We start from the raw sequence: 57,671 nt of genomic DNA, 5'->3' as shown, positions 1-57,671 counted from the left end.
GGCGCCTTGGCGCCGCTGCTCACAAACTTGACCGCGCAACAACTGGGCTCGCATTTCTCCACCATGCGCACGCTGACGGAGCGGCTGCAGGCCGACACAACCGGCTTGCAGCCAGCCCTGCTGGTGGTCGACGATGCCCACGACCTGGACGCGGGAAGCGCGGAAATTCTCGGCCAGCTGGTCGCCTCGATGCAGGTCAAAGCGCTGCTGCTCAGTCGACCGAGCCTGGCCGAACCGCCCACGGTCCTGGGAGAGGCGGTCGAGGGGCTGCTGCACCGCCGGTCGTTGGAGCCGCTCAGCGAGAGGCAAGTGCACCAACTGTGCAACCAGGTCCTGGGCGGGGAAACCGCGGCCAGTGCCAGTGCCATCCTTGCCCGGGCCAGCGGCGGTAACCCGCTCTTCCTGCTAAGCCTGCTGGATCAGGCCCGGCAGGCTGGGCGCTTGGTACAGACCCGCGGCATTTGGCTCGTGCGCGATGTGCTCCCGGAGGCGGACGTCCACCTCTCGGAGCTGATCGAACGGGAGCTGCGCGAATTGAGCGCCGACGAGCGCGAAGTATTGGATTTCGTGGCTCTGCTCGGGGCCGTCCCCCTGACCATAATGTTCGAATGCGGGAACGTGCAGGCCATCGACCGGCTGATGGAAAACGGACTCATCGAGATCTCGCCGCCGCCCGAACCTCGGGTTTGGTTGCGCAACCCGGTTCACGCCCGGGCACTGCCGGCTTTGGTTCCGGTGTTCCGAAGGCTGCGGCTGTACCGGAAGATGGAGGCGGTCCTACAGGACCGCGGGTCGGGCGAGATGCTGTTCCGGCGTGCAAAGTGGGCGCTCGACAGTGGTGTACAGCTGCCCGATGATGAGCTGGTGCAGGCGGCAATAACCTCCAACAACGCGGGCGAAACAGAGCTTGCCGTACGGTCGGCCGGCGCCGTGCTGACAGTTGAGTTCCGCTGGGCGGCACAGCTGCAGCGGGCCAGGGCGATGTGCCCTTCCGATCCCACGTCCGGGCCCCTCATCGAGGAGTTGGTTGCCGCGGCCGGTAATCCGGAGCAGGCTCGGGAGGCAGCACTGCTGGCAGCACAAGGGCCGCATCCCTTCCACCAGTGGGCGCACCGCAGCCTCAAGGCCTGGTCGGACGGGGCAAAGGGTGCGCCAACCCGCTCCGATTCAGCGCCTGGTATGGAGCAGGCCGGGATGCTTGACCGGAGCCTCCGGCTGCTCGAGTTGCGCGGTCTGATAGCCGACGGCGGATATACGGCCGCGAGCGGCCCCCTGGCGGCGCTCGTTGCGGAGGCGTCCACCGCCCAGGATCTGGAGTGCCAGGTGGTGGCCGGCGCGCTGTTGGCACAGGTCTATACGGTCACCGGGCGAGCCGATACCGCGGTAGGGGAAACGACCAAAGCGCTCCAGTCGCTCCAGTTGCATGAGCCGCGGGTAGCAAGCCGGGAATTTGTCGTTGCCCGGCACATCACTGCGCTGCTGACGGCGGGGCGCTGGGACGACGCCGCGGAAGCAGTGGCTGGATTTCGGGCCGCAAGGCCGAACGGGCTGGTCCATTACGGCGGAACGGTCGACCTGGCGGCCGCGATCATCCTCGGACGCCGGGGCGACTATGCCGAGGCTTACCGCACGCTGGCCGGGGCTGCGGTGGAACTGGAACACCACGACCCGTTGTGCCTGCGCCCGGTGGCGCTCGCCGTCGGCGGGTATCTCGCGATGTTGAACGGGCAGGATGAGCAGGCCGGGCGGTACTTGTCCGATTACGCGATGGCGGAGACCGGCAGCGCTACTCCTTCCGGCCTTTTCAGCGCCGGAATGGCTGCTGCCGCCCGGTTGCTGCAGTTTCCCGGCACCAAGGCGCTGTCCGAACTGCATTCCCTGGCAGACAGTGCGGGGAATCAGGGGTGGAGTTCCCTCGAACTCGCCTTGAGGTTCCTGGCTATTCAGCTGGGCGACCTGGGCAGGATCGGCCAAATCGGCACGTTGGCCGCTTCCATTGAGGGGAGTGAAGCCGAGTTGGCAGCCCTTTACTGCGAGGCGGCGGACGCAGGCGGACTGGAGCAAATGGTGCACACGGCCGAGGAGATGCATTCATCAGGGCTGGTCTCCCTTGGGCTCCACACCTTGTCCGAGGCGCTGCGGATTTCCAAGGCGGAACGCAACCGGCCCGCCCAAAGGCGCATCAACGCACTGCTGGCGCAGTGGCAGGAGGCGGCACCCGTCGCCCGGGAGGTCCCGTCCTCTACGTCGCTGACACGACGGGAACGAGACATCGCGGCATTGGTCATCGCGGGCAAACGCAATGCGGAGATCGCGGAAGCGCTCTCGCTGTCGGTACGCACCGTCGAAGGCCACATCTACCGAATGTTCGAGAAGCTGGGCATCAACCGCCGGGAGCAACTGGGGCGCGAACACCTGTAGCCGCAGCCCGAGGGGACGACCACTGCCAGAGACGAGTACGCCGCCGGTAGTGGTCGTTCCATGTGCAGGTATCCGGCGTCCCGATACCGGCAAAGGCCCCCTCTTCGCGCCCACTGCCGCTCCCTGCGCCGCAGAATTGGAGGCAGAAACGTGAGTAGCGCCGCAGAGAATCCGGTAGCCGATACGCGCACACCCTCAGGTGCGCTTCCGTAGGCTTCTGAGGGTACGGAAACACCGGCCCTGCAAGGGCGCAGGGAGTCCGCGGATTGTCGGGGGGCGTTACCCGTACAGGTATAAAGGACGGCTGCGGCATCCGCTGCCGGACAAGAGTGGGAAGTGCATTTCTGGGGGGAGATGTGCCATGGGGGATTCTGCGACTCGTGTGCTGCTGGTGGCTGCCGGAGGACTGGCCCGGGAAGTCCTGTCTTTGATGCGCTCTGCAGGTGGTTGGGACGTCGTCGGCATGATCGACGAGGACCCGGGCCTGCATGGTCGTTACCTGGACGGTGTGCAAGTCATCGGACCTGCCGAAGCGGTGCGCCGGTATCCGGATTGCCGGCTCCTGGTATGCCACGAATCACCGACCATCCGCCAGCAATTGGTGGACCGACTGGCGGAGTGTGGAGCCGGGTCGGAACGTTACGCCACCTTCATAGGCCTCCGAGCACCTCTTGCGGCCGGCGTACGGGTAGGCGCAGGCACCCTTGTCCTGGCGGAAAGTGTTGTGGCCGCGGGAGTGACCCTTGGAGAACACGTCGTCGTGATGCCGCGGGTGTCGCTGGCGCACGATGTCGTAGTGTCGGCATTTGCCACCGTGGGGGCAGGGGCTGCCCTGGCCGGCCAGGTGGAAGTTGGACGCGGTGCTTGGCTAGAGATGCGTTGTAGTGTCGCCTCCGGTGTTGCCATCGGCCGGGACGCCACGGTGGGCATGGGTTCGGCGGTTTTGGACGACGTGCCGCACGAAGAATGCTGGGCGGGAGTGCCCGCACGCCCGATAGCGGGCTCCGGAAACCGGCGGGCCCCACGGGAACTCTCTTATGGCGGGGGACCGCAGGATGCCACGTCCGGCCGAAGCGCGCAGGGAAGCGTCCGCCGCTCGGCTTTCGAACGACTGGCTGCGGCGGCAGCTCTGCAGAGGGCGTTATGAGAGCGGCAAAAACATCGGTTCTTTCCGAGGTCGCCGGCACGCCGACTCTGGCCGCCGCCGCTCCTTTCCGTACCGGTCCACGACAAACACGCCGGATTTTCCGGCTGGTGAAGGGAAACACGAGCCATGCATGATGCCCAGGTGTCCGCGGACGGCTACCTGCAACGCACGGTCGCCCCACTCGTGGGTGTCGCCGCGGAAACGTTCGGGTTCGAGACGCCGGCCACGCCCAAACTCGCCATCCCCACGCTCCCGAAGCCGGCTCTGCCACGCCTCGGCATCCGCGATGGCACGTCCAAGCCGTGGGCCCGTCGCTACCAGGCCAAACTGCTGGCAACGGACACGGCCATCATCCTGCTGTCGGTGGGGATGGCCCTGCTGCTCGCCGGTGAGCAGGTGACCAGGGGCGGTGCGGCCCTGGCCCTGGCCACCGGTGCAGTCATTGCGTGTGCCCTTGCAGTGGGCAAGACCCGGGACCTGCGGGTGATCGGTGTCGGAGCCAGCGAATACAAGAAGGTGATCAGGGCAAGCTCCGGTGCCTTCGGCATGCTCGCAGTCGTGCTCCTGGCCCTGCAAGCCGACGAGTTGGCCCCACTATTCGTGACGGGGGTACCCGTGGGCGTCGTCGCGCTGCTGGCGGGACGCTGGGGCTGGCGGCGGTGGCTGACGATGCAGCGGGAGAACGGGCACTATCTCTCGAAGGTCGTCGTCTTGGGTGCCTACGACGACGTCGTTTACGTCATCGACCAGATCGCGAAAAAATCCGGCGCCGTGTATCAGGTGGTGGGGGCAGCGCTGGACGGCGTTCCGGCCGACGGCAACGCCCTCGCGGCTCGGCAAGTCCCCGTAGTGGCCGGCCTGGACGACGTCGAACGAGCCGTGGGAATCCTGGGCGCAGACGCGGTCATCGTGGCCGGGCAGGTGGGGCAGCGCAGCGGCTACCTGCGGGAACTGGGCTGGCGGCTGGAGGAGAGCGCCACCGAGCTGGTGGTCGCGCTGTCGCTGACCAACGTCGCAGGCCCCCGGATCCAGATGCGTCCGGTGGAGGGCCTGCCGCTGATGCATGTCGAGATGCCACAGTTCTCCGGGTACCGGTACCTGCTCAAGCGGATCGTCGACGTCGTGGTTTCCGCCACCGCGCTTGTTATCCTGCTCCCGCTCTTCGCGGTGCTCGCCGCACTGATCCGCTGGGACACGCCCGGCAGTGTCATCTTCAAGCAACGTCGGGTGTGCCGCAGCGGACAGACGTTTGAGATGCTCAAGTTCCGGTCCATGACCGTTGACGCCGAAGCGCAACTTGAAAGCCTGAAGGCATTGAACGAAGGCAGCGGGCCGCTGTTCAAGCTCCGCTCCGACCCTCGTGTCACCAGGGTCGGTGCCTGGATGCGCAAGTACTCGCTGGATGAACTCCCGCAATTCCTCAATGTCCTGCGGGGCGAAATGTCCTTGGTCGGCCCCCGGCCGCCGCTGCCATCGGAGGTGGCGGGCTACGAGGGACATGTCGGCCGCCGGCTCTACATCAAGCCCGGGCTGACGGGGCTCTGGCAGATCAACGGCCGGTCCGACCTGAGCTGGGACGAAAGCGTCAGGCTCGACCTCTACTACGTGGAGAACTGGTCCCTGACCGGGGACCTCATGATCATGTGGCGCACGTTGAAGGTGATGGTGAATCCAACCGGGGCGTATTGAGGGCCCGCTGTCCATGCGATAAGCGCTCGCTGCAAGCAGGAACAAGCGGACCAAACGGTGAAGGGGGAAACGATGGGGGCGGAGATACAGGCGGTCAACCGCTTGGATTTGGGACGGTATGTCCCGGATACCGCGCTGGCGCCGGAGCTGGCGGGCAGGGCCGGGACCATGCTGCGGCAACTGCAATGGGACGCCGCGGCCCGGGGGTGGACAGCCGAGCGGCTGAAAACAGAAGGTGATGCCCGCTCGCATGATTTGCTGGCCGCAGCGCTTCGACGGTCCCGGCCGGAGGACCTGGTGCTCTCGGAAGAAGGCGAGGACGATCCGGCGCGCTTGCGGGCTGAGCGGGTCTGGATTATCGATCCGCTGGACGGCACCCGCGAATTCTCCGAAGGACGCCGGGACTGGGCGGTCCACGTGGCCTTGTGGTGCAGGGGAAACCTGCGCGCGGGGGCCGTCGCGCTGCCGGGACTTTCCATGACCCTGGATACTTCGGACCCTGCAGTCCGGTTGCAACCGTCCCGCTTCCCGCCGGCCCGCCGGTTGCGGATCGCAGTATCGCGGACCAGGTTTCCCGCCGTCATTGGCCGGCTGGTGGAGGAAACGGGCGCGGCAGTGTTGCCGATGGGCTCTGCGGGCTACAAGATCGCCGCTGTTATCCGCGGCGAGGCGGACGCATACCTGCACAGCGGCGGTCAATATGAATGGGATTCGGCGGCACCTGTAGCCGTGGCCCGTAGCCGGGGCCTGCATGCCAGCAGACTGGACGGCTCGCCGCTGCTCTACAACCAGCCGGGCGCGTTCCTGCCCGATCTGCTGGTCTGCCGGCAGGAACTGGCAGGCGACCTGTTGCAGCGGCTCAGCCTAGTGTCCCGGACCTAGCCCGCGGCGTACCGGCTGCACGAACAAAAAGGGGGAAGCAAGAAATGAACGATTCGACGGTCAAACCGCACTATAGGGTGAGCCACCTCAAGCTCCTCGAATCGGAGGCCATCTACATCATCCGTGAAGTCGCGGCCGAACTCGAGAAACCGGCGCTTATGTTCTCCGGCGGCAAGGATTCGATCGTCATGCTGCATCTCGCGGCGAGGGCTTTCGCGCCGGCGCCGATACCGTTCCCGGTAGTGCACATCGATACCGGCCACAATTTCGACGAGGTCCTGCAGTTCCGCGACTCCTTGGTTGCCGAACTCGGCGTGAACCTGGTGGTGGGCTCGGTGCAGGATGCCATCGACCGGGGGCTGGTGCAGGAGGAGCCCAACGGGTCCCGCAACCGCATCCAGACAGCGGTCCTGCTGGAGACTGCCGAAAAATACGGGTTCAACGCACTCATGGGCGGGGCGCGCCGTGACGAGGAAAAGGCCAGGGCCAAGGAACGGGTTTTTTCGTTCCGTGACGAATTCGGCCAGTGGGATCCCAAAAACCAGCGTCCGGAATTGTGGGGCCTGTATAACCCCCGAATCCATCTGGGCGAGAGCATCCGCGTGTTCCCCATTTCGAACTGGACGGAACTCGACATCTGGAGCTACATCGCGCACGAGCAGATCACGGTCCCGCCGATCTACTACGCACACGAGCGGGAAGTTTTCGAACGCAACGGGATGCTCTTCGGGGTGCATCGCTTCTGTCAGCCGCGAGGCAACGAGCGGACCTTCAGGGAGACAGTGCGCTACCGCACCGTCGGCGACGCCACCCTCACCGCCGCCGTCCGCTCCACCGCAACGACGGCTGCGGACGTGATCTCCGAGGTGGCGGCGACCCGCATCACCGAGCGCGGCGCCACCCGTGGGGACGACCAGGTAAGCGAAGCGGCCATGGAAGACCGCAAGAAGGAAGGGTATTTCTGATGGATCTGTTGCGCTTTGCCACTGCGGGTTCGGTAGACGACGGCAAGAGCACCCTGATCGGGCGCCTGCTCTACGACTCGAAATCCATTTTCAGTGACCAGATGGAAGCCATCGAACGCACCAGCCGGGAACGGGGCGACGAGTACACAGACCTGGCATTGCTGACCGATGGGCTGCGCGCCGAACGGGAACAAGGGATAACGATCGACGTTGCCTACCGGTATTTCGCGACGCCGAAGCGCAAGTTCATCATTGCCGACACCCCGGGTCATTTGCAGTACACGCGCAACATGGTGACCGGCGCCTCCACGGCGGACGTCGCGATCGTCCTGGTGGACGCCCGAAAGGGGTTGGTCGAACAAAGCCGGCGCCACGCCTTCCTCGTGTCGCTGCTGCAGGTGCCGCACCTGGTGCTGGCCGTCAACAAGATGGACCTGGTGGGCTGGTCGCAGGAAGTGTTTGAGCAGATCCGCGAGGAGTTCACCGGATTTGCCAGCAAGCTGGAAATCACCGACCTCTCGATCATCCCGGTATCCGCGCTGCAGGGCGACAACGTTGTCTCACGGTCGCAGAACATGCCGTGGTTTGAGGGGCCGTCGCTGCTGCACCATCTTGAGAACCTGCACATCGCGAGTGACCGCAATCTCGTGGACGTGCGCTTTCCGGTGCAGTACGTGATCCGGCCACACCAGAACCGCAACCACGACTATCGCGGCTATGCCGGCCAGGTCTCCGGCGGCGTCATGAGGGTCGGCGACGACGTGATCGTCTTGCCCAGCGGCCTGCCCTCGCGGATTTCCGCCATCGATACGCCGGACGGGCCGGTGGACGAGGCCTTCGCTCCCATGTCGGTTACCGTGCGGCTCGAAGACGACTTGGACATCTCCCGCGGCGACATGATCTGCCGGCCAAACAACAAGCCTGCCGTGGCGCAGGACATCGAGGCGATGGTGTGCTGGATGAGTGACAAGCCGCTGCAGCGGGGGCAGAAGCTTGCAGTCAAACACACCACCCGCAGTGCGCGGGCCTTGGTCAAGGACCTGCAGTACGGGCTGGACATTAACAGCCTGCATCGCCGGCCCGACCCCGACTCGCTCAGCCTCAACGAAATCGGCCGGATCAGGATGCGGACCACATCGCCGTTGCTCGCGGACGAGTACAGGAGGAACAGGCAGACCGGCGGTTTCATCCTGATCGACGAGGCCACCAATGCGACGGTCGGTGCCGGGATGATCGTCGCCACGGCCTGATACCGGCGCCTGCACCAGCAGCCCTGTCCGTGGATTCCAGCCACGGGCAGGGTTGCAGGCATCGTGGCCTGAACTCGAAGCCCTGTCGAAGGCCGGCGGGGGCGCTAGCCGTTGGAGGCAGTAGCCGGCATCTTCCCGGATACGACCAGGTTGAGGAGCTCCGTGACCGTCTCCTCGACGTCGACCCGGGAAGTGTCTACCGCGTAATCGGCGTCTTGCGGCGTCTCGTAGGGTGAACTGACGCCGGTGAAATCTGGAATGAGGCCGGCCCGCGCCTTCGCGTACAGCCCCTTCCTGTCGCGGGCCTCACAGATCTTTAGGGGGGTCGAGACGTGCACCAAAAGGTAACCGCCCGCCTCCCGGGCCATGGCCGCAACCTCCCGGCGTGTAGCTTCGAAGGGCGCAATCGGGGCGCAGACCGCTATGCCCCCGGCCCGTGAAATCTGTGCCGCCACCCAACCGATCCGGCGGACGTTCAGCTCACGATCGGCAGGCGAGAAGCCCAGCCCCGCCGACAACATCCGGCGCATTTCGTCACCGTCCAGCAGGATGGCTTCGCGTTCATCCAAACTTTGCAGACGTTCGGCGAACCGGCGGGCCAAGGTCGACTTGCCGGAGCCGGAGAGCCCCGTGAACAACACCACCAGGCCCTCCCGCCGCGCTGCAGCCGCAGGGGCGGCGAGCCGCGCGGGTGAGGTGCCGGGCACAGCATCCGCAGCGAAATCAAGGACAGCCGCAGCGCCGAGCCGTCCCAGCGCATGGCTCCGCAGCAGGGAATGGTCCTCTGCATCCGGTATGACCAGCAAACGCACCACGGCCCCGAAAACTTCTTGGGCACACGCGTCCAGGCCGTCCAGCAGGTTCCTGAGTCTCCCTGTGGCGGAGGCGGAGCTGCTGACCACGGCTGTCAGTAACAGGCGGCAGTCGGCCTCATATGCGGCGGCCACCGCCTTGGCGATCTGTCCCGGCTCCGGCAATACGCCGAACGCTGCAACCAGGGAGGGGCCGTCCGCCCCCGACAGGGGAGCGGTCAAGCGGAGTCTCCGCGCCGGCGGGTGCTCTGCCGGCTGTAACGGCTTCAGTGTTCCGCTCACATAGAGGACACCGTTGCCGCCCGGGCACGCCGCCTCCGCATCCGGCTGTCCGTGGCTGACGCATTCAACAACAGTGAGCCGGGCAAGCGGCGTACCTTCCGGATCAGACAGGAGAAGGGCGCCTTGGGCGGCGGCTTCCCGGGCGATATCGGACGGCACTGGCAACGTGAATTCGTGTGGCCAGCCGTCCGGTCTGTTGCCCGGCCGGCAGTAGCCGTCCGCCGGCGCAAACAAGCCGCCCGTGAGCAGCTCGAGCTCGTCAAGCCTGGCGCCGGACAACGCGAAAACCGGCTCATGCAGGGAGTCGGACCAGTCACTCACTGCGCCACCTCCGACGCCGGCTGGCCGGCGGCCGCGCGGACGCGTTCGTGCTTCTCGGTCCAGGCCAGGGCAGGGAAACCCCGGCGCCGGCGGACATACATCCACACCAGCGGTGCCACCAGCAAGACCGCGACCAGGATGAATCCCGTGGCGGTGTTCTCAACGCCGAGCATCTTCAGCGAGGAAGCCAGCAGGACGAAGGCCAGGGCCCGCCTGACGAAACCCCCGCTGAGCCGGGACGACATCTGCGCCCCCACCCAAACACCCGGAATGCTGCCCAGAATGAGTGGCAGGGCAATCCCCAGGTCCAGCGATCCGAACAGCATATGGCCGACGGCAGCGGCCATGACCAGCGGTACGGCTTGCACCAAATCCGTGCCCACCAGCTGGGAAGCCTTGAGCCCCGGATAGATCATCATGAGACCGATGATGATGATCGAACCGGACCCGACGGACGTCAGGCCGACGATCATGCCGCCGACGACGCCGAGCAGCACCGTCGGCAGGATCCGGGCGGCTACTTCCGGTTTATCCAGCGGCAGCTTCGCGCCCTGCCCGTCGCGTGATTTGGCTCGTTCGACCAACCGGATGTAGGCACGGACGACCAAAAGCACGGCGGTGAGCATCAGGGCGCAGCCCAAGGCGAGTTTGATTCCGTCTTGGACCCGGGCGTCGTCGCCGAGCGCCTTGAGTATCAGGACACCGCAGAAAGCCGAAGGAACGGCTCCGATAGCCAGCCACTTAACCAGCTGCAGGTTGACGGTCTTTCGGCGCAGGTGCACCGCCGATCCGACCGGCTTCATGACTGCGCTGGCCAGGAGATCACTGGAGACGGCCGTCAGCGGCGGAACATTGAAGAAGAGCACCAGCATCGGTGTCATCAAAGCGCCGCCGCCCATGCCGGTCAGCCCGACGACTATGCCGATGCCGAACGCGGCGAAGCCGATAGTAACGTCCATGAAACGATATTCTTGCAGCCCTGCCGCCGGGGAAATAGAGTATTTTCCCGTGCCGCTACTGGAGTAGCTACCCCAATTCCCGCGGCAGGAAAATGGGCCTGAATATCACACGCGTCCCATTGTTATTCACCCCGCAAGCCCGCGCCGCTGCCGCTTAAATCGTGCGCCAGACGGCACGCAGAAGGAGAATTCAGGACGTCTTCGCCGACGAATTCGCGAAAAGCGGCCAAATCGTCCGGATGCGAGTCAATGGATGTGTCTCCCACCGCGAGATGGTCTTCCTGTGTGGGGCCGGAATAGTTCCAGTAAATCAACGCGCGCAGCTTCGGCAATTCAGCCAGGTCATCGGCTGCGCTCCGGAAGAAGTCGGCCTTGGCGCCGGCCGGTGGCAGGTCGGCGGCAACACCCCACTCGGCGAGCATCTGTGGCTTGTCCGGGTAATGCTCGGCCGCCCAGTCATAGAAACCGGGCCAGGCCCCGCCACTTGAGCGGTTGACGAGCCCCGCCAGGTCGGTGGTGCCGGATTCGGCATAGGCGTAAGGATCCTGCGCAATCCAGTCGACCACGTCGTCGCCGGGGTACAGGTCGCCGAACCAGTCTTTCAGGGCCCACTTTTCGGCACCGGTGTAGTTCATCACCGTCACCACGTTGTCCGCGCCGTTGGTACGCAGCGTCGACACGACATGGCGGAAGAACCGACGGAAATCATCGGCAGTCTGGCCGGAATCCGGGTCCCTGTCCACCTCGTCTTCCATCTCCGCATTCAGCGACAGGAAAAACGGCTGATCCTCATGTGCGGCCAAGCGGCGGGCCAACGGGACAAGGAAATCATCGGCGTCGCCGTCTGCAACCTGGCGCCACGTCAGCCCGTCTGGTTTCCAGTTGTAAAAAAGTATCCTGTTTCGACCAGGTTCGCTGCTGCGTGCGAGCTCGATCTCGTCGGGAAACAACTTCTCCTGGCCTCGTTTGTAATAGCGCACCAGGTCCACATTCCGTCCGGCCGCTGCTTCAAAATCCGTCAGGGCGGCGTCCCAGTCCTGACCCGGCAGGGGGTTGGGGGCCACGCCGAGCAGGATGTTGCAGGCCGGCTGCGCCCGCCGATCCATCTGCGGAAAGTGCAGCGAGCAGGAGGCGAGGGACACCACGGCAGCAACGGATGCGACCAACACACGTCGTCTCATCTGCAATCCTCCTCCGGCGTGGGCATTCACAACGGATGAGTGGCAGCCTCCGCCGGGCTGACCGGGCTGACCGGGCTGACCGGGCCGCCCCGGCCGCCCGCGGGAGTGCCAGCCGGCCCGGCAGGGGCCTCCGGAACTTCCCGCAGCCGCGTTCCGTTCAGCAGGGATGCCCGGCGCCGCCAGACCGCCGCCGCATAAAGCACCGCGGCTGCCGCCAGCACCGCCACCTGGGCCGCCGGCGGCCAGACCAGCAGATGTGCGGCCAGCCACGGGGCCGCACCGAAGACCAGCAGCAGGAAGGCGGCCATCACCAGGACCTCCCGCGAGGTCGGCACCAGGTGCAGCGTCCGGTGCACCTGGATCAGGCACAGCACATTCTTGAGCACGATCGCCGAGGCCCACGCCGCCGCCGCACCGAAGATTCCAAGCACCGGGACCAGCAACAGGCAGAGCACCACATCGGCAGCCAGCGCCAGCGCGATGTTGATCAGCGACAGGCTGCTCCGGCCGGCCATCAACAGCAACACGTCCAGCGGACCCATGGCCGCGCCGATGAGCATGGCGCAGGCCAGCACTTGCAGGCTTCCGGCCGCGACGGCGAAGGACGAACCGAACAACAGCTCCAGGAGCCATTCGGCATACGCGGTGATCAAGAGGTACACCGGCCAGGTCAACATCACCGCCCACAGGGTCATCTTCCGTGCCACCATCTTGGCCTGGTCCAGTTGTCCGCGCGCCAGGAGCCGCGCCAGCTGCGGTTCACTGACCTGTTGCATCGCGCTGGTGGCCATCTGGCCCATGACCAAAAATCGCGTCACCGCGGTGTACAGTGCGGCGGCGGATGGACCGGCGAGCACCGTCACCAGCGCGATGTCCGCACGCTGCAGCCCGACCTGCGCCAGCCGGGCCAGGCCGCGGGGGACGGTAAACTTCCAAAACGCGGCGCGTGCTGCGTTGGCCTCGACGGGGTGGTCGACGACGGCCGTTCCCGACGGGGCGCCGGTCAGCAAGCCCGGCGTCACCCGCAGGATCCGCAGCAGCCCGGCCGCCGCCAGAACCAGGCCCAGCAGGTAGGGTGCCGTCCACGCCAGGGCCAGCCCCACGGCGTCGGCACCTGAGACGCCTGCCAGCAGGACGCAGGCAAGCTGCAGGCAGGGGCGCAGCAGGCGCTCGACGACGATCGTCGGCCGCATGTGCGCCAGTCCCCGTGAGACGGCCAACAGGAGCTCGTACGTTGCGCCGATAGGCAGCGCGGCCGCGAACACCACAATCACGTTCTGTATCGCCGGCGCGCCACCGAGCAACTGTCCGAGTGGGCCGGCCAGCAACATGCCGGCGGCCATCACGACCAGGCTGGCGGCCAGCGCGGCCAGCAGGCCCTCCACAACCAGCCGCCGGTTGTGCCTGCTCTCGTCGCGGGCGTTGTTCCACGCGATGAACCGGATGAGCCCCTGGTCCACGCCGAGCTGGCACAATGCCAAGGCAATCAGGAACAGCGACGTCACGGCGAACAGGGAACCGGCGGTCTCCAGGTCCCAGAGCCGGGAGATCAGGACGATGAGCACAAAGTTCGTCCCGGCAGAGACCCCGCTGCCCAGGATGTTCACGCTGCCGGAGCGTGCTATCCGGCGGACTGCAGCCTGGCCGTCGTCGTCATCCTGCCGGACGGGCCCGTTTCCCTTGGCGAACACGGATGACGCCACCGGGTCAGCTGCGGGAGAGCGGCCGGGACCGCTCACCGGTCTCGGTTGTGCCTGGTTCGTCGGACATGCTCCCATCGGCGTCGGATCCGCCGACCGCTACCGGTTCGGGGCCGGCAGCTTCCTGGCGCTGAAGCGAGGGCTGGGGCGGCGTGGCTTTGCGTCGCCGGGAACTCCGGCGGAGGAGCACCGACCCAAGCATTGCGGCACCACCGTTGCCCAGCAGTTCGCGGGCGGCCGCAGCTTCCATGGCCGTGGACCGGCCCAGTGCCGCGATCAACACCGCCTCACGGCAAGCGCGCATCAGCGAGCCGCCGGTGGCCGAGTCGACCGCCGGTCCAACAACGAGCACCAAATCCGAGGCGTCCTGCAGCGTGGCCAGCACCGTGGCCAGGGCACGGTGCTGGACCAGAGCCGACAGGCGCTGCGGCTCCCGCCCCGTTTCCAGCACAGACACGTGCTCGGAGACCTGCACCAGCAGCGTCCGGGCCTCGGTGGGCGGAAGTTGGCCATTCAGGAGCTCGCTCAGGCCATTTCTTGCCGAGCCGCCACCGTGGGCGGAAGCGGCCCGCTTGCCATTGATCAGTGCCGTGCCGTCCGCCATCACGACCACGGTGCGGAGACCGGCCTCCTCGAACGCCTGCGCCAGCCCTTCGGAGACCTGCCGCGCCGCCGTTCCTTCCGTGAGACCGGCCAGCAGAACAGTGTTGTTCGGCAGGAACGTCACCCGCTGCAACGCGTTGCTCAGCCGGCGATAGTCGTCCAGGGCGGCCTCCGCATTACCCTCTGCCGCGAGGGGTTCCACCGTGCCGAGCACCGGGCCTATTCCTGCGGCAACCAGATCCGGTCCGTCAAGAATCCGCTGATGAAGGTGCTCGCGCCACATAGCGAGCCCGATGCCCGTTGCCACGGCCAGGAGGACTATCCCCCCGGCAATCAGCAGCGGGTCCACGCCGTCAGGCACGGTGGGAAGGCTGGCCGGGTCGATAATGTCTCCGGGGTCCAAGGATCCCGCCTGCGCGTCCGAAGCCTCGAGCCTTATCTCCGCCAGTTGGTTGGCGTACAGGGAGACCTGCTGCTCGAGATCCAAGACGGCTGCTTGGTCTGGTTTTTCTGCGGTCCGCGCGGTGTTCAGGGCGGCGGAGGCCTGGTTTAGCAGTTGCGTCGCAGACGCGATCTGCTCGTCGTGCATCGCCGACCGGGCCTCCAGCACGTCAGCGGCCCGCTCGCTGCGGTACTGCAGGTAGGCCTCGGCCAACGCCCCGGCCACGGTCCGGGCCTGAGCCGGTGAGTCGGCGGTGTAGGTGATGTGCACTACCTGTGAATTGGACGGCACCTCCGTGGCGATGAGCTGCCCGGCGTCGTCGCCGAGCGCGTCGCCGACCGATTCCCTGGCGAGTTCAACCACGGCCTGCGTGTGGACCAACCCGGCCTCGGTGGTCAACGCGGCCAGCTGCTCGTTTCGCGTGGGCGGCGTCGCCGGCGAGAACGGGTTGCCCGCCAGCGGTTCCAGGAAGACAACGCTGGTCGATGAATATTTGGGCACGCTGCCCGCGACATATGCCCCGGCGCCAAGCAGCCCCAGCAGCACCACAGCCAGCAGCAACAGCCAATGCCGGCGCATGGAACGGCCAAAGAATGCTGGGCGCGCCGATGAATCGTCCATGATCAAACCCCCAACTTTTGCCGACAGGCTTTCGCCTCCGGCATCCCCAAAGTTTCCCCACAAAGCGCCCGCCACCTGCCCCCAAGCGATGCGTGTGGCCCAGTCTTGCACACAACCACAGAGTGCGGAATAGCCCGCGGCGGCAAAAATTAACGCTTTCATCAAGAGCTCCTTGGTTTTCCCGAAATCCTTGACAGGAATCCGTGCCCCGGTGAGTATGGGCAAATCTGGGGGCGAACGGACGGTGCATTCCCGTGCCGCGGGGGAACGGCTTCCAGCCATGGGGGAGTCGTGATGGGGATCAACATGCCAAGCGGTCGACCGGCCGTTAGGCCGCGGACGGCTGACGCGGCAAAGCCGGGGGGCGCCGGAGCGCCCCGCACGGAGCCCGCCACGCGGGGGAAGCACGCCGGCGCGCTGCAACGGCGGCAACGTCCGGCGGTCCTGATGCTCGGCGGATTCGGCCGCAGCGGGTCCACCCTGCTGGAACGTTGCCTGGCGGAATGCCCGGATGCCGTCGGCGTGGGCGAAGTGCTCCACCTCTGGGAGCGGGGGCTGCGCGACGACGAACTCTGCGGCTGCGGCCTGCCGTTCAGCGAGTGCGGGTTCTGGCAGCAGGTAGGCGAGGCCGCCTACGGCGGCTGGACGCGGGTGGACTCCGGTCGGGCGATCCAGGACCGCTTCGCGGTCGTGCGGAACCGCTTCCTGCCGGAACTGGCCTCCGGGTTACCGTTGCCCGGACACAGGAAGCCCAGGGAACGCCTCCTGCATCGGCTCGACTCGCTGTACGGGGCGATTGCCCAGGTCAGCGGTGCCCGTCTCATCATCGACTCCAGCAAACATCCCGCCTATGCATACTTGCTTCGGGCCGCCAATATCCGGCTCCGGTGCGTGCTGGTGGTCCGTGACCCGCGCGGGGTGGCGTACTCATGGGCCAAGACCGTGAGGCGTCCCGAGAGCACCGGCGCGGATGCGCTCATGCCCCGGTACTCGACGGCGGCCGCGGTCACCCGCTGGACCCTTTACGGGGTCCTTTTCCACGCCCTCACGCTGCTGCGGGTTCCGGTCATGACGGTCCACTATGAGGATTTCATGGCCAAGCCTCGCGAAACAGTTCAGGATGTCCTCCGATTCGCCGGCGTAAATCCTGGCGCGGACATGGAGCGCATCACGCCGGGAGAGGTGCAGCTCGCTGCCCACCACACGGTGGCCGGCAACCCGATGCGCTTCCGCACCGGCGCGCTGCCGATCCGACTGGATGAGGCCTGGCGGCGGCAGATGCCGGTCCGGGACCGGCGGATAGCCGGTGTGCTCAGCGCCCCGCTGCGCGCCGCCTATGCCGCGGCGCGCACCAGCACGATCCTCAAATCCCGCGGCCGCGGGCGTTGAGTGCCCGAACCACCGCCGGCGCCTTGACCAGCTTCAGCACCAGCGCCAGCGCAAGGTAGGCCCGCGGTTCCAGCAGGCTGCCGGCCAATGAACCGGCCGCCGTGCGCAGGGCATCCCTGCTGTTCCCCTGCGCGGCCAGCGCGAAGGCCCTCTGCCCCTGCATCCATGCCCGGCCGCGGCGGTCTGCCACGATCGCCGGGTGTTTGGCCATCAGATACTCCAAGCCGTCCGCCATCGCGTCCCAGCGGCGGGAAAAATATGAACCGTCGGGATGCCACAGGACGTCGGCTCCCACCTGCCCGAGCACCGCCACCTTGCCGTGCTGGGCGGCGCGCAGCAGCAGGTCGTAGTCCTCGCCGTAGCCATACGGCAGGTCCTCGTCCACCAACCCGACTCTCTCGAGGAGGTGCTCGCGCAGCAGGAGATAGGTCGACGGATGTGCCCCGGTCAACCTGCTGCCGGTGAGCTGACCGGCCGTGATCTCCCGGACGTTTGGCATGCGGACCAACCGTTTGTCCCCGTAATGGACTTCGATGCCGGTTACACAGGCCGTGGCGGCCCGCTCGACCATGGTCTGTACCTGCTGCCCCAGTTTGTCCCGGCGCCAGGCGTCGTCGTCGTCGCAAAACGCCACCAACGGTGCGTCGGCGGCGAGCAGGCCGGTGTTGCGTGAGCCGGCCAAGCCTGGAGTGCGCCGGTTGGACATGACCCGGACGTGGCGGCGGGGTTCGGTGCTGGCCAGGGCCGGGTCCTCAGCGCAACGGTCATGGACCACGGTCACGCGGATGTCACCGGGATAATCCTGGGCGATGACGCTGCCGATCGCCTGGCGGAGCAGTTCCGGTCGGTTGTGCGTGGCGATGATGACGTCGACGGCTGCATCGACCTGCAGCCCGGTAGGTGTGTTCATGATGTCCTTCCCTCATGCGGCCGGGACCGCTGTTCGTGCCGGCGTTGGCTGCGAGCGGCCACGGCCGCGGCCAGGGCCAAACCGGCGGCCAGGCTGGACCCGATCGCGGTGGGGAGCCCCAGGCGCTTGCTGCGGTCGGGCAACAGGGCCGGCCGGGAGATATAGCCGGGTTCCGGGTCGTGGACGCTCAGGGCAGTCAGTTCTGCCTCAAGTTGCGCGTGTTGGCGGCTGAGCGTGTTGCCCCGGACAGCGACGTTCGAAGCGGCCGTGATCGACCGGTCCCGCATGCTGCGTTCGATGACCCGCTTCTGGGCGGCGATTGTTTCCGCCCGGTCCCGAGTGGTCGCCGCGAGCGATTCGCTGCGCACCTCAAGAAAGTTTTCGGACAGCGCGGCAACCGCACGGTACGCAGTCCGCGCCTCGGGCGCCGAGACATAGAGCTGGAGGATCCGCGAGTTGACCACGGGCGACACCGTTACGTCATCCAGCAGCGCGGCAGCACCTCCCGGGTAGTCCATGCTGCGGGCCGTCCGCCCCAAGACCCGATCGGAGAGCAGTAACTGTACGGCCGAGTCGATGGAAACATCCACCACGAGGGCATCGCTGAGAGCCAGGTCCGAGACCGCCACGACCACGACGTCTGTGCGGGCGGTGTATTCCGGTTCCTTGGCCAGATGGAGTCCCAACCCGGCCGCCAACGTGGCGGCAAGCACGGCGCTGCCGGCCCGCCAGTTGGCGCGTATCAGGCCGCGGTATCTTGATCCATGTCCACCGTCCGGCTGCCGGACCGGTGCCTGCCGATGCGGGGGTCTGCCCTGAAGCTTCATCTCGGCCACCGCTATCTGCGCCAGCTGGGAGTGAAGCCCAGCAGCCGGGCGAGCCGTTCGTCGTCGGCGGCGAAATCGTCGCGGAGCCGGCGGCGCAACCGCTCCGGCATCGGCTGGCTGGGACGGGAATTGGAACGCACAGTCGTGGGCGGGCGCCCCTCGGGCAGCCCCAGATGCTCCAGCAACCGGCCCCACTGCGGCAGCCCCGGCTGGAAAAAGTCGTCGGCGTCCAGCACCAGTACGTGCTCCCGCCCGACGGCGTCGAACATGCGTTCCAGCTGTGCCGCATACCGGCCGCGGGCGCGGTAGGCGTGGTGCTGGTGCGCGAACGACTGATAGCCCGGGTCGGCGACGATCCGTTCTTCTTCACCGGCCAGGCGCCCCGGTTCGGCTGCCAGCGCTTCGGCGAAACCGAGGGCCTCGAATCCCCGGCCGAACTCTTGCTTGTAGGCGGAGAACGCCCGCTCGGCCGGGTCGCGGAGCAGCACGATAATTTTCACCGGTCCCAGCACCTGCGCGATCCGCCCGGGCGCCAGGGGGTGGAACAGGTAGTACGGGCTGGCTTCGCCGGTGATCTCCCGCCCGCGCCCGCGGCGCAGGGGAAAATGCCCGGCATAGAACCGCGTCCCGCGCCGGAACCGGTCCGCCGTGTCGAAGAAGTGAATGCCCTTGTTCAACAGCGGCGGGCGCACCCGGGGGTGCTGGGCCACCATGCGGAACAGGCTGGTGGTGGCGCAACGTTGGGCGCCGGCGATCAAGAATGACGGACGCATTCGGAAATCGGCGCTGAGCTGGCCCACCGACGTGGCCGCCGTGCGGGCCGCAGCGCGGGCGGGGCTGCTGAGCCGTTCGGTCAAAGTCATCGATCTCTCATTTCTTGCCGAAGGTGATGAGGGCGGGATGCTCCAGCCGGTCTGCCAGTACCCGTTGATGCCAGCGCGCCAAGGGGCGGACTGCGGACCCGTCCCCGGTCAGGCTGTCGAGGGTGAACCGGGCGGTAATCGTCAGCAGGTAGCCCAGTACCAGCGCGTCCAGTACCGCCGGGTCGCGGGCGGCGTCCCGTCCCGCACTGCGGCAGACTGCCTGGGCCAGCACCGGGCGGCAGCCGGAGCCCAAAGACCGGTGTGCGGCGGCCAGGTCGTCCACCGCCCGCAAGGCCGGGTGGGCCAGGTAATGGACCACGTCGCTGCCCAACGGGACGTCCCGGGCGTACCGTTCCCAGTCCCAGACCAGGGGCGGCCCGGCGGTGGCAGCCAGGTTCCAGGCGCCGAAGTCGCCGTGCCACGCGCCAAAGGGAACGTCCAAGCCGGCGAAGCGCTCGCCGTAGGCCTCGGCCAGCTCCGGCAGCACGCTCTCGCCCGTGCCGTGCAGCGTCGTTAGTTGCCGCCGCAGCCGGATGAACCAGGACCCCGACTCCACGGCGCCGGAGCGGATGGTGCCGGTCGCGGCGATCGCCGCCGCCGCCTCCAGCGGGACCCCGTTCTGCACGCGGCGCCTGTCGGGACGCAGCGCGGTCATCAGCAGGACGGCGTTGCCGCGCCAATTGCCGTGGTGAATCACCTCCGGTACAGCAAAAGCAGTCGGCCGATGACGGGCCAGGGCCCGCAGCGCGCTGTGCTCATGGTCCACCAGTGCGTTCGTTAAGTCGTTAAGCCCCACCTTGGCGAACCCGATTTCCCGCCCCTCTGCCGTGTGGACGTTCAGGACCGGCTTCCGGTTCGCCCTCGCCGAGCCTACGGAGAGGGACAGCATCACCGGGGCGCCCACGACGTCGGCCAAGTAGTCGCTGATGGAGCCGGACCCGGGAGTGACGTTCAGCCCGTGCGGCATCAGCGCCCCGCCCACCGGCGACGCCAGCAGCTTGGCGAGCAGCCACCGTTGGGCCGAACGGCCGAACGAGTCGTTGGCGCTGGGCCGGTCGACGGCATCTGCCGCCGCCGCCCCGCAGCGGGCCGGGACCAGCAGGCGCGGCCGTCTCGGGCCGGGCACCAGGCGGAAGGCATGCCGTCCGGGTCCGGCGGGGCCGGCGCTGACGCGTGAATCCGGGAACAGTTGCTCCACGGTGGCCATCAGGTCCTCCATCGGCGGGCTGTTGCTGATCGTCTTCATGAGACCGGCTCCTTCAATCGCTGCTTCCGGTGGCTCGCCCCAAGGTGGGGCGGATGCTGCTGCTCCAGTTCCCGCCGCCACAGCAAGCCGACGCCTATCATCAGCGTCATCAGCGGGGCGGCGATGGTGTCGTAGAACGGCAGCACGCAGAGGAAAAAGAGGAAGACGTAGAGCATGGCGGCCGACTCCCGGTCCCGCGTCCGCAGCGCCGGCAGATACCTCCGGACAACGAACCAAAGGAAGAAGAGCGTACCGAGTACGCCGGTGCAGAAGATGAGGTACCAGAGTGCGCCCTGGGTGCCCAGCTGCGGCGGTGAGCATTGGCTGCAATCGGCGGTAGCGCCGGCCGCAATGGAGTAGAAGTTGTTTTGTTGGGTCCGCGGGGCGCCGAAACCGATGACGGGGGAATCCTCCAGCATCGTGGAAATACTTCGCTTGGCCAGATTGAACCTGCCCTGGTTGCTGTGCGGATTTTCCAGCCGCGCCTGCACCAGATAGCCCAAAGGAGTCAGCAGTACCGTCATCAAAGCGGTGACGAAAGCGGCGGCCATGGCTATGAGAACCAGCACTTTGCCGCGCAGGGCCATCCTAATCCCGGCCGCCAGGGCCAGGACGGCAAGACCGAGCCACAGTGCGCGGTTGAGCGAGAAGATAACCGGCGGCACCGAAGCCACCAATACCGCGGCCCAGAGCGCGCGTTGCCACCAGTTCCGCACATAGGCGTAGGAGAGCATAAAGAACGGCAGGAACATGCCGAAGTTTGCGCCCCAGGAATTCGCATACTCGAACGGCGCCTTCGGCCGCGGGTTATCGAATCCCAGAATGCCCTGCACTTGGGCCAGGCCGGGGTGGATCAAGCCGTTCAGGAACGAGTTAGAGGCAAGCTGGGCCGGCAGGACCGCCTCCAGCAGGGACGGGAAGTCCAGCCGCGACAGGAACTGTCCGGCGTATCCGCCGGCAACCGTGATGACGAACATCCACGCCATCAGCAGCACGATCCGCCTGCGCGGAAGTTCCCGCTCGGAGGTGTTGCCGATGTACAGCATGACGATGGTCACCGCCACGAACCACGCCATCCGGTAGGCCCACGGCAGGAGGCGCTCGGGTCCTTCTTCGGGCAGCAGCCCCGGGACGGGAATCCAGAGCACGACGACGCCGATGGCAGCTACCGCCAGGAACAACCACCAGATCCCGAAACCGTGCGGGAGCAGCACTGCACGCCTGCGCAGCAGGTGGTAGCCCAGAGGTGCCGCCATCAGCAGGAACCCCAGCACCCCGAACCCCAGGAGCCACCACACCGGAAACCCGGCAAAGAACACCACGAAGGGCCACGCATGCAGCGCCACCCGGTTTTTCGCCCCCAACATCACGATGCCCCCTGTGCCGTTACTTACCAGGACCATTCCCAGCCGTAAGCGCCCTCGAAGCCGCCCATCCGGAACGACGCCGAGCCATTGCCCTTTGGGACATCCAGGATGATCAGCCCCTCGGCGTCGCCGCCCGGATTCACCGGATTGGGAAGCAGTTCGGCCTCGGGCACACAGCCCGCGCTGTTGCCGACCGGATCCACTACCTGTTCGCCCTCGCCGTCCCAGGCGCGAAAGTCGTGCACGGACATGGCGAAATAGGGCCAGCCGGATTCCGGCAGCTCGGGGTGGGCCTTCACCGAGAAATTAATGGCGACGAATTGCCCGTTGATGCTCGGCAGCGCGGAGTCCGCCGTGCAGATGAAATCGGCCTGGATCTCGCTGGCCTCCATTTCGGCAAACTTCTTTCCGGTCGGTTCACCGAGCACTCCCGCCTCGCCGACCTCGGCGGACAGGTTGCCGTGTTGGTTGAGGTCGAGTTCAGCCAGTGGATCCTTCTGGCCGGCAGCGTCAGGCTTGTCCTTCTTGACGGCCGCGTCAGGAGCTTTCTTCTTGGCGCCATCCGGCGTGGCCGAGGGTGACGGAGTCGCCGTGGCCGACTTTTCGTTGCCGACGCCGGACCGGGTTCCTTTGGCCGGAGCCCCGCTTGCCCTCCCGTCCGCCGAGGGCGGGTTGCCGGCCGCGGGATCCGCGCCATTGCTGCAGGCAGACATGGCCAGGATGAGGCCGAGCGCGGCACAGCCATGGGCAATCGTTCGTTTCATTCTTCCCCCCAAGAACCTCAACAACGAGGCTGCCGCCCCCGAGCCAACGCGCCGGGAACGAAAGTTGACCCGATCGTATGGCCAATGGCCGTGCAGAAAAAGGTTTCAAATACCCGGTCTGTCCCAACACCGTTACCGGGGAGGGAAAAACCGGGTATTCGCCCCGTAGCGGTCCGGAGGAATGCGAGTAGGGCGAAAGAAGAACTGGTAGCCGCAAACCGCTGCCGAGTGTTTCCGCCCTCGGTGATCACCGGCAGTATTGGTGCAGCCTAGGGTCTTTTCTTTGATCTCGGGATGTGTTTATCCGGGATGCCGAATGAGGGGACCGCAGCTATTCCGCCGCGCAAGCGGAACCGGGGGAGAACAGGAATAACAATGCGAAGACTCTTATCCATCTTTTTGGGGCTATTGCTGGTCGCCGGCATGGGTTTGGCAACGCCCGGCGCGGCAGTGGCCGCCGACGTCAGCCACAACCAGGTCGTGCGGGCAAATCCCGTCAACTACACGCCGCACGTGCTCGACGGCATCGTGTTCTCCATCGCGGAAGCGGGGGACATGATCATTCTTGGCGGATCGTTCACGCGGGTGCAGGCGAGCACGGGGGGTCCCGAACTGGTCCGCAACCGCATCGTTGCGTTCAACAAGAACACCGGCGTGATCAGCAATTCGTTCGCACCGAACTTCAACAGCACGGTCCGCAGTGTGGTGGCGTCCGCGGACGGACAGTCCGTGTACGTCGGCGGGCAGTTCGGAACCCTAAACGGGGCCAGCGTGCAGAAGGTCACCAGGCTCTCGGTGAGCAACGGCGCCCGGATCACCGGCTTCAATCCGGGGCAGATCAACTCGGTCGTGCACGACATGAAGTTGGTGGGCAGCCGGCTGTTCATCGGGGGTGAATTCGACACCATCGGCGGCCAGCAACGCAGCAAGCTCGCCGAGCTGGATGCGTCGTCCGGCGCGCTGCGAACCACCGTGAACTTCCAGTTCGTCGGCGGCGCGACCGGCACCGGCGACGCCGGGATCAACGTCTTCGTCCACAAGTTCGATACCACCCCGGACGGGAACACCATGTTCATCACCGGGCACTTCGCCACGGTCAACGGTGCGGATCGGAATCAGATCGCGAAAATCAATCTCGCGGGCACCACGGCTTCCGTGGACCAAAACTGGCACACCGACCGCTACGATGCCCGCTGCAACTTCCAGCGGGCGTACTACGTGAACGACCTGGACTTTGCCCCGGACGGGTCAAACCTGGCCGTCTCGACGTTTGGCGGCTATGGCTCCGGTCCGCCCAGCCTCTGCGACAGCATCGCGCGCTGGGAGACCGCCGCCTCCGGCCAGCAGCTCGACCCGACCTGGGTCAACTGGGTCGGCGGCGACAGCATCTATGCCCTGGAGCACGTCGGCGCGCACATCTACTTTGGCGGACACAACCGCTGGACGAACAACCCGTTCGTGGGTGACGCGGTGGGACCCGGCGCTGAAGTCCGCGAAGGCATTGGCGTGATCAGTTCTGCCAACGGCATGGCCCTGGCGTGGAACCCCGGACGTGACCGCGGCCGTGGAGTCTTCGACCTGCTGGCCACGTCGACCGGGCTGTGGGTCGGGTCCGACACCGATCGCATCGCCAACTCCCAGTACCGGGCCAGAATCGCGCATTTCCCGTTGGCAGGGGGTTATGTGGCGGCGACGGCAAGCGCACCGCGGCTTCCCGTGGATGTCCTGAAGTCGGGAACGGGCGCCGTCCAGCAGGTCTACTTCGACGGCCGCAGCGCCACTCCGGTTGCCGGGGCGCCCTCAGGCAACGTGGACTGGGCCAATGTCCGCGGCGGCTTCGTGGCCGGCGGTTCCCTGTACCTGGCCATGGCCAACGGGACCATGGAAAAGCGGTCCTTCAACGGAACCCAGATCGGAGCAGCCGAGCAGGTCAACCTGCGGAACCTGAACAGGACCGACCTGGCGACGTTCGGCCGGCAGACCTCCAGCTACAAACTGGCCAACCTGGGCCAAGAGCTGCAGGGCATGACCGGCCTGTTCTACTCCAACGGACGGATGTACTACACGGTCCAGGGCCAGCCCAACCTGTACATGCGGTATTTCGAACTGGACACCGGCACCATCGGCGCCCAGCAGCACGTCATCACCGGTGCAGCCGCGGGAGTGGACTGGCGCAACGTGAGCGGCATGTTCCTGGCCGGAAACACCCTGTACTGGGCCTCCGCCAACGGCAACCTGAATGCCGTGAACTGGACCGAACCCGCCGGCCGTGATGGCCGGGTGTCCGGCGCCACCGCGGCGGTCAGCGGCCCGGGCCTGGACGGCGCCAACTGGGCCGCCCGGTCACTCATCGCCCGAACCAGCACGTCCGCTCCGCCGCAGAACCAGGCGCCGGTGGCGTCGTTCACTGCGGACTGCAACGGGTTGAGCTGTGTGTTCGACGGGTCGGGGTCATCCGATCCTGACGGTACGATCGCATCTCATGCCTGGCGGGTAGCGGGCGGACCTTCGGCTACGGGCGAGGTGTTCTCGCACACCTTCACCGCTGCGGGCAGTTACGGGGTGACGCTGACGGTGACGGATGCCGCCGGTGCAACCGCCTCGGTGACCCGGACGGTGACCGTATCGGGTTCCTCGCAGCCGCCTCCGTCTGCCAGGGTTGCGTTCGTCGGTTCGGTGGCCAGCTCCAATACCGGGTCGGCGATGAACCACAGCGTCCAGTTGCCGGCGCAGGTAGCGGCCGGCGACGTGCTGGTCGCGGCCTTCTCGGCGAACTCGGCCACGGTCGGGCTGACGCCGCCGGCGGGGTGGACCCTGGCTGCGGAGGTAGGGACGACGTCCATGCGCTCGGTGCTGTACTCGAAGGTTGCCACGGCGCAGGATGCCGGGGCGACGGTGACGGTGCGCACCGCCGACTGGGCTCGTGGTTCGCTGGCGGTCTCGGCCTACCGCGGGGCGCAGGTCAGTGCCGCGTCCTTCGGGTTCGAGCGGGAAACCGTGAGCCGGGCAACCCACACCACTCCGGTGATGACTGCCGCGGCCGGTGACTGGGTGCTGTCGTACTGGGCGGATAAGACCGCTTCGACGACGTCCTGGACGGCACCTGCCGGCGTAACGGTCCGCCAGACCGGCGCCGGAACGGGCGCCGGACACCTGAGCTGGCTGGTCGCCGACAGCAACGGCCCGGTGTCCGGTACCAGGGCCGGTGGCCTGACCGCTACCGCTGACAGCGCCACCGCCAACGCTGTGATGGGCACCATCGTCATCCGTCCGGCGACGCCGTAGCAGCAACAACTGGCAGCAAACAGACCCCGCCGGCTTAAAAGCCGGCGGGGTCTGCCTATTTCAAGAGGTCTTCGTCCGCCTCAATGGCCGAAAGGGCGATGTCCTTGTACCCAACCGATTCGAACAGGATCGTGATCCGGTCGGGCTGGGTGCCCATGACGATGCCCGGTCCCCACTCGCGGTGCTTCACCGGGCGCTGGATCTCATAGCCCGCCGGCATCGACGCCTCCCGGGCTTCGGCCTCCGCCTCGGACGAGGCCTCGCAGTTGTCGCAGTTGCCGCAGTAGCCGTCCGTCTCCTCACCGAAGTAGTTCAGCAACCAGTCCCGGCGGCAGCGGTCCGTCTCGGCGTAACCTCGGGCCATTTCGATCCGGGACTCGTCGATGCGGTGTCGCGTATCGGCTTCCGCCAGTGCCTTTTCCGCCGCCGACGCCGGGTCTTCGCCGCCGACCGCCCGGTAGCCCTTGCGGTTCACGGTGACGCTGCCGCTGTGCTCCAGGAAGTTGAGCAGGCGGGACTGTTTCCGCTGTGACAGGCCGGTATGTTCACGCAGCGCAGCGGGCCGGAGCGGACCGTGTTCCCGTACGGCGCTGAAGACAGCCGCGAGCTCGTCCGGGTCCGGGGTGCCGCCGGCAAAGAAACGCTGCAGGCCCAGATCCTCGGACCGGTAATGCAGAATCGCCCGCGCGGGCTCACCGTCCCGTCCGGCGCGGCCGATCTCCTGGTAGTAACTGTCCAGCGAATCCGGGATGTCCGCGTGAACCACGAACCGCACGTCCGGCTTGTCAATCCCCATGCCGAAGGCGGAGGTGGCCACGACCACGTCCACCCCGTTCTCCTGGAACCGCTCGTGGATCGCCTCCCGGTCCGCGGCCTTCCGGCCCGCATGGTACGCGTCCGTCCGCAGGCCGCGCCCGGCCAGCTCGGCGGCGTACCTCTCGGTGTCCCTGCGGGTGGACGTGTACAGCAGGCCCGGCCCGCCCAGTTCGGCCACCTGGTCCACCACGGCCCGCCGCTTGCCGCCGTCCTCGTGATGCCGCAGGACCTGAAGGTTCAGGTTCGGCCGGTCGAAACCCTGCAGGCTGACGAACGGGTCGCGCATGCCCAGCCGGTCGACGATCTCGGCCCTCGTATGCGGTGACGCGGTGGCCGTCAGGGCGATGACCGGCGGGTGTCCCAGCCGCTTCACCACCGAGGTCAGCATCAGGTAGTCGGGCCGGAAATCGTGTCCCCAGGACGAGATGCAGTGGGCCTCGTCCACCACGAACAGCGAGATGTCCTGTTCGGCCAACCGCCGCAGGGTTTCTTCGCGGGCCAGCTGTTCGGGCGCCAGGAACAGGAACTTCGCCTCGCCGCCGCCCACCGCCTCCCACGCCGCCCGTTCCGCGGAGGACCTCACGTGCGAATTCACCGCGAAGGCCCGCTGCGCGCCCAGATCGCCGTTGATGGCGTCCACCTGGTCGTGCTGCAGCGCAATCAGCGGAGAAATCACGACGGCGGTGCCCGGCAACGCCACGGCAGGGACCTGATAGATGGCGGACTTTCCGTGACCCGAGGGCATCACGGCCAGGACGTCCTCACCGCGGGCGGCCGCCGCCATGGCGTCCAACTGCCCCTCGCGGAGCACGTCCCAGCCGAAGGATTCTTCGGCCACCCTGCGCAATTCGTCGTGGTCGGGCGTCCGGGAATGCTCTGGCATCAGGCTCCTGCCGGTCGGGTCAATGACGGGGTTCCAGTTCGTTTCTAACGAATCCGCAGGGGTTTGTATATAGCAGTCAAGGGCGGCCCGACGGCAGTCCCGCCGTCGGTCGGGGGGACCGGGGCCTGCGGGTAAGGCATGGCTCAGGTGACCCCGCACCCGCTGAAGTGGGATGATTAGCGCAGACTTGTCTTGCGTATTGTCGGCCAATAGCGGGACAAACTGGTTCCAGCCATCGATCCAAGGAGCACCCCAGGTGTCTGTGGTATCCACCCCCGCAACCCTCAAGCATGCCGCCGGCATGATCGACAATGCCGAAGCTCGGCGCATTCGCAACGACTTCCCCATCCTCGACCAGCAGGTGAACGGCTCGCCGCTGGTGTACCTGGATTCGGGCGCCACGTCCCAGAATCCACTCTCCGTCATGGAGGCCGAACAGGAGTACTACGAACAGCGGAACGCCGCCGTCCACCGGGGTGCGCACATGCTGGCCGTCTCCGCCACCGATGCTTTCGAGAACGCGCGGGAAACCGTCGCCGGTTTCATCAATGCCGGCATCGACGAGGTGGTCTGGACCTCCAACGCCACCGAAGCCATCAACCTTGTCGCCTATGCCTTTTCCAACGCCAGCGCCGGCCGCGGCGGGGCGGCCGCGTCGCGTTTCGCGCTGGGGCCCGGCGACGAGCTGGTGGTTACCGAGATGGAGCACCACGCCAACCTGATCCCCTGGCAGGAGCTGGCCTTCCGCACCGGCGCCACCTTGCGCTTTATCCCGGTGGACGACGCCGGTGCGCTGCGCCTCGACGAGGCGGCGCAGGTCATCGGTCCGCGCACTAAGGTCGTGGCGTTCACCCATGCCTCCAATGTGCTGGGAACCATCAACCCGGTGGAGGACCTGGTGGGGCTCGCCCGCAAGGCGGGCGCCGTCGCCGTGCTCGACGCCTGCCAGTCCGTGCCGCACATGGCCGTCGATGTGAAGGCACTGGACGTGGACTTCGCTGCCTTTTCCGGGCACAAGATGCTGGGTCCCACCGGCATCGGCGTGCTCTACGGCAAGGCGGAGCTGCTCAACGCCATGCCGCCGTTCCTGACCGGCGGTTCCATGATCACCACGGTGACCATGGAACAGGCCGACTATCTGCCGTCCCCGCAGCGCTTCGAGGCCGGGACCCAGCGCATCTCGCAGGCGGTGGCGCTGGCAGCTGCGGTCGACTACCTCCAGGAAACTGGCATGGACCGGATCCATGCCTGGGAGGCCGAACTGGGGCAGCGGCTGGTGGCCGGACTCGCCGCCATCGACGGTGTCCGGGTGCTCGGCCCGGCCGCCGGCGCCGAACGGATCGGTCTGGCCGCCTTCGACGTCGATGGGGTTCACGCCCACGACGTCGGCCAGTTCCTGGACGACAAAGGCATCGCCGTGCGCGTCGGCCACCACTGCGCACAGCCGCTGCACCGGCGCCTCGGCCTGGTGGCGACCACCCGCGTCAGCACCTATCTGTACAACACCACCGACGACGTCGACGCCTTCCTGGACGCCGTCACCGGGGTCCGCCCGTTCTTTGGAGTTAACTGACGTGAGTGCTGAACTGCAGCAGCTGTACCAGCAGATCATCCTGGAGCACGCCAAGAAACGGCACGGGGCGCCCCTGGCCGATCCGCCGCCGGGAGACAAGACCGGCGAGTCCCACATGCTCAATCCGACCTGCGGCGACGAAATCACGCTTCGCGCCGCCGTGCACGAGGACGGCGCCGCGACCATGCTCTCCGGCGTCAGCTGGGACGGCCAGGGCTGCTCCATCTCGATGGCCTCCGCGTCGGTGCTGAGCGACCTGGCGCAAGGCATGGAGCGGGAGGAGCTGCTGAAGGTGGTGGACAACTTCCGCGAGCTGATGCGCTCGCGGGGGAGTGTCGACGCCGACGAAGAAATCCTCGGCGACGCCGCCGCGTTCTCCGGCGTCTCCAAGTATCCGGCACGGGTGAAGTGCGCGATGCTCGCCTGGGTGGCGCTGGAAGAAGCCCTGCTGGCGGCGAACTGACCGGATGCAAAAGGGGCCGGGCGGCGCATTCGCGCGGCCCGGCCCCTCCTTTGGCTTGCTGGCGTGCGGCCTAGCCCGCGAGGCCGCGGGCGCCGATCACCAGCGTGGCGATGCCCAGGATCATGGAGGTGGTCGCCTTCATGAACTCCATGGTGAAGTAGCGGGTCATGGCGCCCTTGTCGTCTTTGGAGCGGGGATCCTTCCACACCCGGACGAGATGCGGGGCCCAGACCAGCAAGGCCCAGACGCCGGCAAGGATCAGCACCCAGGCCAGGGCAGCCGGAATATTCACTGCAGCGGCTCCCGGATCAGGCGCGGCCGGACAGCCAGGCCTCGGCCTGCTGCGCCTGGATGTTCAGCGCTTTGCCCAGCATCGGCTCGGCGGCAGCGGCGATCTTGCCGCCCAGGAACGGGATCGAAGACTTTACGTCTCCGCTGAGGTCCACCCGCGTGGAGTCTCCGTCGGCCACGAGCTGCTGGACCGCGGTGACGTCCACCGGGGCCCCGGCCACCTTCATGCTGACGTCGGCGGTGCGGGAACCGTCGGCCGCGGGCGCCTGCCACCGTTCGGTCTGGGTGACGGTGAGCGAGTCGCCGAGCATCTTCTTCGCAATCTCCGGCAGCCGCGCACTGGGAACCTTGCGGACCACGGTCAGCGTGAAGGCGCCCGCAACATCGCCGTCGCGCTGCACGGACTCCAGCGTGCCGCCGACCAACTCGCTGATGTGGCGCAGGAACGCCTCGTCGGTGAAGGTTTCGGTGACCTTGGCTGCGGGATAGGGCAGGGTGGTGGAAGCGCTGAGCGCCATGAAGACTCCCGGATTGTCGGAACTGGTTGGGCCAGCATCCATCCTACTGTGCGCGGTAAAGTTGGTCCCTGACCCTCAGTTGCGCCGAACCCGGGTGCGCCGAACTGGAGGGTATTCGTGTTGCGCCCGACCGGAAGAAGATGGAACACAATGAGCCTGAACGGACTGCGCACAGCCCTCGCCCAGGACGAATCGTTCGCGAAGGTACGGCTGCAGTCGGCCCGGCCCGTGGCGGAGCGCAGCGAGGATCTGCAGATCGGTGCGCCGCCCGGGCTGCGGGCCGCCCTGCTGGCCGAGATGGTTCAGGGGCTGGAGGCGGGCGCCGGCGAGGGGGCCGCACCGGGCGGCGGGTCCGGGCCCGGCGTCGTGCTGGCGGTGACCGCGACCGGGCGGGAAACCGAAGACCTGGCGGCGGCGCTGCGCAGTTACTTGCCGGATGAGTCGATCGAGGAGTTCCCCAGCTGGGAGACGTTGCCGCATGAGCGCCTGTCGCCGCGGTCGGACACGGTGGGGCGCAGGCTGTCGGTGCTGCGCCGGCTGAAGCACGACGACGGGGCGGCGCCGCTGCGGGTGGTGGTGGCGCCGGTGCGCGCGGTGCTTCAGCCGCTCGTGCAGGGGCTGGGGGATTTGCAGCCAGTGTCGCTGACGGTGGGCGACGAGGTCGCTTTCACCGACGTGGTCCGTCGGTTGTCCGAAGCCGCCTACGCCCGCGTGGACATGGTGAGCCGGCGAGGCGAGTTCGCCGTGCGCGGCGGAATCCTGGATGTTTTTTCGCCCACCGACGACCACCCCGTCCGGATCGAGTTCTTTGGCGACGAGGTCGAATCGATGCGCTGGTTCGCCGTTGCCGACCAGCGCTCCCTGGCCGGGGAGAACGTCAAGCACCCCGCCCAGCTGTACGCCCCGCCGTGCCGGGAGCTGTTGATCACGCCCTCGGTCATGAGTCGCGCCGCCAAACTGAAGGGGCAGATGCCGGCGGCGGCCGACATGCTGGAGAAGATTGCCGGGGGCGTCGCCGTCGAAGGCATGGAATCGCTGTCGCCGGTGCTGGTGGACGCCATGGTGCCGTTCATCGGGGAGCTTCCGCCCGGCTCCATCGCCGTCGTCATTGAACCGGAAAAGGTGCGCGGCCGCGCCCATGACCTCGAGACAACAAACGACGAGTTCCTGGCCGCCGCGTGGGCGACGGCTTCCGAGGGCGGGGACGCACCGCTGGACCTGGGGCTGCAGGGGGACCTGGAGCAGGCCGGCTTCCGGTCGCTGGGGGACACCCGGGCGACCGCCGGAGAACAGCAGGTGTCGTGGTGGTCCATCACCTCGTTCAACCCCGACGACGAAACAGTGCTGGACATCGACACCTTGACTATCGCGGCCAGGGAGCCGAGGGGCTACCAGGGCGATGTGGCCGAAATGATGGAGTTCATTGGCTCCCGCGTGCGCGACCAGTGGCGTGTGGTCGTGGCGACCGAAGGTCCGGGCCCGGCCGCCCGCATGGCCGAGCTCTTCCACGATGCCCAGATCCCGGCCTCCCGCATCGAATCGCTGGAGAGCGAACCGCAGCCCGGGATCATCGAAATCACCACGGCGAGCACCGGCAAGGGGTTTGTGTTCGACGGGCTGAAACTGGGCCTGCTGACCGAAGCCGACCTGCTGGGCCGCGCCACCGCGCGCTCCACCAAGGACATGCGCAAGATGCCGTCGCGCCGGCGCAACGCGGTGGATCCGCTGCAGCTGACCGAGGGCGACTTCGTGGTGCACGAGCAGCACGGCGTGGGGAAGTTCGTGGAACTGGTGCAGCGGTCCACCGGCGCCGGGCCCACCAAGGCGATGCGGGAGTACCTGGTGCTGGAGTACGCCGCGGCCAAGCGCGGCGCACCGGGGGACCGGCTGTTCGTGCCGACGGACCAGTTGGACCAGGTGACCCGCTATGTCGGCGGAGATGCTCCGGCGCTGTCCAAGATGGGCGGCTCCGATTGGGCCAAGACCAAGAGCCAGGCCCGCAAGGCGGTCAAGGAGATTGCCGGGGAGCTGATCCGGCTGTACTCGGCCCGGATGGCCTCCCGGGGGCACGCCTTCGGACCCGACACCCCGTGGCAGCGCGAGCTGGAAGAGGCCTTCCCCTACATCGAAACGCCCGACCAGCTGACCACCATCAACGAGGTCAAGGCGGACATGGAGCGGGAAGTTCCGATGGACCGGCTGATCTCGGGCGACGTGGGCTACGGCAAGACCGAGATCGCGGTGCGGGCCGCGTTCAAGGCGGTCCAGGATGGCAAGCAGGTTGCCGTCCTGGTTCCCACCACCTTGCTGTCCCAGCAGCACTACGAGACCTTCAGCGAACGCTTCTCCGGGTTCCCGGTCAGGGTCAAGGCGTTGTCCCGCTTCCAGACGCCCAAGGAAGCCAAGGACACGATGGAAGGCATCAAGAACGGCAGCATCGACGTCGTCATCGGAACGCACCGGCTGCTGTCCAAGGAGGTCCAGTTCAAGGACGTGGGCCTGGTCATCGTGGACGAGGAGCAGCGCTTCGGCGTCGAGCACAAGGAAGCGTTGAAGAAGATGCGCACCAACGTGGACGTCCTGGCCATGTCCGCGACGCCGATCCCGCGCACCCTGGAGATGTCCCTGACCGGGATCCGCGAGACCTCCACGCTGGCCACCCCGCCGGAGGAGCGCCATCCGGTGCTGACTTATGTCGGCCCGTACACGGACAAGCAGACGTCGGCGGCCATCCGGCGCGAGCTGATGCGCGAGGGCCAGGTCTTCTTCGTGCACAACCGGGTGTCGTCCATCGAGCGGCAGGCGGCGCGGATTCGGGAGCTGGTGCCCGAGGCGCGGGTGGAAGTGGCGCACGGTCAGATGAGCGAGTCACGGCTGGAGCAGATCATTGTCGACTTCTGGGAGAAGCGCTTTGATGTCCTGGTCTGCACCACCATCATCGAGACCGGGCTGGATATTTCCAACGCGAACACCCTGATCGTCGACCGGGCGGATCGCTACGGCCTCTCCCAGCTGCACCAGCTGCGCGGGCGGGTGGGCCGCGGCCGGGAACGGGCGTACGCCTATTTCCTGTTCGACGCCGAGAAACCGCTGGGCGAAGTTGCCCTCGAGCGGCTGAAAGCCGTGGCCGCCCACAACGAGCTGGGCGCCGGCATGCAGCTGGCCCTGAAGGACCTGGAGATCCGCGGCGCCGGCAACCTGCTGGGCGGGGAACAGTCCGGGCACATTGCCGGCGTCGGTTTTGATCTGTACATCCGGCTGGTCGGCGAGGCGGTGGCGGATTTCCGCGGCGAAACCGAGCAGAAGGTCGCCGAAATGAAGATCGAACTGCCCGTGAACGCGCACCTGCCGCACGACTATGTTCCGGGGGAGCGCCTGCGCCTGGAGGCCTACCGGAAGCTCGCCCAGGCGACCACACACGAAGCCATCGACGAAGTGGTGGCCGAGCTCACCGACCGCTACGGCGAGCTGCCCGAGCCCGTCCGGAATCTCGTGGCGGTGGCGCGCTTCCGGGTGGAGGCCCGCGCCGCCGGGCTGACCGACGTGGCGGTGCAGGGCAACTTCATCAAGTTCGCGCCGGCGGCCTTGCCGGAGTCCAAGGTGATGCGGCTGAACCGGATGTACCCCGGGTCGCAGGTGAAACCGGCGCTGGACTTCATCCTTGTCCCCAAGCCCAAGACCGCCCGTATCGGCGGCAAGGACCTGGCCGACTTGGCCATCCTTGAGTGGGCGCAGGGCGTCATCGACGCGGTGTTCAAGGAGTAAACGGCGCGGGTTGCTAGGCGGCCAGCGCCGCATACCGGCCGTCGGCGTCGAGCAGGGACTCGTGTGTTCCCTGTTCGACGATCCGGCCGGCCTCGAGGACGGCGATCTGGTCGGCATTCCGGACAGTCGAGAGCCGGTGGGCGATGGTGATGGTGGTGCGGCCGGCGGCCAACCGGTCGAAGGCCTGCTGGACAGCGTGTTCGGTCTGGGTATCCAGTGCACTGGTTGCCTCGTCCAGCACCAGCACCGGAGGATTGCGCAGCAGGGTCCGGGCGATGGCAATCCGTTGCTTCTCGCCGCCCGAGAACCGGTGCCCCCGGGACCCGACGACGGTGTCGTAACCATCCGGAAGCGCCGCGATGTGGTCGTGGATCTGGGCGTCCCGTGCGGCCTGCTCGATGTCGGCATCGCTGGCATCCGGCTTGGCGTAGCGCAGGTTTTCCCGCACCGTGGTGTGCAGCAGGTAGGTGTCCTGGCTGACCACTCCGACAATGGCCGCCAGGTCGGCCAGGCGCAGGGCGCGGAGGTCGACGCCGTCGATGGTGACGCGACCTTCCGTCGGATCCTGCAGGCGGGCCACCAGGGCGGCCAGGCTGCTCTTCCCCGATCCGGTCGGGCCCACCAGGGCCAGGCTGGAACCGGCGGGGACGGCCAGGTTCACATGCTCGACGGCCGGTGTCTCGCTGTCCGGATAGCTGAAGCTGACGTTCTCGAAGCGGACGTGGCCGGCGACTTTCGACGGATCCACCGGGGCGGGGGAGGCGGGCTCGGCGATCTCCACCGGCAGGTCCAGATACTCGAAAATCCGGGCGAAGAGCGCCAGCGAGCTGGTGACGGTGATCGTCACGTTCAGCAGCCCGAGCAACGGCCGGAAAAGGCCGCCCTGCAGCGCGGTGAACGCCACCACCGTACCGATGCTGATGTTCCCTGCGGCCCCCGGCAGGCCGGCGGCGAAGTAGATGACGGCGGGTACGGCGGCAAAAATGATGCTCATGGTGGCCATCCGCCAGCGCCCGGCCAATTCGGAACGAAGTTCCAGGTCGGTCAGCCGCTCCGACGAGGCGGAAAACCGGGCGGCCAGGTCGTCTCCGGTGCCCAGGGTCTTGCTCAGCTGGATTCCGCTGACCGAGAGCGATTCTTCGATGGTCACATTCATGTCGGCCAGTTCCCGCTGGCGGCGGGCGGTCAGCTCCCGGCGCACCTTGGCCACCTTGCGGGTCAGCACAATGGCCGGCGGCATGACCAGCAGCGAGATCAGCGACAGCTGCCAGGACAGCGCCGCCATGGCCACTGCCGTGGCGACGACGGTGGTCAGGTTGGTGGCAATGCCTGTAGCGGTCGAGGTGACCACCGATTGCATGCCACCGATGTCGTGTGTGATGCGGGACTGGATTTCCCCGCTCCGTGTCCGCGTGAAGAAGCCGACGGACTGGCGCTGGAGGTGCGCGAAGACCTCGGTCCGCAGGCTGTGCATCACGCGTTGGCCCACCCGGGTCGCGATCCAGGTCTGCAAAACGCCGAACAGGGCCGTAATAGCAGCGACCGCCAGCATCCCGGCGGTCAGCCCCGCCAGCAGCGAGAGCTGTTGGCGGGGCAGGGCCGTGTCTATCACGGCGCGCAGGAGGAACGGCGAGGCCATGGCGGCGGCCGAAGACGCGATGATGATGCCGGTAACGAGGGCCAGTTCCCCCCGGTACGGGCGGAAAAGGGCGGCGATCCGCTTCAGCGGTACCTGCCGGGCTTGTTCTTTTTCTGCGGCCGTCGGCTCCCTTACGGGTCCGCGGCCGGCGGTTATTCCGAAGGTTTCCGTCGGAACCACCTCGATCCGTGATGAAGGGGGCAACGTGCGCCGCCCGCATTGCTGAGGTTACCTCAATATGAGGTTGCAACAGGAAAACTTGGTAGCCTATTCCCCGTGGCAGACGAAAGTTTACTGGATGCGTTCTGGGCAGTGTCGCGTCAACTCAGGAGGGGCGCCCGGGAGGGGATGGCCCCGCTCGGCGTCGCCCCGTCACAAGCGAGGGCACTGCGCGTGCTCCGCCAGCACAGCCCGCTGCGATTGGGTGAACTTTCCGAGCGGCTTCGGATAGCGCCGCGATCGGCGACCGACATCGTCGACGGCCTGCAGGAGAGGGGCTGGTGCTCGCGGGAGCCTGATCCGGCGGACCGCAGGGCCACGGTGGTCGTCCTGACCAAGGCTGGGCGGGAGATAGGGCAGGCTATCCGGGAGGTCCAGGTGAGGCATGCGGAGAAGTATTTTGGCGCCCTGTCTGCAGCCGAGCGCTCCGAACTTGCTACGCTCCTGGCCAAGCTCACCTCGGCGGAGGACTAAGCCGGCGCTACCGCAGGAACGCGAACCACACGGCGGCGACGGCAGCAAGCACGACGACGGTGCTGACTACCCAGGCGGTCCTGACCGTCTTTCGGGGTGCTTTGGAGCGTTGCGTGGACCGGGAGGAGCCGGACTGCGGCTTCTCGATGCGAACATACTTCGTAGGACCGGCCGCCTGACCGGCCGCCGGTGCCACTACTTGGATGAGGCCGGTGCGCAACTCCCGCCGGGCGGGATACGGGTCGCCGGACGGCTTGGACACAAGCGGGATCACTGGAATCATGCCCGTCGGCGGCGCGGGCTCGGCTGCGCCCGTGCGAACGTCGCGCCGGCTCGGCAGTTGAGTGTCTTGGGCAGGATTGGGCATTACTGGCCTTTCAGCCATCAGGAACGGGTTTTGTACGCACAGACGTGGCATAGCCATCTTAGGTAGCCGGTGCGGAAATCCGGGCATCTCCCTTTGTCGTGTCGGGAAGTTCGTCGGTTCGCCACCGGTGTGAACGGCCCGCCGCCTCGTTCAGCTTTCCTTTGGCCGATCTTCGGGCTGCGCCGCCCGGCTTCCTGAGCTGCCGAGGCCAGACTGGCACGTATGAGTTTCCCTGACCAGCCCAGCCAACGGGAGGCGGACCCTGGCCGACCGGCAGTGTCCCTCGTCCTGGCCGCCTGCGAACTGCCGGTGGTCGCGATGCCGGTGCTGCATGCCCTGGCGAGGGACCTGAGGGACGAACACGCCTGCCGCAGGTTCGTGGCCGACTACATTGACATGTGGGATGTCCGGAGGATGCGGCTGGTCCAGGCGGTCCAGGAACAGGATCTCGACAAGGTCATGGATGTTTCCCTGAGTCTCAAGACTGCCAGCAGCGTGGCCGGGGCACTGCGGCTGTCGTTTTGGGGCCAGCAGGTTCAAAGGCTGGCCACCGAAGCCGCGGAGGGAAACCGGCATGGCTTGGCGACCGCGCGGGATCTGCTGGACCCGATCGGAAGCTGCGGCGACGAGACGATGCGGCGCCTTGCCGCCGATTATCTGGCGACAGCCGACCGGGCCATCCGATAACCGAATCCGCGAACGGTCTCCAGCCACCGGGGCGAACGCGGGTCATCTCCGAGCTTGCGGCGCAGGTTGGCCATGTGGACCTCGACGGCGCGTTCGTCGGCCTCCGACACGAAGGAGCCCGTGTCAAACTCCTCAAACCGCAGGCGCCGCACCAGGTCCTGCTTGCTGCGCACGGTGCGGCCGCCGTCCATGAGGGTTAACAGCAATTCGAATTCCGTCCGGGTCAACTCCACCGCGGCCGCGTCCACGGTTACCGTACGGGTCGGATAGTCCAGCGAGAGGCCGTTGTGGTCGTACGTGCCGAGCGCAACCGCGTCGGCGGCACCGCCGTCGTTTCCTGTGGCCGGCCGAAGGGCGGGGGCCGCGGGTTGCTCGGCAGAGAAAGCAGTCGGTACTGCAATGGCCGCGGGAGGCTGCGTTGGCAGCGGCCCGGTATTGCGGGCGCGGCGGAGCATGGCCGAAACCCGGGCACGCAGTTCAAACGGTCGGAACGGTTTGTTGATGTAGTCGTCCGCGCCTGACTTGAACCCCAACACGGTATCGATTTCGTTCGACCGCGCCGTGAGCATGAGGATGTAGGCATCGCTGAAAAGGCGGATCTGCCGTGCCGCCTCGAACCCGTCAAAGTCCGGCAGCCCCACGTCCAGGGTCACGATGCTGGGACAGTACTTCCTCACCGCAGCTACGCCCTCCTGGCCACTGGCAGCAGCATGAACCGAAAAGCCGGATTGGGTGAGGACACTGCTGATGAGCCGCCGGATGTCTTCGTCGTCTTCTATGACGACGGCTACTTGCGGAGTGTCCATCTATCCCATTTCTTGTGTGTCGGCCTGACGTGCAGTCGAAAGACTGTTTGAGCCGATGTGTGGGCCAGCTCTCAGACTCTTCTTAGCTACGATGCCCTGCTCCTCTGTAACGTTCAACCCCCACGCGTGGCCGGTGGTGTCTCGCAGCCGTAGAACAGTGGGTGTCCTTGTTTTGTCGTCTGCGGCGTGTTCCGTTGCTCTCCCGACTCCATGATCTTGAGGTTGGAGGTGATTCTTGAGGTTCGCCCGGCCGTCCAGCCACTAATTTCGAGAACCTTTGGCTCATGCAACCGTTCATCTTTGGTTGTGCCGATGAGAGTTGAAGCAGCGGGAGGAACGTCCTACCGGGTCAGCACAGCATGAGGTCGAAGATGAACAAGATGGTTAAGGGCACTATTGCGATCGGCGCCGGCGCACTGTTGCTTCTCGGTGGCGGCGGAACGCTGGCAGCCTGGAACGCGGACCAGACCGCACAAATGGGCACGATCCAGGCCGGTAACCTCAACCTGACGGCAGGGCAGGGTATCTGGACGAGCAACCTGATGGACGCCCCCGTGGACCTCACAACCCACAAAATCATTCCCGGCGAGACCCTGACCTACAAGCAGAACCTGGACGTTGTTCTTGAGGGCAACGCCATCAAGGCGAAACTCAGCGTGGACGGGAAAAACGGGAAGAACGTTCTCGACGCAGCCTTCGTCGATGGAACGATCAATAAGCCGGAAGTCACCCTGGCCAAGGAAGGCGTTGACCTAACCAACGTCCTCTCGAAATCGGTCGAGGGCATCACAGCGTCCGTGAGTTTCACCTTTAACGCGGACACCGCACGTAGGCAGAGCGTGAGCGCGAAGTATGACTTCAGCAACGTGGCATTCAAGCTTGAGCAGGTTACGCCCACGCCCGTGAGGTAGCAGAAACGGTTGCCTCGTTTTGACAGTCAGAAGGCCCGCTGGGCATCGGCTCCAGCCAGTGGGAGGCAGGGGGAGTTGGATGCGGCGTTTTGTGACGGCAGCGGCGCTGATGTCGGGTGCGGTTTTCCTGGGTATGCTCGCCGTTCAAGTCACTTATGCCGTCTGGAATGCGAGCGTGTCGGCCGATGCCGGCACCGTTCAGGCCGCCGACTTCACAGTCACCCTCAGCGGGGACGAAAGCCGGCACATGGATATGACGCTGGCCAACGGCGCTCCGGCGACGCTTACATTGTCCACGAAACCAGCGGGCGCCGTGCTGCCCGGCGGTACTGTGTATGCCGGCGTCCTCATGACGAACGAGGCCAATGCCACTGCAGATTTTGCCGTTGAGGCGAAGGTGGCGGTAGCGCCGATTATCGAATCGCATGAGCTGGGCAGATTCCTCAAAATCACGTCCGCAGCCGCTGAGGATCTCGCCTCCTGCTCGGACCCTGGCCTTTTTGGTGCCGACCCGGATGCGCTCCCTTCGTTCCGCCTGGCCAAGGGGCAAGCGCGCGCCTTTTGTTTCCAGGTGGAACTCGCCGATGACGTGCCAGCCTCCCTGGATGGTTCGTCTACAGCGATTTCCATTCCGTTGTCTGCCGCTCAGATGTGAGAGAGAAGCCCATGGATGTTGTTCGCCTGATAGGCAGGGGACTTGCCTACCTGGCCTTCCTGACGGTCACCCTGGCAGCACTGGTGCTGGTCGTTATACCTCTGGTTACCGGGTCTCAGACATACACGGTGCTGACGAACTCCATGGCACCCAAATACGCGCCCGGCACGTTTCTGGTGGTGAAGCCTGTCCCTTTCGCAGAGCTGAGTACCGGCGACGTCATCACCTACCAGGTGGAATCCAACAGCCCCGTCGTCGTCACACACCGCGTCACCGCTATCATCACGGCGCAAAACGGTGAGCGGTTGCTGGTGACCAAGGGGGATAACAACTCCCTGGAAGACGAGATGCCCGTCATGGAAGTGCAGGTTCGCGGCAAACTGTTCTATGCCGTGCCCTCGGTCGGCTTTGTTGCCAACGCCCTGGGACAAGGCGTGCGCGGCGGCCTGGTGCAGCTTGCAGCCCTCGCGCTCATTGCGTATGGCGGCTTTGCGATGATTCGCGGGCTGCGCCAGCGGAGAAAAGAAGGCGGCTCAGTCGATGTCCCCGGGCTCCCGTCCAATCCTGCAGGAGGGGACAACGGACCGGCGACGGACGCCCGGGACGACCTCTGCGCCCGCGCCGGCACCACTGCCGTGTCGCAGGCGGAAGCGGTGCCCACCCGCCGCTCGCTCAGGGAACAGAACAGGATGTAGCGCGATGACCGGACGAAAGGAACGACGACCCTGGGTTTGGCGCGCCTCGCTTTCGGTCCTGTTGATCCTCTTGGTTCTGGCGCCGGCCGATCCGGCATTCGCGGGCGATGAACGTCTGCAGCTCAGCCTGGACGGACGGAATTTCGCGTCGCGGCTTCAGGCACCGTTGTTTGAAGAGAGTGCGCCGCTGGTGCCCGGTGGATCCATCACCGCCGGCCTGTGGATTCGCAACAACGGCAGCGAGGCCGGAGCGCTGACCGTGGCCGGCGTCGTCGGCGACGCCGACTTGCAGATCGCCAAGAATCTGGTCCTGCAGGTTGAGTCGGGCGAGGCACCTGCCAGTGAAGCCTCGCTGACTGGGCCGTGGTCTTGTTCCCGCATCAACACCGTCTGGATTCTGGAGGCGGGGGAGATCCTGCGCCTGGATATGACACTGCGTCTCGGTCAAGAGGCTGCGAACGAAACCCGGCTCAAGACCGCTGATGTGAATGTGGCCGTGACGTTGCAGGCGACGGCGGGAGGACAGGCGGCCCGCGCCGCCTGCCCCGCAGGCACCGGATCCAATCCGGGCGTCCCGCCGCGGGACGGGGCAGCGGCCAATCACGCATCCGAGCCCGGCCGTGCGGGCGCCGCCGACTCGAACGGAACCGGTACAGACACCACCGGCCCCAGCGAGCCGCACGGTCAACAGGCCCTCAACACCGCCGTGCCTGCTGATTCCGAAGACCAGGAGTTCCCGTTGCCCGGGACCGAGGCGGGTGCGCCGGCGACTAAAACAGGGCGCGCCACACAGCCCGCCATCTGGATCGAGAGCAATGTGTTCGCCAACAGCAGCAGATGGCTGGCGGTAGCTCTGGGACTGATGGGAACCCTGTCTGTTGTCCTCATGAAACGAAGGAAGCGCTTATGAGAAAACCTCGCGAACCCGACGCGCCGGATTCCGCTGGAGGCCCCGGATTCCTGGTGTGGTTGAGGGCATTGCCCGGTTTCGTGCCGGCCTTGGTGGCATTTTTCCTGGTCGTTCTGCTCGGCGTCGGCGTGCCGGTCGCCGCAGCCAAGTGGCAGCAGACGGCCACCGCCACCCTGAACATCACGGTGGGGCCGGTGCCAGGGCCGCCGCCCGGATCCGGGGCTGCCCCTGTTGTGGCCGGCGCCCACTTGAAGCCCCGCCCCATAGGGCCGGGACGGAAATCCGCGCAATGCGTGGTGGGGAAAACCAAGGAGGAGTTGGTGAACCGCGACAAGGTCGACGTCACCTTCAGTTGGAGCCGCGCCTCGAGCTTCACGCACTACACCGTCACGCTCACGTCAAGTGATCCGCGTTACAACCACGCGGCCGACGTGAAGGGCGAATCGGTCACGTTCAGCATGCCCCGGATTCCTTCCGACCGGCTGGGCAATCCTCTCAACGGGGCCGGGACCAAAGCTCCCTATTACACGCAGTACAGCTTGCGCATCCAGCCGATGAACGGTGCTATCGCCGGCGATGCTGCCTACTTGGCGTACGAATACCAGCACTCGAACGTGGAAAACTGCTACTACGACGCCAAGCAGCATCCGCCTTTGGGGCCGTTGACGAGTGTGAAGCATAGCGTCAGTGCGCCCGCCGGCGACCGCAGGCACGTGTCCTTCAGCTGGAACGGATCGGCCGGGGCGACGTCCTACGAGGTGTCCCTGCAGGGCGCCAACGGCTGGGGCGCTGAAACGACTGTGCAGGCGACCAGCGCCGGCTTTGAGCTGCCGTTCTCCCAGACCGGCGGTGATTTCTTTGCCGATTACCGCTTACGGATCCAGCCCATGGACGGAACTGTTGCCGGCGATCCCGTCTACAAGACCCTGAAGTATTTCCCCTGGGGCACGACACTCCATGAGGCTGCTTCACCGGAGTAGGAATGCCCGCGGACTTCGGGATGCCGGACTGCAAAAACCCTGGAGACGGGCGGCGGTTCGGTGTACCCGTCCCTGTTGGTTGTCGGACCGGACGCGTATCCTGACCCTAGGGGAACGGAGTAGAAAAGCCATCGTTCCGTCGTGATCGAAGGGGTGCTTTCATCATGGTAGATATGGGCTTGGCATGGCTGTTTGGGCTGCTGTTGTTGGCGATTGTGGCGTTGCTGGCGGTCCTGGTGATACGTGCGTTCATGGGGCTGAGACCGCGCGACGTGGAAGATGCTTTGGCCGCGGCAGGCGGCCAAATACAGCAGTCGCACCGGCGGAGCACCGCCCGGCAGATCCTTGACCAGAGGTTCGCGCGCGGCGAGCTGACGGCAGATGCGTACCGCGAAGGCCTGCGGGTCCTCGGCGAAGACCGCTAGCCGAAGACCGGCTAGCCCGAAGACGGCAAGCCGGTGAGTGGAGTCGCTGCCGGGTGACTCCCGGCCCGCCCTGCGCGGCGCCTTGCCGCTACAAAACCCCCGGTTTCCCAGCCGTCGATACAAAGGCTGTGAAGAGTGCCCCAAGGTCTTTGCCGGCGACATCCTCGGCCAGCCTTTGAAAATCGGCCGGCTTGCCCGATCCGTCCCGGACCCAGGTCTTCAAGAGCCTGAAAAAGTCTCTGTCGCCCACCGTGTCCCGCAGGGCGTGCAGCGCCATGGCGGCCCGGGTCTGGACATTGCCGGCGAACAGTTGATCGACGCCCGGATCCGATACCCGCACCTGCCAGAAGTCGTCGTCGGCTGGGATGCCGGCGTAGAAATCGAATGTATCCTCGGCGCTGCCCAGGTTTTGCTGTTCGTTCCAGAGCCACTCGGCATAGGTAGCAAGGCCTTGGTTGAGCCAGCTGTCCTGCCACCGCGGCGGAGGCAATTGCGAGTCGGTCCACTGGTGCGCCAACTCGCGGGCGATCATGGCGTTTCCGCTGGCCTCACTGTAGAAGCCGTCCATCGGATAGACGGGCCGGCCTTGCATCTGCAGGGCAAAACCAAGGTTTTCGGAGGAGTCAATGATTCCGCCGGCGCTCTTGAGCGGATACTTGCCGAACACGGTGGACAGGAATTCTATGATGCGGGACTGCTTGTCCAGCGACTGCTGGATCTTGTACGCCTGCGAAGGCGGAGCGGTCGACCCGGCCGTCCAGCCGTTCGCGTTCTCCGGACTGCCGTCCGGCGCATGCTGCGCTTCCCAACCGTCCCAGCGGTCGCCGTCGCTGTCGAAAGACGTTGACCCTTTCCCTCCCGACACCTTGATGTCCTCTACGAACACGCCGTCGTTCTGCCCCGTGATGTCGCTGGCGTAGGTGATGGACAGCTCCACGTCTTGGCCGGCGTAGTCGCCCAAGTCGAAGTCCCAGTGCTCCCAACCCTGGCTGGCCCCGGTGGCCGCCCACCAGCGGCCGGTGGTGCCTCCGGCAGTGCAGGAACCGCCGCCGTCGTCCGTCTGGTAGTGCTTCAGGAAGGGATGCACCTGATGCCACGCGGGACAGGAATTGCCGGTGGACTCCCGCGCGTGTCCGGTGGTGTCCTTGAGCGTGGTCCAATCGTTCTTGCCGGGTGTCCTGGCCTCCACGAAGGCATAATCCCAGCCCGGTTCGGTGTCGCGCAGCATCCAGAAAGAAAGCTCACCGCCGGCATCCGGCACCCTGACGGTGCGGGTGAGCCGCTTGTAGCTGGCATTGTCGCTCTGCGACCAGGCAAGCCCGTCGCCGTTGCGCGGCACCACCGCCTCCTTCAACACCGGATCCATCGCGTCCACGTAGCTGATGCCGCCCTTGGCGCGCTCCGCCACGTCAAAGTGCCCGACGGCGATGGTCGCCAAATGCGGCGACAGCGGCTCGTCGGCCTTCCACGTGTAGACGGTGCGGCCGGACTCGGCCTCCCTGCCGTCCGGCAAGCCGTTGGCCACCGCCTGCCAGCCGTCGGGGACCGAGATGTTGTAGGTATAGCCGGCACGGTCGCTGGGATGGTTGTTCACCGGAAACCAGGTTGGCGCACTCACCGGATGGCCGGTGACGAGAGCACCGTCTTCGGTATGGATGAACCCGGCCGGGCCGGGGAGGGCGAGGGTTCGGGGGATGCCGGAGTACGCCACGACCACGGTGAAGCGGTCGCCGTTCGGGACACCCCGCGTGGGGGTCACGGCGAGCTTGGTGCCGGTCCGGGCAAATCGTGCGTCCCGCCCGTCGACGCTAACGGAGTCAACGGCCAGGCCGTCCAGGTCCAAGCTGAACGCCGAAAGGTTTTGCGTGGCCTGCGCCGTGATCGTGGCGGTGCCCTCCAGCCGGTCCGTGGGCGGGTCGTACAGCAGTTCCAGTCCATAGTGGGACACCTGGTAGCCGCCGTTCCCGGCGTCGGGAAAATACTCGTCATGCAGGGTGGCGGAGCCGGGTTCGAAGACGTGCCGGCCGGGATCGGGTGCTGCGGCGGCCGGGGCGGCGGGCAGGCCCAGGCCGGACACACCAACGAGCGCGGCCGCAACCAGGGCAAGACCCCTCCGAGCCATCATGCAACGTCCCCCCATCGGCCAGGGCTGCCCGGACCCGTGGATATGCGGGGTCGGCGGCTTCACGCGCTGGCCATCTACATAAGATGCTCCTGTTCGGGGCCACTGTCAACGGATATGACGATGGGCCCGCACAACCTGGCTGTACGGGCCCATTCTGGAAGGTCAGACTTGGGAAAACGCTAGGGGCGGCCGATGCCCTTGAAGGCCCACCCGGCCTGGCGCCACGTTGCCGGGTCCAGCACGTTGCGTCCGTCCAGGATTTTCTTTTCGTCCACCTGGTTTCCGACGGCGACCGGGTCCAACTCGCGGTACTCGTTCCACTCGGTCAGCAGCACGAGCGCGTGGGCGCGGGCGATAGCCGTTTTGGTATCCGGTTCATAGCTGAGTTCCGGGAAACGCTGCTTGGCGTTGGCCAGCGCCTCCGGATCGGTGACGGTGACGGTGGCACCCTGCAACTGAAGTTGGGCGGCAACCGACAACGCGGGGGAATCACGGACGTCGTCGGACTGCGGCTTGAAGGCGGCTCCGAGCACGGTGATGCGTTTGCCGATCAGCGAGCCGCCGCAGAGCTCCCGGGTCAGTTCCACCACGCGCGTGCGCCGGCGCATGTTGATGGCATCCACTTCACGCAGAAATGTCAGGGCCTGGTCCGCCCCGAGTTCGCCGGCACGGGCCATGAAGGCCCGGATGTCCTTGGGCAGGCAGCCGCCGCCGAAGCCGACGCCGGCGTTGAGGAATTTGCGCCCGATGCGCTCGTCCATGCCGATCGCGTCGGCCAGGGCGGTGACGTCGGCGCCGGCGGCTTCGCAGACTTCCGCCATCGCGTTGATGAAGGAGATCTTGGTGGCGAGGAAGGAGTTTGCCGCGGCCTTGACCAGTTCGGCGGTGGCATAGTCGACCACCAGCCGCGGCGTCCCGCCGGCCAGCGGCGTCGCGTAGACCTGGTCCATGGCCGCGGTGGCGGCTTCACCGGGTGCACCCGGAGGCACACCGTAGACGAAGCGGTCCGGAGTCAGCGTGTCCTTGACGGCGTGGCCTTCGCGCAGGAACTCGGGGTTCCACGCCAGGATGGCCCCCGGGGCAATATCCCGGATTTCCTCTGCCAACCGTGATGCTGTTCCCACCGGCACGGTCGACTTGCCGACCACCACGTCGTCCGGACGCAGGTGAACGGCCAGGGACGTGAAGGCAGCATCGACATAGCGCAGGTCGGCGGCGTTCTCGCCCTTTCGCTGCGGGGTGCCCACGCACACGAAGTGCACCGCGGCTCCGGCCGCGTCGGCCATCTCGGTGCTGAACGTCAGCCGGCCGGTCTGCTGAACCTCGGCGAGCAGTTCGGGCAGCCCGGGCTCGAAGAACGGGGCGCGGCCGGCCTGCAGCTCGGCGACCTTGCGTTCGTCCACGTCGATACCGACCACGTCATGCCCAAGCTTGGCCATGGCCGCAGCGTGCACGGCCCCCAAGTAGCCGCAGCCGATGACGGAAATTCGCATAGTGGTCCTTTACGCGTGCCTGAGTAGAGACTACTTCGACTTTAGCGCGTTACCGGTGCCGGTTTTGCCGGAATTCCAGCCATGCATAGGCCAGCACCGTGCCGAGGGCCGCGCCCAGCGTGTTCGTCCAGACATCCTGCAGCGAGGCATAGCGCCCGGGGAGGAACTCCCGTTGCGCCCACTCCATGGCGCCGGAGAGCAGGAAGGCTCCGGCGGGGGTCAACCAGCGCCACCCGGGCGGCATCAGGAGGGCGGCCAGCAGACCGAGCGGCACGAACATCAGGACGTTGGCCCCGGATTCGACCAGGTCGTAGTCGATCCAGCGCGGCCCGCCTGCTTGATGCAGAGCCGCGAGAACTGCCTGGATGGTGCTGTTCGCGCCGGCATCCACCGGGGTAGGCCACAACATTGCGACGGCGACCAAGAGGGCATACCCGGCCAGCAGGCAAGAGTGCAGCAGGCGGGACCGCTTCCGGAACGTGCCAAGCCGCATCGGTCTTCCTCTCCCGTGTGGGCGGCCGCGCAGATGCGCGGGCGACGGAATGCCATGGTAGCGGTGCGCCACCAAGGCCGGTCGCCCAACCCGCTTGAGCCCGGCGGTGCTGCGTGGGGCGTTAACTCACCGGCCGGAGAGCGGCAGTTTGCTGGGCTGAAATAGTTGTTTCAGGTGTTTGTGAGGGAAATCACTAGCTGGCTCTGTCGCTTTCCGGGGCCATGGGATAGCTTCCGGGCAGGATCCTGCTGCGGGGACAGCGGGATTCTTTCATCCACACCTTTGGAGGAACCAGCATGCAGACCCACAGTTTCAGGCGCGGGGCGGCCATCGCTGCCGCCACCGCATTGGCGTTAGGGACCGGGCTGCCGGCACGCGCCGACAACGGGACAGACACCAGCACCCTGCGCAACGCGGTCACCGCCGAGAACATCGTCACCCACTTGCAGGCCCTGCAGGACGCGGCCAATGCCAACGGCGGCAACCGCGCTGCAGGCACGCCCGGTTACGAGGCGTCGGCCCAATACATCGAAGCCCAGTTGTCGGCCGCCGGCTACACGCCCGTGCGGCAGGTGTTCTCCTACGAACGGTTCGTGCTTCACGGCGCAGAGTTCGAACAGGTCGCCCCGACGCCGACGGTCTACACGGCAGGGGAGGAGTTCCTGGCCATGGACTACTCCGCCTCCGGTGACGTCTCGGCACCGGTGACCGCGGTGGATATCAACCTCGCAGGCGACAGGGCATCCACCAGCGGCTGCGAGGCGACCGACTTCGCAAGCTTCCCCGCCGGAAACATCGCCCTGATCCAGCGCGGTACATGCGATTTCGCCACGAAGGTTTCTAATGCCGCGGCAGCAGGCGCCGTCGGCGTGGTCATCTTCAATCAGGGCAACGGAGGCACACCGGACCGGCTTGACCTGTTCGGCGGCACGCTGGGAACGCCGCAGGCCATCCCGGCCGTCAGCACCAGCTTCGATCTGGGGGCCGAGCTGGCCGGGACCGCCGGCGTGGAACTGCGGATCGCGGTGGACGCCGAGATCGTCGTGACGGAGACGTTTAACATCCTCGCCGACACGGCCGGACGCGCGGACCGCACCGTCGTCGTCGGCGCGCACTTGGATTCGGTATCCGAGGGCCCGGGCATCAACGACAATGGGTCCGGCAGCGCAGCGATCCTGGAAACGGCGCTTCAGATCGCCGCATCGGGGGACGCTCCGGAAAACCGGGTGCGGTTCGCTTTCTGGGGCGGTGAAGAGGACGGGCTGCTCGGCTCGACCTACTACGTGTCCCAGTTGAGCCAGCGTGAGATCAAGCAGCATGCGCTCAACCTGAATTTCGATATGGTCGGTTCGCCCAATGCCGTGCGCTTCGTCTATGACGGCAACGGTGACGCGTTTGGGCTCGCCGGGCCCAACGGTTCCGCCACCATCGAGCGCGTCTTCACCGAGTATTTCGCCTCGCAGGGGCTCGCCTCGGAGCCGACGGCCTTCGACGGCCGCTCGGACTACTTCGCCTTCATCACCAACGGCATTCCGGCCGGAGGCTTGTTTACCGGCGCCGAGGAGATCAAGACCGAAGAACAGGCGGCGATCTACGGCGGCACCGCTGGAGTGGCCTACGATCCCTGCTACCACGAGGCCTGCGACACGCTGGCGAACGTGGACCTGGTGGTCTTGGAACAGATGGCCGACGCCATCGCGCACACCACCCTGACCTTCGCCGAGACGACCTCAGCGGTAAACGGAACGGCCAAGGGCAAGGGAACGGGCAGCACCAAGATGCAGTTCAAGGGGCCGCAGTCCGTTCGCTGACCCCACCGGACCGGCGCTGACTCCTAAGGCAGCAGTTGGCCCAGGGAGGCCGCCTCCGGGCGGCCTCCCTCTTCGTTGCGCTGCGGAATCGCGACGCTGAAGGTCGTGCCCGCTCCCAGGACGCTCGTGAAGGTCAGCGTGCCGCCGTGTGCTTCCACGATTGACTTGCTGATGGCCAGCCCCAACCCCAGCCCGGGGATGGCCGCCTGCCGGACGGAACTGGTGCGGAAGAATTTGGTGAAGATTTCAGCCTGATCCGCTTCCGACATGCCCATCCCGGTGTCGCTGACCTCCAGGAGGACGGCGCCGTCGGCCGCCAGGGTCCGCACCGTGACCCGGCCGCCGTCGGGCGAATACTTGATGGCATTGGACAGCAGGTTGTCCAGCACCTGGCCCATCCGGTTGGGATCGACCTCTGCTTCCAGCCCGTCAGCGGCGTCGATGACCAGCTCCACGCCCGCGTGTTCTGCCCGCGGCATGGCCGACGCAACGCTGGTAGCGACGAGGTCGGCTAGCACCGTACGGCGAGGCTCGATGCTCAGCGTCCCGGAGGCCGTGACGAGCAGGTCTTCCACCAGTTGCAGGAGCCGTTCGGAATTGCGCATGGCGATGCCGAGCGAAGCGGTGACGTGTTGCGGCAGCTGGTCGGCGTCCTCGAGCGCGAGGTCCAAGTAGCCCATGATGGACGTCAGGGGAGTGCGGAGCTCGTGCGAGACGCCGGCGACGAACTCTTCCTTCACCGTCAACGCGTTGACCAGGTCGGTGACGTCGCTGAAGGCCATCACGGTGCCGTCGAACTGACCGAGGTCATCCTGCATGGGGCGTGCCGTGCACAACATGGCGCGTTGCCTGTCTCCGTCGCCGATCCACACCAGCCGGTCGGAAAAAGACTCCCCCAAGATGGCACGGCGAATGGGGCGGTCTTCGGGGACCACCGGGGTCACGCGGTCCGCTTCGAAGACCAGCAAGTCGGCCTCGTCCGGATTATCGATTCCGTGGGGCATGGCCAGCGAGCGGTCCCGCTCCTGCTGCACGTTGCTCAGAATGTCACGGCCGTCTGCATCGGTGACGAGCACCCCCACCGCGACGGCGTTCAGGACGGTGTCCAGCCGGCGCACGTGGACCTTGCTTTCTTCCAGTAAGGCCCGCAGCTCGCGGTCTTTGCGGGCCAGGGCTTGCTGCTGCGCCGTCATGCTCAATGAGAAAACGGACGCGGTGATGGAGACCCCCAGGGTCACGATGGGGACCAGGATCGGGCCAAACAGGGTTTCCGGCGTTACGGGCTCCGGGCCGGTGAACACCGGAATCCAGACGATGAGCAGCGGCGCGGCGAAGCTGATGATGCGCGCGGCAGCGGGGGCGATCTCCGACCAGGCCATCCAGAACACCGGGAAGACCGCCAACAGCCCGACGCCGTAGAGTTCCGTCCCGGCGCCTTGGTGCAGGGCCCCGATGGCAACGAAGTCCAGCAGCGGGATCACCCAGTACGACGGATAGGGCAGCCGGTCCCACGGGATGGCGGCGCCGAGGATCCACAACACGGCAATGCCGATGAGCCCGCCGGTGAATTGCGCGTTGCCCAGCAGTTGGGGGAAGAATGCGGCGGCGATCACCGCCGTCAGCGTCACGGAAATGCAGAGCGGCAGATGGCTGAGGAAAACGCGTGCGCGCAGGGGCAGTTCATGGAACTGTCGGCGTCCGGTAAGCCAGGACAACAGCGGGCTTGGTGCGGCAGACATGATCGAAGGTCCCCTTACTCCGGGCAGCCCTCGTTGTCGGTTGCTTGCGGAGCCGGGCTGGCCATGACTGGTTCAGTATGGCACGCGTGCTGCCCCGCGCCGTGGAACTGCGCGGTCTGTGACGCAAGTCGCAGCGGCACGGGGTGGGGCGCTGCAGGCGGGTTGGCGGATGCGTCCGTTGCGCGCCGGTCCCGTTCGGCTCGGGAAGGGCTTGGCCCTTAAGTTACGCCGGGCGCCCGGCCAGGGAAGCAGGACCTGCCTGCCCCCTGGCTGAGCGCCCGGGATAGCCCGCGAAAACGTCAGGCGTTGTGGTGGGTGTCGGAACGGCCCAGGAACTGCTTGGGAATGAAGAACGCCAGCGTGAACAGGCCGAGCCCGATGGCGAAGGCCGGGATGGCGCCGATGACCGGCTCCAGGCTGAAGGCGTACAGGGAACCGAAGAACATCAGCATGATGACCGCAAAGGTGATCAGATTGCCGACCAGGTGTCCCTCGCCCGAATGGGTGCGCTGCTTGGGGTGGGCCATGGGGTGTTTCTCCTCAATAGTGCGATGCGGCGTCAGTAGCCGCCGGCGGCTTGCTCGCCTTTAACAATAGCCACTGATGAGCTGGCGCCAATTCGTGTTGCGCCGGCCCGGAGCATGGCGCGCGCGTCGTCGACGGATCGAACGCCGCCGGAGGCCTTCACGCCCAGTCGCGGGCCGACGGCGTCGCGCATCAGGGCGATGTCCTCGACGGTGGCGCCGCCACCGCTGAAACCTGTCGAAGTCTTGACGAAGTCCGCCCCGGCCTCGGCGGCGGCTTCGCAGACCATCCGCTTTTGCTCGTCGCTCAGGAAATGGGTCTCCAGGATGACTTTGAGGATGGCGCCGCCGGCGTGGACGGCTTCGGCCACCGCCGCGATGTCCTCGAAGATCGCGGCGCGGTCGTTCGCGCGGGCCGCGGCGATGTTGATCACCATGTCGATCTCGTCGGCGCCGTCCAGGGTGGCGCCGCGGGCCTCGTGTACCTTTACATCGGTGGGAGTGGCACCGAACGGGAAGCCGACGACCGCGCAGGTCTTGACCCCGGAGCCCTTGAGCGTGCTGTGGACCAACGCCGTCCAGACGGGATTCGCGCACACGGCGGCAAAGCGGTACTCGACCGCCTCCTGGCAGACCTTGAGGATGTCTTCGCGGGAAGCCTCCGGCTTCAGCAGCGTGTGGTCGATGACCGAAGCGATCGACGTCGGATCGTGATAGGTCGCGCTCGGAGCGGATCCGGATGTGATGTCTTCAGACATGGCCATCCCTTTCATCTGCTGGGTTCGAAGGAACTTCTATCCTTGCATACCGGCCAGGCGACGACCGGACCGGCGCACCGGCCTGCACGGCCGCCGGGGCGTTGCCGGACCGGGCAGGGGTCAGTACGGGCCGCCGGTGGAGTGGCCCTCTTCCTCGGCCGCACGGCGGTGCTCCTCGAGCTTCTCCTCGGCTTCCTGCCGGCGGCGCGCGATGGCCCGGGCGTCGTCGGCAGGAATGTGCTCTTCCGAGGCCTTGTGCGCCGGCTCTTCCTCAGGGCTTTGATGCCCCGCCCCTGCGGAGCGCGGCACCTGTTCTTCGATGCCCATGGCTGCATCGTCCCACATGGCACCAGCGTCGAAAAGGTGCGGAACGTGATCAATCAGTGGAGGTCGCGCCCACGGTCAGGGCGTCAGTCAGGCGGACCGGCGGTGTTAGCGGACCGGCGGTGTCGGAGGTCCGGGTGCCCGGGGTGGGCCGGGATCCGTGCCCATGAACCGGGCGGGGGTTTCAGGGCGGGCTTCAGAGCGGCCGAAAGTCGACACAGGCCCGTCGGTTAAGGCCGTTCTCGCACGGCTCGGCCGCCCTGGAGATGGGAGCACTTTCCGATGTGAACACCGCGGTCTTCGGGCGGCGGAGGATTGCCGCCGGTTATCCGGGCACCCCGAGGGTGGTGCGGATGTCGTTTTTGATGGCCTCCAGCAGCCGGGCAGCTACGGCGCGTTCCTCCGCCAGCCGGTCCGCGCCGGCGACCGGCCGGATGACCTCCAGGTAGCACTTGAGCTTGGGCTCCGTGCCGCTCGGGCGCACGATGACGCGGGTATCGTCCTGGCCCAGAAACAGCAGCCCGTCGGTCGGCGGCAACGCTTCGCTGCCGAGGGACAAGTCCGTGCTGGTCACCACCGGGGATCCCGCCAACGACGAAGGCGGCCGCTCCCGGAGCCGGTACATCATCGTTCCCATCAGGGAGAGGTTGTCCACCCTGATGCTCAGCTGGTCCGTAGCGTGGAGCCCGTACTTCAGCGCGAGGTCATCGAGGACGTCGAAGACCGTCCGGCCCGCGGCTTTGACGTCGGCGGCGAGCTCTGCGAGCAGCAGGGCGGCGGACATCCCGTCCTTGTCCCGGACCAGATGCGGTGCCACGCAATACCCCAGGGCCTCTTCATACCCGTAGGCCAGGCCGGGGACGCGGGAAATCCACTTGAAGCCGGTCAGTGTCTCCACGTGGGCTACCCCTGCGTCGGCCGCGATCTTGCCCAGCAGCCGGGAAGACACGATCGAGTTGGCGAAGACCCGGGACGCAGCCGCGCTGTCAGCCGGTGCAGCGATCGGATTGGGTGAGGCGTCCTGGTCCGCGCGCAGCCGGTCCTGGCCTTCGAAACGGGCCGCCATGTGCGCGCCGAGCAGCGCACCCGCCTCGTCGCCGCGGAGCATCCGCCACGCCCCGGTCGACGGGTCCTTGGCAGCCAGCGCCGCGCGGTCCGCGTCGGGATCATTCGCAATGACCAGGTCCGCGTCGATCTCCGCTGCCGTCTCCAAGGCGAGGTCGATCGCTCCGGCTTCCTCCGGGTTGGGGAAGGCCACGGTCGGGAAGTCGGGATCCGGCTCCGCCTGGGCGGCCACCAGCGTCACATCGGTGAATCCGGCCTGCTCAAAGACCGCCCGCATGGTGGCTCCGCCGACGCCGTGCATCGGTGTGAGCACGATACTCAGGTCCCGTTGCGGGAACAGCCGCGGGTCGGCCAGCGCCGTGACCGCGGCAACGTAGTCTTCGGCGATGCCGTCCGGCAGGACGTTCCAGCCATCCTCGGCGAGCGGGATGGAGTCCAGTGGCGGGGCGTAGTCAATCCGGGCGGCGATTTCGGCGTCGTAGGGTGCCACAATCTGCGCTCCGCGGCCGCCTTCGTCGACGGCACGTCCGCCCAGGTAGACCTTGTATCCGTTGTCGTGCGCGGGGTTGTGGCTGGCGGTGACCATCACGCCCGCTTCGCAGCCCAGCGCCCGAACGGCGTACGCCAGCACCGGCGTTGGCAGGGCGGAAGGCATCAGGAACGTCTCGATGCCGGCGGCGGTGAAGACGGCGGCGGACTCGGCGGCGAACACACCCGAGTTCCGGCGTGCGTCGTAGCCGATCACGGCGCGCGGCGCATAGGCGCCGGCGGCGGTGTCCAGCAGGAAGCGGGCCAGGCCGGCGGCCGTCCGGCGCACCACCACGCGGTTCATCCGGAAGGGTCCGGCGCCGAGCGCGGCCCGCAGCCCGGCGGTACCGAAGGCCAAGGTTCCGGAGAACCTGTCCGCCAGGTCGGCCCGCGCCGCGGCGGCTTCCGGCGCGCCGCCCTCGGCCGCTGCCAGCAGGTCGTGCAATTCCCGGCGCGTCTGCTCGTCCGGATCGGCCTGCAGCCAGGCCTCGGCCGCGGCCTTCAGCTCGTCCGGCGTTGCGGCCATGTCGCTCCCGTTCACAGTTTGGCGACAATTCCGGCCAGCAGCCGCGAGATCCGCGGCCCCGCGGCCCGGCCCGCCTCGATGACCTCGGTGTGGCTGAGCGGAACGTCGCTGATCCCGGCCGCCAGGTTGGTCACCAGCGAGATTCCGAAAACATCCATGCCGGCGTGGCGGGCGGCGATGGCCTCCAACGCCGTGGACATGCCGACCAGGTCGGCGCCGATCCGCTTGGCGTACTGCACCTCGGCCGGGGTCTCGTAGTGGGGGCCGGGGAACTGTGCGTAGACGCCTTCGTCCAGGCTGGGATCCACCTCCCGCGCCAGGCTGCGCAGCCGTCCCGAGTAGAGGTCGGTCAGGTCAACGAAGGTTGCGCCTTCCAGCGGGGAGGCGGCCGTGAGGTTGATGTGGTCGCTGATCAGCACCGGCGTCCCCGGCGCCCAGGCCGGGTTCAGCCCGCCGCAGCCGTTGGTCAGCACCAGCGTCCCGCACCCGGCCGCCGCCGCAGTCCGGACGCCGTGGACGACCGAGCGCACGCCCTTGCCCTCGTAGTAGTGGGTGCGGGCACCGAGCACCAGCACGCGCTTGCCGTCGGGCGTCCGGACGGAGCGGATGGTGCCGACGTGGCCTTCGACTGCCGGGGCGGAGAACCCGGGAATGTCTGTGGCCGGGATCGAGTGGGTCGTCTCGCCGATGAGGTCGGCGGCTTCGCCCCAGCCGGAGCCGAGCACCAGCGCGACATCATGGGCGGCGACGCCGGTCTGCCCGGCGAGGAAAGCGGCTGCCTCGGCGGCCAGTTCAAAGGGGTCTGTAGTCACAGGACCTAACCTACCCGCTGCCGAACTGCTGCCGAAAGCGTCGGGCGGGCGGCGCCGTCGTCGTTCCGGGCTTTGGGGATGTCGGCGCGGGTACTGGCAGCTCGGGTACTGGCGGCCGCCGCGTGCGGGCAGCGGGCGCCTGCTTCACGCCGTACCGGCAGGTTGAGGCGTTGCGGGGCATGCGACAGAATGAAGTCCGTGACTAGCCAAATAGATTTCAGTGCCCCGCGTCTGGCGATCCTGGGCGGGGGCCCCGGCGGGTATGAGGCGGCCATGGTGGCCAACTCGCTCGGCGCCAAGGTGACCATCATCGAACGGAAGGGCCTCGGCGGTTCGGCCGTGCTGACCGATGTGGTGCCGTCCAAGACCCTGATCGCGACCGCCGATGCCATGCGCCGGGTAGCGAGCGCCCACGACCTCGGGGTCCGCTTCGACGAGGACTCCAAGGCAGCCTACGCCGATCTGCGCACGGTCAACGACCGCCTGCTGAAGCTGGCCGAGAGCCAGTCGGCGGACATCCACCACGGGTTGGAGCGTGCCGGGGTGCGCGTCATCCTGGGCGAAGGCAAGCTCTCCGGTCCGAACACCATCGCCGTATCGACGGACACGGGGACCGAGACGATTACGGCGGATGCCATCCTGGTGGCCACCGGCGCCACACCCCGCGAACTGTCCACGGCCAAGCCGGACGGTGAACGCATCTTCAACTGGACCCAGGTGTACAACCTGACCGAGATCCCGGAGCACCTGATCGTGGTCGGTTCGGGCGTGACGGGAGCGGAGTTCGCCTCCGCCTACCGGATGCTTGGCACCAAGGTCACCCTGGTCTCCTCGCGGGACCGCGTGCTGCCGGGCGAAGACGCCGACGCCGCCGAGGTGCTCGAAGACGTTTTCGCCCGCAGCGGCATGACCGTGCTGTCCAAGTCCCGCGCCGCCAGCGTGGAACGAACGGACGACGGCGTGCTGGTCACCTTGGCCGACGGCCGGGTGGTCGAGGGCTCGCACTGCCTGCTGGCCGTGGGCGGCGTGCCCAACACCTCCGGCATCGGGCTCGAAGAAGCCGGGGTGGCCCTGACCGAGAGCGGACACATCAAGGTGGACGGCGTCTCGCGCACCACCGCGTCGAACATCTATGCTGCCGGCGACTGCACCGGCGTGCTGGCTCTGGCCTCGGTGGCCGCGATGCAGGGCCGCATCGCCGTGGCCCACCTGCTGGGCGACTACGTCAAGCCGCTGAAGCTCAAGCAGGTGGCGTCCAATATCTTCACCAGCCCGGAGATCGCGACTGTGGGGGTGACCGAGGAGGAAGTCGCCGCCGGAAAGTACCAGGGCGACATCATCAAACTCTCGCTCAACACGAACGCGCGGGCCAAAATGATGAACGTCTCCGACGGCTTCGTAAAGATCATTGCCCGGCGCGGTTCCGGCACGGTTATCGGGGGAGTGGTGGTGGCCCCGCGGGCTTCCGAATTGATCTTCCCCATCGCGCTGGCGGTCAGCCAAAAACTCCACGTGGACGACCTCGCGAACACGTTCACGGTGTACCCGTCGCTGACCGGTTCCATTTCCGAGGCGGCGAGGCGGCTGCACGTGCATCTTTAGGCGGCAGCTCCCGCCGTTATTTCCCCGCTGATTATTTCGCCACATTGTTTGTTTCAGGGTCTATGATCATCAATAGCTATGTAATGAAACGATGAACCGAAGTAAGTCAGTTGGGGGATAGAGGATGAGCGAGCAGCGTACTGCCGTCATTGTGGAGGATGACCTGGACATCCGGGAGCTGATTTCGACGGTCCTGTCCAGTTCCGGTTTTACGGTGCATACCGCCTCCTCCGGAATGGAAGGCGTCGCCGCCGTCAGGCGCCACAATCCCGATGTGGTCACCCTCGACCTCGGACTGCCGGACATCGATGGCTTCGAGGTCGCGCGCCAGGTGCGCCGTTTCAGCGACACGTACATCATCATGCTCACCGCGCGGGCCGAAGAACTGGACACGCTGCTGGGCCTGGAGACCGGCGCGGACGACTACCTCACCAAGCCGTTCCGCCCACGGGAACTGCGCGCCAGAATCACCGCGATGCTGCGCCGCCCGCGTACCACCAAGGGCAACGACGGCGGTCTGCCGGAGGACGTCGGTGCCCGCGGGGGCGCCCCGACAGAGTCGGCCGGGGCCGGCGCAGCGGCGACAACTCCGGTGCCTGAACCCGTCCTGCAGGGAGCCGGGATCGGTGCCGGAGGGCATCACGGCCTGTCGCTGTCCACGTCCGGTGCCGTTTCGGCAGCCGCGCTCGCGGGAGGCGGCGGTGCGCCGGCCTTCGCTGCCGAGACCGGTGCCGGGGCGGCGAGCCCGGCCGGCGACGGCGTGCTGGAGCACAACGGCATCGTGGTGGACCACCGTGCCCGCACGGTGATCCGGTCCGGGCACGAGCTGGAACTGACCCGCAGCGAATTCGACCTGCTGTACGCCCTG

The 57,671-nt window shown here is 66.8% G+C and carries 48 protein-coding genes (2 of these 48 running past the window's edge); 22 read left to right on the top strand and 26 right to left on the bottom strand.

The features are described from left to right. The 6 genes from AC5RVZ_RS24070 to cysN form a co-directional block, all read left to right on the top strand. On the top strand, positions 1–2,421 hold the 3' portion of the coding sequence (locus AC5RVZ_RS24070; protein ID WP_494068157.1) for a helix-turn-helix transcriptional regulator. It extends 213 nt beyond the left edge of the window; only the last 2,421 of its 2,634 coding nucleotides appear in the window; the start codon falls outside the window, past its left edge; the stop codon is at positions 2,419–2,421. A gap of 361 nt (positions 2,422–2,782) precedes the next feature. Then, on the top strand, positions 2,783–3,568 hold the full coding sequence (locus tag AC5RVZ_RS24065; protein ID WP_494068156.1) for a NeuD/PglB/VioB family sugar acetyltransferase: 786 nt from the start codon (positions 2,783–2,785) through the stop codon (positions 3,566–3,568). A 126-nt stretch (positions 3,569–3,694) separates the two neighbouring features. After that, on the top strand, positions 3,695–5,257 hold the full coding sequence (locus tag AC5RVZ_RS24060) for a sugar transferase (RefSeq protein ID WP_494068155.1): 1,563 nt from the start codon (positions 3,695–3,697) through the stop codon (positions 5,255–5,257). A gap of 72 nt (positions 5,258–5,329) precedes the next feature. Then, positions 5,330–6,139, top strand: coding sequence for a 3'(2'),5'-bisphosphate nucleotidase CysQ (locus AC5RVZ_RS24055; RefSeq protein WP_494068154.1), 810 nt, complete (start codon positions 5,330–5,332; stop codon positions 6,137–6,139). A 44-nt stretch (positions 6,140–6,183) separates the two neighbouring features. Beyond that, entirely contained in the window at positions 6,184–7,104 is a 921-nt protein-coding gene (gene cysD / locus AC5RVZ_RS24050) for a sulfate adenylyltransferase subunit CysD (RefSeq protein WP_494068153.1), read from the top strand. Next, positions 7,104–8,354 (top strand): sulfate adenylyltransferase subunit CysN, encoded by a 1,251-nt coding sequence (gene cysN, locus AC5RVZ_RS24045; protein ID WP_494068152.1) that lies wholly within the window; start codon positions 7,104–7,106, stop codon positions 8,352–8,354. The genes cysD and cysN overlap by 1 nt, the downstream gene beginning before the upstream one ends. Before the next feature lie 104 nt (positions 8,355–8,458). Here the strand turns inward: cysN and cysC are convergent, their stop codons facing one another. From cysC to AC5RVZ_RS24020, 5 genes are all read right to left on the bottom strand, one after another. Continuing rightward, positions 8,459–9,769, bottom strand: coding sequence for an adenylyl-sulfate kinase (gene cysC, locus AC5RVZ_RS24040; RefSeq protein WP_494068151.1), 1,311 nt, complete (start codon positions 9,767–9,769; stop codon positions 8,459–8,461). Next, on the bottom strand, positions 9,766–10,728 hold the full coding sequence (locus AC5RVZ_RS24035) for a sulfite exporter TauE/SafE family protein (RefSeq protein ID WP_494068150.1): 963 nt from the start codon (positions 10,726–10,728) through the stop codon (positions 9,766–9,768). The genes cysC and AC5RVZ_RS24035 overlap by 4 nt, the downstream gene beginning before the upstream one ends. A 122-nt stretch (positions 10,729–10,850) precedes the next feature. Then, complete coding sequence (locus AC5RVZ_RS24030) at positions 10,851–11,909, bottom strand: glycoside hydrolase family 26 protein (RefSeq protein ID WP_494068149.1); 1,059 nt, start codon at positions 11,907–11,909, stop codon at positions 10,851–10,853. A 26-nt stretch (positions 11,910–11,935) separates the two neighbouring features. Next, the gene (locus AC5RVZ_RS24025) at positions 11,936–13,600 is read right to left on the bottom strand and encodes a lipopolysaccharide biosynthesis protein (protein WP_494068148.1); all 1,665 of its coding nucleotides are present in this window, start codon (positions 13,598–13,600) and stop codon (positions 11,936–11,938) included. Positions 13,601–13,616: 16 nt separating this feature from the next. Then, positions 13,617–15,500, bottom strand: coding sequence for a GumC domain-containing protein (locus tag AC5RVZ_RS24020; protein WP_494068147.1), 1,884 nt, complete (start codon positions 15,498–15,500; stop codon positions 13,617–13,619). A gap of 222 nt (positions 15,501–15,722) precedes the next feature. Here AC5RVZ_RS24020 and AC5RVZ_RS24015 point away from each other — a divergent pair, with 222 nt between their 5' ends. Beyond that, on the top strand, positions 15,723–16,664 hold the full coding sequence (locus tag AC5RVZ_RS24015) for a sulfotransferase (RefSeq protein WP_494068146.1): 942 nt from the start codon (positions 15,723–15,725) through the stop codon (positions 16,662–16,664). Here the strand turns inward: AC5RVZ_RS24015 and AC5RVZ_RS24010 are convergent. The 6 genes from AC5RVZ_RS24010 to AC5RVZ_RS23985 are packed head-to-tail and all read right to left on the bottom strand — an operon-like array spanning position 16,639 to position 22,641. Continuing rightward, positions 16,639–17,574 (bottom strand): glycosyltransferase family 2 protein, encoded by a 936-nt coding sequence (locus AC5RVZ_RS24010; RefSeq protein WP_494068145.1) that lies wholly within the window; start codon positions 17,572–17,574, stop codon positions 16,639–16,641. The genes AC5RVZ_RS24015 and AC5RVZ_RS24010 overlap by 26 nt on opposite strands. Beyond that, on the bottom strand, positions 17,571–18,410 hold the full coding sequence (locus AC5RVZ_RS24005; RefSeq protein ID WP_494068144.1) for a hypothetical protein: 840 nt from the start codon (positions 18,408–18,410) through the stop codon (positions 17,571–17,573). Before AC5RVZ_RS24005 ends, AC5RVZ_RS24010 begins: the two co-directional genes overlap by 4 nt. Positions 18,411–18,412: 2 nt before the next feature. Further along, entirely contained in the window at positions 18,413–19,264 is an 852-nt protein-coding gene (locus AC5RVZ_RS24000; RefSeq protein ID WP_494068143.1) for a sulfotransferase family protein, read from the bottom strand. Between the two features lie 7 nt (positions 19,265–19,271). Further along, on the bottom strand, positions 19,272–20,510 hold the full coding sequence (locus AC5RVZ_RS23995; RefSeq protein WP_494068142.1) for a hypothetical protein: 1,239 nt from the start codon (positions 20,508–20,510) through the stop codon (positions 19,272–19,274). Beyond that, a complete protein-coding gene (locus AC5RVZ_RS23990; protein ID WP_494068141.1) occupies positions 20,507–21,913 on the bottom strand; it encodes an O-antigen ligase family protein in 1,407 nt (468 codons plus the stop codon). The genes AC5RVZ_RS23995 and AC5RVZ_RS23990 overlap by 4 nt, the downstream gene beginning before the upstream one ends. After that, a complete protein-coding gene (locus AC5RVZ_RS23985) occupies positions 21,901–22,641 on the bottom strand; it encodes a hypothetical protein (RefSeq protein WP_494068140.1) in 741 nt (246 codons plus the stop codon). Before AC5RVZ_RS23985 ends, AC5RVZ_RS23990 begins: the two co-directional genes overlap by 13 nt. A 375-nt stretch (positions 22,642–23,016) precedes the next feature. Between AC5RVZ_RS23985 and AC5RVZ_RS23980 the strand changes: the two genes are divergently transcribed. Beyond that, positions 23,017–25,926, top strand: coding sequence for a PKD domain-containing protein (locus tag AC5RVZ_RS23980; RefSeq protein WP_494068139.1), 2,910 nt, complete (start codon positions 23,017–23,019; stop codon positions 25,924–25,926). Positions 25,927–25,981: 55 nt separating this feature from the next. On the opposite strand, the gene AC5RVZ_RS23975 is transcribed toward AC5RVZ_RS23980, so the two are convergent. After that, positions 25,982–27,625, bottom strand: a complete 1,644-nt coding sequence (locus AC5RVZ_RS23975) for a RecQ family ATP-dependent DNA helicase (protein WP_494068138.1) — start codon at positions 27,623–27,625, stop codon at positions 25,982–25,984. Positions 27,626–27,881: 256 nt separating this feature from the next. Here AC5RVZ_RS23975 and AC5RVZ_RS23970 point away from each other — a divergent pair, with 256 nt between their 5' ends. After that, positions 27,882–29,198, top strand: coding sequence for a cysteine desulfurase (locus AC5RVZ_RS23970; RefSeq protein ID WP_494068137.1), 1,317 nt, complete (start codon positions 27,882–27,884; stop codon positions 29,196–29,198). A gap of 1 nt (position 29,199) precedes the next feature. Next, a complete protein-coding gene (gene sufU / locus AC5RVZ_RS23965) occupies positions 29,200–29,661 on the top strand; it encodes a Fe-S cluster assembly sulfur transfer protein SufU (protein ID WP_494068136.1) in 462 nt (153 codons plus the stop codon). Between the two features lie 70 nt (positions 29,662–29,731). Here sufU and AC5RVZ_RS23960 read toward each other — a convergent pair whose 3' ends face one another. After that, complete coding sequence (locus AC5RVZ_RS23960; protein ID WP_494068135.1) at positions 29,732–29,953, bottom strand: SCO4848 family membrane protein; 222 nt, start codon at positions 29,951–29,953, stop codon at positions 29,732–29,734. Positions 29,954–29,969: 16 nt separating this feature from the next. Continuing rightward, positions 29,970–30,470 carry a DUF2505 domain-containing protein gene (locus AC5RVZ_RS23955; RefSeq protein WP_493977796.1) on the bottom strand — a complete coding sequence of 167 codons (501 nt, stop codon included), beginning with the start codon at positions 30,468–30,470 and terminating at the stop codon, positions 29,970–29,972. A 150-nt stretch (positions 30,471–30,620) separates the two neighbouring features. Between AC5RVZ_RS23955 and mfd the strand changes: the two genes are divergently transcribed. Beyond that, the gene (mfd, locus tag AC5RVZ_RS23950) at positions 30,621–34,235 is read left to right on the top strand and encodes a transcription-repair coupling factor (RefSeq protein ID WP_494068134.1); all 3,615 of its coding nucleotides are present in this window, start codon (positions 30,621–30,623) and stop codon (positions 34,233–34,235) included. A 13-nt stretch (positions 34,236–34,248) separates the two neighbouring features. Here mfd and AC5RVZ_RS23945 read toward each other — a convergent pair whose 3' ends face one another. Further along, positions 34,249–36,054: an ABC transporter ATP-binding protein gene (locus tag AC5RVZ_RS23945; protein ID WP_494068133.1), complete on the bottom strand. Its 1,806-nt coding sequence runs from the start codon at positions 36,052–36,054 to the stop codon at positions 34,249–34,251. Positions 36,055–36,150: 96 nt separating this feature from the next. On the opposite strand from AC5RVZ_RS23945, the gene AC5RVZ_RS23940 reads away from it, so the two are divergent. Further along, entirely contained in the window at positions 36,151–36,567 is a 417-nt protein-coding gene (locus tag AC5RVZ_RS23940; RefSeq protein WP_494068132.1) for a MarR family winged helix-turn-helix transcriptional regulator, read from the top strand. Positions 36,568–36,574: 7 nt separating this feature from the next. Here AC5RVZ_RS23940 and AC5RVZ_RS23935 read toward each other — a convergent pair whose 3' ends face one another. After that, positions 36,575–36,841, bottom strand: a complete 267-nt coding sequence (locus AC5RVZ_RS23935; protein WP_494068131.1) for a hypothetical protein — start codon at positions 36,839–36,841, stop codon at positions 36,575–36,577. 315 nt (positions 36,842–37,156) lie between these two features. Between AC5RVZ_RS23935 and AC5RVZ_RS23930 the strand changes: the two genes are divergently transcribed. Beyond that, a complete protein-coding gene (locus AC5RVZ_RS23930; protein WP_494068130.1) occupies positions 37,157–37,621 on the top strand; it encodes a hypothetical protein in 465 nt (154 codons plus the stop codon). On the opposite strand, the gene AC5RVZ_RS23925 is transcribed toward AC5RVZ_RS23930, so the two are convergent. Beyond that, on the bottom strand, positions 37,588–38,427 hold the full coding sequence (locus tag AC5RVZ_RS23925; protein WP_494068129.1) for a response regulator transcription factor: 840 nt from the start codon (positions 38,425–38,427) through the stop codon (positions 37,588–37,590). The genes AC5RVZ_RS23930 and AC5RVZ_RS23925 overlap by 34 nt on opposite strands. Before the next feature lie 371 nt (positions 38,428–38,798). On the opposite strand from AC5RVZ_RS23925, the gene AC5RVZ_RS23920 reads away from it, so the two are divergent. The 6 genes from AC5RVZ_RS23920 (at position 38,799) to AC5RVZ_RS23895 (ending at position 43,003) form a co-directional block, all read left to right on the top strand. Then, complete coding sequence (locus AC5RVZ_RS23920; protein WP_494068128.1) at positions 38,799–39,338, top strand: alternate-type signal peptide domain-containing protein; 540 nt, start codon at positions 38,799–38,801, stop codon at positions 39,336–39,338. A 79-nt stretch (positions 39,339–39,417) separates the two neighbouring features. Beyond that, positions 39,418–39,993 (top strand): hypothetical protein, encoded by a 576-nt coding sequence (locus AC5RVZ_RS23915; RefSeq protein WP_494068127.1) that lies wholly within the window; start codon positions 39,418–39,420, stop codon positions 39,991–39,993. A gap of 11 nt (positions 39,994–40,004) precedes the next feature. Next, positions 40,005–40,688: a signal peptidase I gene (locus AC5RVZ_RS23910; protein ID WP_494068126.1), complete on the top strand. Its 684-nt coding sequence runs from the start codon at positions 40,005–40,007 to the stop codon at positions 40,686–40,688. Between the two features lie 4 nt (positions 40,689–40,692). Then, complete coding sequence (locus AC5RVZ_RS23905; RefSeq protein ID WP_494068125.1) at positions 40,693–41,598, top strand: hypothetical protein; 906 nt, start codon at positions 40,693–40,695, stop codon at positions 41,596–41,598. Then, the gene (locus tag AC5RVZ_RS23900) at positions 41,595–42,578 is read left to right on the top strand and encodes a hypothetical protein (RefSeq protein ID WP_494068124.1); all 984 of its coding nucleotides are present in this window, start codon (positions 41,595–41,597) and stop codon (positions 42,576–42,578) included. The genes AC5RVZ_RS23905 and AC5RVZ_RS23900 overlap by 4 nt, the downstream gene beginning before the upstream one ends. Before the next feature lie 164 nt (positions 42,579–42,742). Then, positions 42,743–43,003, top strand: coding sequence for an SHOCT domain-containing protein (locus AC5RVZ_RS23895; protein WP_494023716.1), 261 nt, complete (start codon positions 42,743–42,745; stop codon positions 43,001–43,003). A gap of 88 nt (positions 43,004–43,091) precedes the next feature. Here the strand turns inward: AC5RVZ_RS23895 and AC5RVZ_RS23890 are convergent, their stop codons facing one another. From AC5RVZ_RS23890 to AC5RVZ_RS23880, 3 genes are all read right to left on the bottom strand, one after another. Then, complete coding sequence (locus AC5RVZ_RS23890) at positions 43,092–45,125, bottom strand: M1 family aminopeptidase (RefSeq protein ID WP_494068291.1); 2,034 nt, start codon at positions 45,123–45,125, stop codon at positions 43,092–43,094. A 182-nt stretch (positions 45,126–45,307) separates the two neighbouring features. Further along, positions 45,308–46,621, bottom strand: coding sequence for a UDP-glucose dehydrogenase family protein (locus AC5RVZ_RS23885; RefSeq protein WP_494068123.1), 1,314 nt, complete (start codon positions 46,619–46,621; stop codon positions 45,308–45,310). Between the two features lie 49 nt (positions 46,622–46,670). Next, positions 46,671–47,114, bottom strand: a complete 444-nt coding sequence (locus tag AC5RVZ_RS23880) for a VanZ family protein (protein ID WP_494068122.1) — start codon at positions 47,112–47,114, stop codon at positions 46,671–46,673. 296 nt (positions 47,115–47,410) lie between these two features. Here AC5RVZ_RS23880 and AC5RVZ_RS23875 point away from each other — a divergent pair, with 296 nt between their 5' ends. After that, complete coding sequence (locus AC5RVZ_RS23875) at positions 47,411–48,925, top strand: M20/M25/M40 family metallo-hydrolase (protein ID WP_494068121.1); 1,515 nt, start codon at positions 47,411–47,413, stop codon at positions 48,923–48,925. A 23-nt stretch (positions 48,926–48,948) separates the two neighbouring features. On the opposite strand, the gene AC5RVZ_RS23870 is transcribed toward AC5RVZ_RS23875, so the two are convergent. From AC5RVZ_RS23870 to AC5RVZ_RS23845, 6 genes are all read right to left on the bottom strand, one after another. Continuing rightward, positions 48,949–50,664: a sensor histidine kinase gene (locus tag AC5RVZ_RS23870; RefSeq protein WP_494068120.1), complete on the bottom strand. Its 1,716-nt coding sequence runs from the start codon at positions 50,662–50,664 to the stop codon at positions 48,949–48,951. 299 nt (positions 50,665–50,963) lie between these two features. Then, positions 50,964–51,191, bottom strand: coding sequence for a hypothetical protein (locus AC5RVZ_RS23865; protein ID WP_494068119.1), 228 nt, complete (start codon positions 51,189–51,191; stop codon positions 50,964–50,966). A 32-nt stretch (positions 51,192–51,223) separates the two neighbouring features. After that, positions 51,224–51,946, bottom strand: coding sequence for a deoxyribose-phosphate aldolase (gene deoC, locus AC5RVZ_RS23860; protein ID WP_494068118.1), 723 nt, complete (start codon positions 51,944–51,946; stop codon positions 51,224–51,226). A 120-nt stretch (positions 51,947–52,066) separates the two neighbouring features. Beyond that, positions 52,067–52,291: a hypothetical protein gene (locus AC5RVZ_RS23855; RefSeq protein WP_494068117.1), complete on the bottom strand. Its 225-nt coding sequence runs from the start codon at positions 52,289–52,291 to the stop codon at positions 52,067–52,069. Positions 52,292–52,595: 304 nt separating this feature from the next. Next, entirely contained in the window at positions 52,596–54,389 is a 1,794-nt protein-coding gene (locus AC5RVZ_RS23850) for a phospho-sugar mutase (RefSeq protein ID WP_494068116.1), read from the bottom strand. Positions 54,390–54,400: 11 nt separating this feature from the next. After that, positions 54,401–55,201: a purine-nucleoside phosphorylase gene (locus tag AC5RVZ_RS23845; protein WP_494068115.1), complete on the bottom strand. Its 801-nt coding sequence runs from the start codon at positions 55,199–55,201 to the stop codon at positions 54,401–54,403. A gap of 198 nt (positions 55,202–55,399) precedes the next feature. Between AC5RVZ_RS23845 and AC5RVZ_RS23840 the strand changes: the two genes are divergently transcribed. Both AC5RVZ_RS23840 and AC5RVZ_RS23835 read left to right on the top strand, forming a co-directional pair. After that, entirely contained in the window at positions 55,400–56,803 is a 1,404-nt protein-coding gene (locus AC5RVZ_RS23840; protein ID WP_494068114.1) for an NAD(P)H-quinone dehydrogenase, read from the top strand. A 124-nt stretch (positions 56,804–56,927) separates the two neighbouring features. Beyond that, positions 56,928–57,671, top strand: partial view of a response regulator transcription factor gene (locus tag AC5RVZ_RS23835; protein WP_494068113.1) — the 5' portion only. The gene runs 216 nt beyond the window's last position; 744 of the gene's 960 nt are visible here — the first part of the coding sequence; the start codon lies at positions 56,928–56,930; its stop codon lies beyond the right edge, outside the window.

The sequence above is a fragment of the Arthrobacter sp. Cza30 genome (assembly GCF_059090765.1).
This window is presented reverse-complemented; position numbering and strand designations above follow the sequence as displayed.

Excerpts from the sequence above, each read along its gene's own strand:
- AC5RVZ_RS23870 (WP_494068120.1), bottom strand. The coding sequence starts at position 50,664 with ATGTCTGCCGCACCAAGCCCGCTGTTGTCCTGGCTTACCGGACGCCGA.
- AC5RVZ_RS23900 (WP_494068124.1), top strand. The coding sequence starts at position 41,595 with ATGAGAAAACCTCGCGAACCCGACGCGCCGGATTCCGCTGGAGGCCCC.
- AC5RVZ_RS24065 (WP_494068156.1), top strand. The coding sequence starts at position 2,783 with ATGGGGGATTCTGCGACTCGTGTGCTGCTGGTGGCTGCCGGAGGACTG.
- AC5RVZ_RS24055 (WP_494068154.1), top strand. The coding sequence starts at position 5,330 with ATGGGGGCGGAGATACAGGCGGTCAACCGCTTGGATTTGGGACGGTAT.
- AC5RVZ_RS23955 (WP_493977796.1), bottom strand. The coding sequence starts at position 30,470 with ATGGCGCTCAGCGCTTCCACCACCCTGCCCTATCCCGCAGCCAAGGTC.
- AC5RVZ_RS23975 (WP_494068138.1), bottom strand. The coding sequence starts at position 27,625 with ATGCCAGAGCATTCCCGGACGCCCGACCACGACGAATTGCGCAGGGTG.
- AC5RVZ_RS23890 (WP_494068291.1), bottom strand. The coding sequence starts at position 45,125 with ATGGCTCGGAGGGGTCTTGCCCTGGTTGCGGCCGCGCTCGTTGGTGTG.
- AC5RVZ_RS23925 (WP_494068129.1), bottom strand. The coding sequence starts at position 38,427 with ATGGACACTCCGCAAGTAGCCGTCGTCATAGAAGACGACGAAGACATC.
- AC5RVZ_RS23855 (WP_494068117.1), bottom strand. The coding sequence starts at position 52,291 with ATGTGGGACGATGCAGCCATGGGCATCGAAGAACAGGTGCCGCGCTCC.
- AC5RVZ_RS24035 (WP_494068150.1), bottom strand. The coding sequence starts at position 10,728 with ATGGACGTTACTATCGGCTTCGCCGCGTTCGGCATCGGCATAGTCGTC.
- cysN (WP_494068152.1), top strand. The coding sequence starts at position 7,104 with ATGGATCTGTTGCGCTTTGCCACTGCGGGTTCGGTAGACGACGGCAAG.
- AC5RVZ_RS23905 (WP_494068125.1), top strand. The coding sequence starts at position 40,693 with ATGACCGGACGAAAGGAACGACGACCCTGGGTTTGGCGCGCCTCGCTT.
- AC5RVZ_RS23920 (WP_494068128.1), top strand. The coding sequence starts at position 38,799 with ATGAACAAGATGGTTAAGGGCACTATTGCGATCGGCGCCGGCGCACTG.
- AC5RVZ_RS23995 (WP_494068142.1), bottom strand. The coding sequence starts at position 20,510 with ATGAAGACGATCAGCAACAGCCCGCCGATGGAGGACCTGATGGCCACC.
- cysD (WP_494068153.1), top strand. The coding sequence starts at position 6,184 with ATGAACGATTCGACGGTCAAACCGCACTATAGGGTGAGCCACCTCAAG.
- AC5RVZ_RS23910 (WP_494068126.1), top strand. The coding sequence starts at position 40,005 with ATGGATGTTGTTCGCCTGATAGGCAGGGGACTTGCCTACCTGGCCTTC.
- AC5RVZ_RS23915 (WP_494068127.1), top strand. The coding sequence starts at position 39,418 with ATGCGGCGTTTTGTGACGGCAGCGGCGCTGATGTCGGGTGCGGTTTTC.
- mfd (WP_494068134.1), top strand. The coding sequence starts at position 30,621 with ATGAGCCTGAACGGACTGCGCACAGCCCTCGCCCAGGACGAATCGTTC.
- AC5RVZ_RS23850 (WP_494068116.1), bottom strand. The coding sequence starts at position 54,389 with ATGGCCGCAACGCCGGACGAGCTGAAGGCCGCGGCCGAGGCCTGGCTG.
- AC5RVZ_RS24060 (WP_494068155.1), top strand. The coding sequence starts at position 3,695 with ATGCATGATGCCCAGGTGTCCGCGGACGGCTACCTGCAACGCACGGTC.
- AC5RVZ_RS24030 (WP_494068149.1), bottom strand. The coding sequence starts at position 11,909 with ATGAGACGACGTGTGTTGGTCGCATCCGTTGCTGCCGTGGTGTCCCTC.
- AC5RVZ_RS23985 (WP_494068140.1), bottom strand. The coding sequence starts at position 22,641 with ATGAAACGAACGATTGCCCATGGCTGTGCCGCGCTCGGCCTCATCCTG.
- AC5RVZ_RS23930 (WP_494068130.1), top strand. The coding sequence starts at position 37,157 with ATGAGTTTCCCTGACCAGCCCAGCCAACGGGAGGCGGACCCTGGCCGA.
- AC5RVZ_RS23875 (WP_494068121.1), top strand. The coding sequence starts at position 47,411 with ATGCAGACCCACAGTTTCAGGCGCGGGGCGGCCATCGCTGCCGCCACC.
- AC5RVZ_RS23865 (WP_494068119.1), bottom strand. The coding sequence starts at position 51,191 with ATGGCCCACCCCAAGCAGCGCACCCATTCGGGCGAGGGACACCTGGTC.
- AC5RVZ_RS23990 (WP_494068141.1), bottom strand. The coding sequence starts at position 21,913 with ATGGTCCTGGTAAGTAACGGCACAGGGGGCATCGTGATGTTGGGGGCG.
- AC5RVZ_RS24000 (WP_494068143.1), bottom strand. The coding sequence starts at position 19,264 with ATGACTTTGACCGAACGGCTCAGCAGCCCCGCCCGCGCTGCGGCCCGC.
- AC5RVZ_RS23895 (WP_494023716.1), top strand. The coding sequence starts at position 42,743 with ATGGTAGATATGGGCTTGGCATGGCTGTTTGGGCTGCTGTTGTTGGCG.
- AC5RVZ_RS23980 (WP_494068139.1), top strand. The coding sequence starts at position 23,017 with ATGCGAAGACTCTTATCCATCTTTTTGGGGCTATTGCTGGTCGCCGGC.
- AC5RVZ_RS24010 (WP_494068145.1), bottom strand. The coding sequence starts at position 17,574 with ATGAACACACCTACCGGGCTGCAGGTCGATGCAGCCGTCGACGTCATC.
- AC5RVZ_RS24015 (WP_494068146.1), top strand. The coding sequence starts at position 15,723 with ATGCTCGGCGGATTCGGCCGCAGCGGGTCCACCCTGCTGGAACGTTGC.
- deoC (WP_494068118.1), bottom strand. The coding sequence starts at position 51,946 with ATGTCTGAAGACATCACATCCGGATCCGCTCCGAGCGCGACCTATCAC.
- AC5RVZ_RS23885 (WP_494068123.1), bottom strand. The coding sequence starts at position 46,621 with ATGCGAATTTCCGTCATCGGCTGCGGCTACTTGGGGGCCGTGCACGCT.
- AC5RVZ_RS23880 (WP_494068122.1), bottom strand. The coding sequence starts at position 47,114 with ATGCGGCTTGGCACGTTCCGGAAGCGGTCCCGCCTGCTGCACTCTTGC.